64 protein-coding genes and 3 pseudogenes (2 of these 67 only partly in view) are annotated in these 54,496 nt (G+C 69.2%); 38 read left to right on the forward strand and 29 right to left on the reverse strand.

Going from position 1 to position 54,496, the window contains the following annotated elements; all coding sequences use genetic code 11:
* Window positions 1-437, reverse strand: partial view of an NmrA/HSCARG family protein gene (locus tag ACWEPL_RS16400; RefSeq protein WP_452436624.1) — the 5' end (the start) only. The gene continues 466 nt to the left of window position 1, outside the view; 437 of the gene's 903 nt are visible here — the first part of the coding sequence; its start codon is at window positions 435-437; its stop codon lies beyond the left edge, outside the window.
* Window positions 438-548: 111 nt separating this feature from the next.
* Between ACWEPL_RS16400 and ACWEPL_RS16405 the strand changes: the two genes are divergently transcribed.
* Both ACWEPL_RS16405 and ACWEPL_RS16410 read left to right on the forward strand, forming a co-directional pair.
* A complete protein-coding gene (locus ACWEPL_RS16405) occupies window positions 549-1,148 on the forward strand; it encodes a TetR/AcrR family transcriptional regulator (RefSeq protein WP_363980415.1) in 600 nt (199 codons plus the stop codon).
* The gene (locus ACWEPL_RS16410) at window positions 1,145-1,294 is read left to right on the forward strand and encodes a hypothetical protein (protein WP_363980412.1); all 150 of its coding nucleotides are present in this window, start codon (window positions 1,145-1,147) and stop codon (window positions 1,292-1,294) included. The genes ACWEPL_RS16405 and ACWEPL_RS16410 overlap by 4 nt, the downstream gene beginning before the upstream one ends.
* A 9-nt stretch (window positions 1,295-1,303) precedes the next feature.
* On the opposite strand, the gene ACWEPL_RS16415 is transcribed toward ACWEPL_RS16410, so the two are convergent.
* Complete coding sequence (locus tag ACWEPL_RS16415) at window positions 1,304-1,672, reverse strand: hypothetical protein (RefSeq protein ID WP_363980409.1); 369 nt, start codon at window positions 1,670-1,672, stop codon at window positions 1,304-1,306.
* Between the two features lie 194 nt (window positions 1,673-1,866).
* On the opposite strand from ACWEPL_RS16415, the gene ACWEPL_RS16420 reads away from it, so the two are divergent.
* The 3 genes from ACWEPL_RS16420 to ACWEPL_RS16430 all read left to right on the forward strand — a co-directional run bounded on the left by ACWEPL_RS16420 (window position 1,867) and on the right by ACWEPL_RS16430 (window position 3,229).
* Window positions 1,867-2,382, forward strand: coding sequence for a DUF4158 domain-containing protein (locus ACWEPL_RS16420; protein ID WP_363980406.1), 516 nt, complete (start codon window positions 1,867-1,869; stop codon window positions 2,380-2,382).
* A gap of 49 nt (window positions 2,383-2,431) precedes the next feature.
* Window positions 2,432-2,635: a hypothetical protein gene (locus ACWEPL_RS16425; protein WP_452436625.1), complete on the forward strand. Its 204-nt coding sequence runs from the start codon at window positions 2,432-2,434 to the stop codon at window positions 2,633-2,635.
* Window positions 2,636-2,995: 360 nt separating this feature from the next.
* On the forward strand, window positions 2,996-3,229 hold the full coding sequence (locus tag ACWEPL_RS16430; protein WP_452436626.1) for a hypothetical protein: 234 nt from the start codon (window positions 2,996-2,998) through the stop codon (window positions 3,227-3,229).
* A 94-nt stretch (window positions 3,230-3,323) separates the two neighbouring features.
* Here the strand turns inward: ACWEPL_RS16430 and ACWEPL_RS16435 are convergent, their stop codons facing one another.
* The 3 genes and pseudogenes from ACWEPL_RS16435 to ACWEPL_RS16445 form a co-directional block, all read right to left on the reverse strand.
* The gene (locus tag ACWEPL_RS16435) at window positions 3,324-3,563 is read right to left on the reverse strand and encodes a hypothetical protein (RefSeq protein ID WP_452436695.1); all 240 of its coding nucleotides are present in this window, start codon (window positions 3,561-3,563) and stop codon (window positions 3,324-3,326) included.
* A 27-nt stretch (window positions 3,564-3,590) separates the two neighbouring features.
* Window positions 3,591-4,031: pseudogene (locus ACWEPL_RS16440) on the reverse strand (class I SAM-dependent methyltransferase); the annotation flags it as partial.
* A gap of 96 nt (window positions 4,032-4,127) precedes the next feature.
* Entirely contained in the window at window positions 4,128-4,463 is a 336-nt protein-coding gene (locus ACWEPL_RS16445) for a hypothetical protein (protein WP_363980400.1), read from the reverse strand.
* Between the two features lie 1,527 nt (window positions 4,464-5,990).
* Here ACWEPL_RS16445 and ACWEPL_RS16450 point away from each other — a divergent pair.
* Complete coding sequence (locus tag ACWEPL_RS16450; protein WP_452436627.1) at window positions 5,991-7,283, forward strand: outer membrane protein assembly factor BamB family protein; 1,293 nt, start codon at window positions 5,991-5,993, stop codon at window positions 7,281-7,283.
* Window positions 7,284-7,474: 191 nt separating this feature from the next.
* Here ACWEPL_RS16450 and ACWEPL_RS16455 read toward each other — a convergent pair whose 3' ends face one another.
* From ACWEPL_RS16455 to ACWEPL_RS16465, 3 genes are all read right to left on the reverse strand, one after another.
* Entirely contained in the window at window positions 7,475-7,699 is a 225-nt protein-coding gene (locus tag ACWEPL_RS16455) for an RICIN domain-containing protein (protein WP_452436628.1), read from the reverse strand.
* 306 nt (window positions 7,700-8,005) lie between these two features.
* A complete protein-coding gene (locus tag ACWEPL_RS16460; RefSeq protein ID WP_452436629.1) occupies window positions 8,006-8,617 on the reverse strand; it encodes a glyoxalase in 612 nt (203 codons plus the stop codon).
* Between the two features lie 80 nt (window positions 8,618-8,697).
* Complete coding sequence (locus tag ACWEPL_RS16465) at window positions 8,698-9,054, reverse strand: VOC family protein (RefSeq protein ID WP_452436630.1); 357 nt, start codon at window positions 9,052-9,054, stop codon at window positions 8,698-8,700.
* Between the two features lie 191 nt (window positions 9,055-9,245).
* Here ACWEPL_RS16465 and ACWEPL_RS16470 point away from each other — a divergent pair, with 191 nt between their 5' ends.
* Complete coding sequence (locus ACWEPL_RS16470; RefSeq protein WP_452436631.1) at window positions 9,246-12,044, forward strand: ATP-binding protein; 2,799 nt, start codon at window positions 9,246-9,248, stop codon at window positions 12,042-12,044.
* A 30-nt stretch (window positions 12,045-12,074) separates the two neighbouring features.
* Here ACWEPL_RS16470 and ACWEPL_RS16475 read toward each other — a convergent pair whose 3' ends face one another.
* The 3 genes and pseudogenes from ACWEPL_RS16475 to ACWEPL_RS16485 all read right to left on the reverse strand — a co-directional run bounded on the left by ACWEPL_RS16475 (window position 12,075) and on the right by ACWEPL_RS16485 (window position 13,587).
* A complete protein-coding gene (locus ACWEPL_RS16475; RefSeq protein ID WP_452436632.1) occupies window positions 12,075-12,284 on the reverse strand; it encodes a helix-turn-helix domain-containing protein in 210 nt (69 codons plus the stop codon).
* Window positions 12,285-12,434: 150 nt separating this feature from the next.
* Window positions 12,435-12,554, reverse strand: a pseudogene (locus tag ACWEPL_RS16480) (recombinase family protein); the annotation flags it as partial.
* 19 nt (window positions 12,555-12,573) lie between these two features.
* Window positions 12,574-13,587 (reverse strand): helix-turn-helix transcriptional regulator, encoded by a 1,014-nt coding sequence (locus ACWEPL_RS16485; RefSeq protein ID WP_452436633.1) that lies wholly within the window; start codon window positions 13,585-13,587, stop codon window positions 12,574-12,576.
* 186 nt (window positions 13,588-13,773) lie between these two features.
* Here ACWEPL_RS16485 and ACWEPL_RS16490 point away from each other — a divergent pair, with 186 nt between their 5' ends.
* Together ACWEPL_RS16490 and ACWEPL_RS16495 are read left to right on the forward strand one after the other, a co-directional pair.
* A complete protein-coding gene (locus ACWEPL_RS16490; RefSeq protein ID WP_363980377.1) occupies window positions 13,774-14,211 on the forward strand; it encodes a carboxymuconolactone decarboxylase family protein in 438 nt (145 codons plus the stop codon).
* Between the two features lie 128 nt (window positions 14,212-14,339).
* The gene (locus ACWEPL_RS16495; RefSeq protein WP_452436634.1) at window positions 14,340-14,987 is read left to right on the forward strand and encodes a YdeI/OmpD-associated family protein; all 648 of its coding nucleotides are present in this window, start codon (window positions 14,340-14,342) and stop codon (window positions 14,985-14,987) included.
* A 163-nt stretch (window positions 14,988-15,150) separates the two neighbouring features.
* On the opposite strand, the gene ACWEPL_RS16500 is transcribed toward ACWEPL_RS16495, so the two are convergent.
* Window positions 15,151-15,324, reverse strand: coding sequence for a hypothetical protein (locus tag ACWEPL_RS16500; RefSeq protein WP_452436635.1), 174 nt, complete (start codon window positions 15,322-15,324; stop codon window positions 15,151-15,153).
* 258 nt (window positions 15,325-15,582) lie between these two features.
* Between ACWEPL_RS16500 and ACWEPL_RS16505 the strand changes: the two genes are divergently transcribed.
* A complete protein-coding gene (locus tag ACWEPL_RS16505; RefSeq protein WP_452436636.1) occupies window positions 15,583-16,332 on the forward strand; it encodes a hypothetical protein in 750 nt (249 codons plus the stop codon).
* 20 nt (window positions 16,333-16,352) lie between these two features.
* On the opposite strand, the gene ACWEPL_RS16510 is transcribed toward ACWEPL_RS16505, so the two are convergent.
* Together ACWEPL_RS16510 and ACWEPL_RS16515 are read right to left on the reverse strand one after the other, a co-directional pair.
* Complete coding sequence (locus ACWEPL_RS16510) at window positions 16,353-16,742, reverse strand: cupin (protein ID WP_452436637.1); 390 nt, start codon at window positions 16,740-16,742, stop codon at window positions 16,353-16,355.
* Window positions 16,743-16,780: 38 nt separating this feature from the next.
* Window positions 16,781-18,223: an MFS transporter gene (locus ACWEPL_RS16515; protein ID WP_452436638.1), complete on the reverse strand. Its 1,443-nt coding sequence runs from the start codon at window positions 18,221-18,223 to the stop codon at window positions 16,781-16,783.
* A gap of 433 nt (window positions 18,224-18,656) precedes the next feature.
* Between ACWEPL_RS16515 and ACWEPL_RS16520 the strand changes: the two genes are divergently transcribed.
* The 4 genes from ACWEPL_RS16520 to ACWEPL_RS16535 are packed head-to-tail and all read left to right on the forward strand — an operon-like array spanning window position 18,657 to window position 20,118.
* Window positions 18,657-19,073 (forward strand): hypothetical protein, encoded by a 417-nt coding sequence (locus ACWEPL_RS16520; RefSeq protein WP_452436639.1) that lies wholly within the window; start codon window positions 18,657-18,659, stop codon window positions 19,071-19,073.
* 6 nt (window positions 19,074-19,079) lie between these two features.
* Window positions 19,080-19,592, forward strand: a complete 513-nt coding sequence (locus ACWEPL_RS16525) for a hypothetical protein (protein WP_452436640.1) — start codon at window positions 19,080-19,082, stop codon at window positions 19,590-19,592.
* Window positions 19,577-19,903, forward strand: coding sequence for a hypothetical protein (locus ACWEPL_RS16530; protein WP_452436641.1), 327 nt, complete (start codon window positions 19,577-19,579; stop codon window positions 19,901-19,903). The genes ACWEPL_RS16525 and ACWEPL_RS16530 overlap by 16 nt, the downstream gene beginning before the upstream one ends.
* 23 nt (window positions 19,904-19,926) lie before the next feature.
* Window positions 19,927-20,118 (forward strand): hypothetical protein, encoded by a 192-nt coding sequence (locus ACWEPL_RS16535; RefSeq protein WP_452436642.1) that lies wholly within the window; start codon window positions 19,927-19,929, stop codon window positions 20,116-20,118.
* 315 nt (window positions 20,119-20,433) lie between these two features.
* Here the strand turns inward: ACWEPL_RS16535 and ACWEPL_RS16540 are convergent, their stop codons facing one another.
* The 3 genes from ACWEPL_RS16540 to ACWEPL_RS16550 form a co-directional block, all read right to left on the reverse strand.
* Window positions 20,434-20,628: a ferredoxin gene (locus ACWEPL_RS16540; protein ID WP_452436643.1), complete on the reverse strand. Its 195-nt coding sequence runs from the start codon at window positions 20,626-20,628 to the stop codon at window positions 20,434-20,436.
* 38 nt (window positions 20,629-20,666) lie between these two features.
* Window positions 20,667-21,842 (reverse strand): cytochrome P450, encoded by a 1,176-nt coding sequence (locus ACWEPL_RS16545; protein ID WP_452436644.1) that lies wholly within the window; start codon window positions 21,840-21,842, stop codon window positions 20,667-20,669.
* A gap of 135 nt (window positions 21,843-21,977) precedes the next feature.
* The gene (locus ACWEPL_RS16550) at window positions 21,978-22,943 is read right to left on the reverse strand and encodes a ketopantoate reductase family protein (protein ID WP_363980354.1); all 966 of its coding nucleotides are present in this window, start codon (window positions 22,941-22,943) and stop codon (window positions 21,978-21,980) included.
* 90 nt (window positions 22,944-23,033) lie between these two features.
* Here ACWEPL_RS16550 and ACWEPL_RS16555 point away from each other — a divergent pair, with 90 nt between their 5' ends.
* From ACWEPL_RS16555 to ACWEPL_RS16565, 3 genes are all read left to right on the forward strand, one after another.
* Entirely contained in the window at window positions 23,034-23,603 is a 570-nt protein-coding gene (locus tag ACWEPL_RS16555; RefSeq protein ID WP_363980351.1) for a TetR/AcrR family transcriptional regulator, read from the forward strand.
* Window positions 23,604-24,380: 777 nt separating this feature from the next.
* Window positions 24,381-25,295 (forward strand): ketopantoate reductase family protein, encoded by a 915-nt coding sequence (locus tag ACWEPL_RS16560; RefSeq protein WP_452436645.1) that lies wholly within the window; start codon window positions 24,381-24,383, stop codon window positions 25,293-25,295.
* Window positions 25,292-25,648 carry an ArsR/SmtB family transcription factor gene (locus ACWEPL_RS16565; RefSeq protein WP_363980343.1) on the forward strand — a complete coding sequence of 119 codons (357 nt, stop codon included), beginning with the start codon at window positions 25,292-25,294 and terminating at the stop codon, window positions 25,646-25,648. Before ACWEPL_RS16560 ends, ACWEPL_RS16565 begins: the two co-directional genes overlap by 4 nt.
* Window positions 25,649-25,901: 253 nt before the next feature.
* Here the strand turns inward: ACWEPL_RS16565 and ACWEPL_RS16570 are convergent, their stop codons facing one another.
* The 4 genes from ACWEPL_RS16570 to ACWEPL_RS16585 form a co-directional block, all read right to left on the reverse strand.
* Window positions 25,902-26,417, reverse strand: a complete 516-nt coding sequence (locus tag ACWEPL_RS16570) for an SLC13 family permease (protein ID WP_452436646.1) — start codon at window positions 26,415-26,417, stop codon at window positions 25,902-25,904.
* Window positions 26,414-26,734 (reverse strand): CBS domain-containing protein, encoded by a 321-nt coding sequence (locus ACWEPL_RS16575; protein WP_363980340.1) that lies wholly within the window; start codon window positions 26,732-26,734, stop codon window positions 26,414-26,416. Before ACWEPL_RS16575 ends, ACWEPL_RS16570 begins: the two co-directional genes overlap by 4 nt.
* Before the next feature lie 398 nt (window positions 26,735-27,132).
* Window positions 27,133-27,606, reverse strand: a complete 474-nt coding sequence (locus ACWEPL_RS16580; protein WP_452436647.1) for a hypothetical protein — start codon at window positions 27,604-27,606, stop codon at window positions 27,133-27,135.
* Window positions 27,607-28,353: 747 nt separating this feature from the next.
* A complete protein-coding gene (locus ACWEPL_RS16585) occupies window positions 28,354-28,743 on the reverse strand; it encodes a hypothetical protein (protein WP_363980334.1) in 390 nt (129 codons plus the stop codon).
* A gap of 596 nt (window positions 28,744-29,339) precedes the next feature.
* Here ACWEPL_RS16585 and recD2 point away from each other — a divergent pair.
* The 6 genes and pseudogenes from recD2 to ACWEPL_RS16615 all read left to right on the forward strand — a co-directional run.
* A complete protein-coding gene (gene recD2, locus ACWEPL_RS16590; protein ID WP_363980331.1) occupies window positions 29,340-31,544 on the forward strand; it encodes an SF1B family DNA helicase RecD2 in 2,205 nt (734 codons plus the stop codon).
* Between the two features lie 167 nt (window positions 31,545-31,711).
* Entirely contained in the window at window positions 31,712-32,875 is a 1,164-nt protein-coding gene (locus tag ACWEPL_RS16595) for an Ig-like domain-containing protein (protein WP_452436648.1), read from the forward strand.
* Between the two features lies 1 nt (window position 32,876).
* Window positions 32,877-33,395, forward strand: a complete 519-nt coding sequence (locus tag ACWEPL_RS16600) for a GNAT family N-acetyltransferase (RefSeq protein ID WP_452436649.1) — start codon at window positions 32,877-32,879, stop codon at window positions 33,393-33,395.
* Window positions 33,396-33,589: 194 nt separating this feature from the next.
* Window positions 33,590-34,453: an AfsR/SARP family transcriptional regulator gene (locus ACWEPL_RS16605; protein ID WP_452436650.1), complete on the forward strand. Its 864-nt coding sequence runs from the start codon at window positions 33,590-33,592 to the stop codon at window positions 34,451-34,453.
* Window positions 34,450-35,457, forward strand: coding sequence for a M20 metallopeptidase family protein (locus tag ACWEPL_RS16610; protein WP_452436652.1), 1,008 nt, complete (start codon window positions 34,450-34,452; stop codon window positions 35,455-35,457). The genes ACWEPL_RS16605 and ACWEPL_RS16610 overlap by 4 nt, the downstream gene beginning before the upstream one ends.
* 323 nt (window positions 35,458-35,780) lie before the next feature.
* Window positions 35,781-36,131, forward strand: a pseudogene (locus ACWEPL_RS16615) (LuxR C-terminal-related transcriptional regulator); the annotation flags it as partial.
* Window positions 36,132-36,290: 159 nt separating this feature from the next.
* Here ACWEPL_RS16615 and ACWEPL_RS16620 read toward each other — a convergent pair.
* Entirely contained in the window at window positions 36,291-37,268 is a 978-nt protein-coding gene (locus ACWEPL_RS16620; RefSeq protein WP_350736340.1) for a radical SAM protein, read from the reverse strand.
* Window positions 37,269-37,374: 106 nt separating this feature from the next.
* Here ACWEPL_RS16620 and ACWEPL_RS16625 point away from each other — a divergent pair, with 106 nt between their 5' ends.
* The 13 genes from ACWEPL_RS16625 (at window position 37,375) to ACWEPL_RS16685 (ending at window position 48,462) form a co-directional block, all read left to right on the forward strand.
* Window positions 37,375-37,698, forward strand: a complete 324-nt coding sequence (locus ACWEPL_RS16625; protein ID WP_363980318.1) for a DMT family transporter — start codon at window positions 37,375-37,377, stop codon at window positions 37,696-37,698.
* Window positions 37,695-38,294 carry a TetR/AcrR family transcriptional regulator gene (locus ACWEPL_RS16630; RefSeq protein WP_452436694.1) on the forward strand — a complete coding sequence of 200 codons (600 nt, stop codon included), beginning with the start codon at window positions 37,695-37,697 and terminating at the stop codon, window positions 38,292-38,294. The genes ACWEPL_RS16625 and ACWEPL_RS16630 overlap by 4 nt, the downstream gene beginning before the upstream one ends.
* Before the next feature lie 20 nt (window positions 38,295-38,314).
* The gene (locus ACWEPL_RS16635) at window positions 38,315-38,869 is read left to right on the forward strand and encodes a GNAT family N-acetyltransferase (protein ID WP_363980312.1); all 555 of its coding nucleotides are present in this window, start codon (window positions 38,315-38,317) and stop codon (window positions 38,867-38,869) included.
* The gene (locus ACWEPL_RS16640; protein ID WP_452436653.1) at window positions 38,866-39,159 is read left to right on the forward strand and encodes a DUF952 domain-containing protein; all 294 of its coding nucleotides are present in this window, start codon (window positions 38,866-38,868) and stop codon (window positions 39,157-39,159) included. The genes ACWEPL_RS16635 and ACWEPL_RS16640 overlap by 4 nt, the downstream gene beginning before the upstream one ends.
* A gap of 99 nt (window positions 39,160-39,258) precedes the next feature.
* A complete protein-coding gene (locus ACWEPL_RS16645; protein ID WP_364248512.1) occupies window positions 39,259-39,633 on the forward strand; it encodes a nuclear transport factor 2 family protein in 375 nt (124 codons plus the stop codon).
* Between the two features lie 711 nt (window positions 39,634-40,344).
* Window positions 40,345-40,551 (forward strand): hypothetical protein, encoded by a 207-nt coding sequence (locus ACWEPL_RS16650; protein WP_452436654.1) that lies wholly within the window; start codon window positions 40,345-40,347, stop codon window positions 40,549-40,551.
* 523 nt (window positions 40,552-41,074) lie between these two features.
* On the forward strand, window positions 41,075-42,778 hold the full coding sequence (locus ACWEPL_RS16655; RefSeq protein WP_452436655.1) for a hydrogenase maturation protein: 1,704 nt from the start codon (window positions 41,075-41,077) through the stop codon (window positions 42,776-42,778).
* Window positions 42,726-44,324 (forward strand): helix-turn-helix domain-containing protein, encoded by a 1,599-nt coding sequence (locus ACWEPL_RS16660; protein ID WP_363980300.1) that lies wholly within the window; start codon window positions 42,726-42,728, stop codon window positions 44,322-44,324. Before ACWEPL_RS16655 ends, ACWEPL_RS16660 begins: the two co-directional genes overlap by 53 nt.
* A 123-nt stretch (window positions 44,325-44,447) precedes the next feature.
* Complete coding sequence (locus ACWEPL_RS16665) at window positions 44,448-45,452, forward strand: tyrosine-type recombinase/integrase (RefSeq protein WP_350736364.1); 1,005 nt, start codon at window positions 44,448-44,450, stop codon at window positions 45,450-45,452.
* A gap of 77 nt (window positions 45,453-45,529) precedes the next feature.
* Window positions 45,530-45,781 carry a helix-turn-helix domain-containing protein gene (locus ACWEPL_RS16670; protein ID WP_350736367.1) on the forward strand — a complete coding sequence of 84 codons (252 nt, stop codon included), beginning with the start codon at window positions 45,530-45,532 and terminating at the stop codon, window positions 45,779-45,781.
* 132 nt (window positions 45,782-45,913) lie between these two features.
* Window positions 45,914-46,861 (forward strand): ATP-binding cassette domain-containing protein, encoded by a 948-nt coding sequence (locus tag ACWEPL_RS16675; RefSeq protein WP_355203496.1) that lies wholly within the window; start codon window positions 45,914-45,916, stop codon window positions 46,859-46,861.
* Entirely contained in the window at window positions 46,858-47,652 is a 795-nt protein-coding gene (locus ACWEPL_RS16680) for an ABC transporter permease (RefSeq protein WP_452436656.1), read from the forward strand. The genes ACWEPL_RS16675 and ACWEPL_RS16680 overlap by 4 nt, the downstream gene beginning before the upstream one ends.
* A 9-nt stretch (window positions 47,653-47,661) precedes the next feature.
* A complete protein-coding gene (locus tag ACWEPL_RS16685; RefSeq protein ID WP_452436657.1) occupies window positions 47,662-48,462 on the forward strand; it encodes a MerR family transcriptional regulator in 801 nt (266 codons plus the stop codon).
* A gap of 132 nt (window positions 48,463-48,594) precedes the next feature.
* Here the strand turns inward: ACWEPL_RS16685 and ACWEPL_RS16690 are convergent, their stop codons facing one another.
* Complete coding sequence (locus ACWEPL_RS16690) at window positions 48,595-48,780, reverse strand: zinc finger domain-containing protein (protein WP_363980289.1); 186 nt, start codon at window positions 48,778-48,780, stop codon at window positions 48,595-48,597.
* 47 nt (window positions 48,781-48,827) lie between these two features.
* Window positions 48,828-49,460, reverse strand: coding sequence for a TetR/AcrR family transcriptional regulator C-terminal domain-containing protein (locus ACWEPL_RS16695; RefSeq protein ID WP_363980286.1), 633 nt, complete (start codon window positions 49,458-49,460; stop codon window positions 48,828-48,830).
* Between the two features lie 81 nt (window positions 49,461-49,541).
* On the opposite strand from ACWEPL_RS16695, the gene ACWEPL_RS16700 reads away from it, so the two are divergent.
* Window positions 49,542-49,802, forward strand: coding sequence for a hypothetical protein (locus tag ACWEPL_RS16700; RefSeq protein ID WP_452436658.1), 261 nt, complete (start codon window positions 49,542-49,544; stop codon window positions 49,800-49,802).
* Complete coding sequence (locus ACWEPL_RS16705) at window positions 49,799-50,758, forward strand: quinone oxidoreductase family protein (protein WP_452436659.1); 960 nt, start codon at window positions 49,799-49,801, stop codon at window positions 50,756-50,758. Before ACWEPL_RS16700 ends, ACWEPL_RS16705 begins: the two co-directional genes overlap by 4 nt.
* Before the next feature lie 356 nt (window positions 50,759-51,114).
* Here the strand turns inward: ACWEPL_RS16705 and ACWEPL_RS16710 are convergent, their stop codons facing one another.
* From ACWEPL_RS16710 to ACWEPL_RS16730, 5 genes are all read right to left on the reverse strand, one after another.
* Entirely contained in the window at window positions 51,115-51,939 is an 825-nt protein-coding gene (locus tag ACWEPL_RS16710; RefSeq protein ID WP_452436660.1) for a hypothetical protein, read from the reverse strand.
* On the reverse strand, window positions 51,936-52,802 hold the full coding sequence (locus tag ACWEPL_RS16715; RefSeq protein ID WP_452436661.1) for a hypothetical protein: 867 nt from the start codon (window positions 52,800-52,802) through the stop codon (window positions 51,936-51,938). The genes ACWEPL_RS16710 and ACWEPL_RS16715 overlap by 4 nt, the downstream gene beginning before the upstream one ends.
* A gap of 127 nt (window positions 52,803-52,929) precedes the next feature.
* Window positions 52,930-53,082 (reverse strand): hypothetical protein, encoded by a 153-nt coding sequence (locus ACWEPL_RS16720; RefSeq protein WP_363980271.1) that lies wholly within the window; start codon window positions 53,080-53,082, stop codon window positions 52,930-52,932.
* An 8-nt stretch (window positions 53,083-53,090) separates the two neighbouring features.
* Window positions 53,091-53,846, reverse strand: a complete 756-nt coding sequence (locus tag ACWEPL_RS16725) for a hypothetical protein (RefSeq protein ID WP_452436662.1) — start codon at window positions 53,844-53,846, stop codon at window positions 53,091-53,093.
* Between the two features lie 224 nt (window positions 53,847-54,070).
* On the reverse strand, window positions 54,071-54,496 hold the 3' portion of the coding sequence (locus tag ACWEPL_RS16730) for a class II fumarate hydratase (protein ID WP_452436663.1). It continues 1,035 nt past the right edge of the window; the window shows 426 of its 1,461 coding nt (coding positions 1,036-1,461); its start codon lies beyond the right edge, outside the window; the stop codon is at window positions 54,071-54,073.

Here is a 54,496-nt window from a genome sequence, read left to right on the forward strand (position 1 = left end):
AGGCCCAGCCGGGTGATGTGCTGTTCGATCCGCCACTTGCTCACCACGTTCTGCGGCAGCTTCTCGGTGTTGTGGCGGCCCGCGCCGGCGACGGAGGCGTAGACCAGGTGGCGCACGCCTGCGGCGTGGGCGGCGTCGGCGACGTTGCGGCCCCAGGCGACCTCGTGATCGGCGGTGAATCCGGCTGGGGTGCCGGGGGAGCCGACGGTGGGCTGCACGCTGAACAGACCGTAGGCGCCCTCGGCCGCGGCGGCGAGGGAGGCGGGGTCGTCCATCTCGGCGCGTACGAGCCGGGCGCCCGCCTGCTCCAGCGCCCGGGCCCCGGCGGCGTCCGGGTCGCGCGTCACCGCTCGTACGCGCCAGCCGTCGGCGAGCAGCCGGGCCGTCACGGCGCGGCCCTGCAGGCCGGTCGCCCCCATCACGACGATGGTCTTCACGATGCTGTCTCCAGAGGTTAGGGGCCATCCAGCTAACCGGGGTGGCCCTCCGGTTCTGGGTGAGTACGATATGGAGGGCCACCCCGTTTTTGCAAGCCCGCTGGAGACCACATGCCGCACGACAGCCGTACGACGTCGCCCACGCGGCCGATGCGCGCGGACGCGCGCCGCAACTACGACCGCATCCTGGCCGCGGCCGCCGAGGCCATCGCCGAGCAGGGAGCCGAGGCGTCCCTGGAGGAGATCGCCCGGCGCGCCGGCGTCGGCTCGGCCACGCTGCACCGGCACTTCCCGGCCCGGCAGCAGCTGCTGGAGGCCGTCTTCCGGGACAAGGTCGAGGCCCTGTGCGCCACCGCGGCCGACCTGGCCGGCGACCCGGACGCGGGGCACGCGCTGGTGACCTGGCTGGGCGCCGTCGCCACGCACGTCGTCTCCAACCGCGGCCTGGCGGCCTCGCTGATGCGGGGCGCCCACGACGGAGACCCCGCCCTGGGCACCACCTGCCACACGATGATCGTGAGCGCGGGCGATGACCTGCTGGCCCGCGCCCGCCGCGCGAACACCGTACGGGCTGACGTGGCCATCGTCGACCTGCTCACCCTCGTCAACGCCATCTGCCTGGCCGTCGAACACGAACCCGACGGCGCGGCCCAGGCCCACCGGCTCCTCGACCTCGCCCTCACCGGAGTGGGCCCCACGGGGGAGATGTGACGCCGGACGGCCGGTGCGGCGTACGTGCCGCCGAACCGGCCGTCATCGAGGAGGCCGCCACCTACGCCTCCTCACCCACAGAGGTCGCCGGCCACGTCAGCCCCGGCGAGACCGGGCACCGGCCCGCGCCCCCGTCGTATCGGTGAGTGGAGGGTTCAGCGGGCCATCGTGCTGCCCACCAAGGCCACCACGCCGTAGCCAAGGGTGCTACTGAGCGTGAGGATCCCGGCGATCTGCCCGAGCTCGCCGAGACCGAAGAACGGAGCCACGGGCACCAGCACCACGCACAAGGCCACAGCGGCAATCGGGCCGGCCATCGCCACGAGCCACCAGAGCGGCAGCCGGGTCAGCCAGGACAGGCCGGCGCCCAGCGGGAAGGAGACCAGCGCGCTCAAGGTGAGGGCGGGGTTTCCAGGGTTGTCCTCGTCGCCCACGAACGCGCCGATGAAGACGGCGGACGCGACAAGACCCACCCCAAGACCGACCAGCGCCGCCCTGGCCGCGATGCAGACGATCTTCTTCATCGGCCCAGTCAAGCACATGGCCCCGTAGACAACGACAAGGCCGAATTAGGCCTGCAAAACCGTCATGGCCGAGCATTCTGCACAATCAAGATCGGAGCATGATCATTTCCGCTGCGGTTCATACGGTCCTGACCGGTGGCTGTGTGGGGGTGGTCGATGTCGACCCGGATGTTCTTCGAAGACCAGCTGGAGCGTTGCGCTCGTACCCCGACATCGGCCGGGACGATCTGATCCGGTACTTCACCCTGACGCCTGCCGACGTCGCCTTCATCGACCCGGGCCGCGGCCGGGGCCCGACCGACCGCCTCGGCTTTGCCGTCCAGCTCGCCACGTTGCCCTGGTTGGGGTTCGTACCGGACGAGGTGGTGATGCTGTTCGACCAGGCCGTGTCGGCCCGCGAGTCCCGCGCGAAGACCAAGACCGACGAGGCGTTGATCGAACGGGCCAAGGCGGGTGAGGCCCGCCAGCTGCTCCTTGAGGTGATCTTGCCGGTGCTGGCCGACCCGTCCATCCCGGACGAGCAGATCGGCGGGCTGCTGCGCAACACGATCGGGATGAGCAAGCTGCGCGAGGTCGTCACAGAAGGCTGGAAGAAGCTGCCCCGCGATCATGGGCGGCTGTCGGCGCTGCACGCCTCCCACACCTACCTGCGCCAGTTCACCCCGCAGGTGCTGGCGGCGATCGACTTCAAGGGCGGCACGGCGACCTGATGGAGGCGGTGGCCATCTTGAAGCGGCCGAATGAGGGGGCGGCCGGAAGGTGCCCGAGAGCGCCCCGACCTCGTTCGTGCGGGCCCGGTACGCCGAGTACCTGGCCAAGGCGCGCAAGGACGGTGACGAGACCGCCTACCGCCACTATCGGGAGCTCTGCACAGTGCTGGCCTGCGCGACGGGCTGCGCTCCGGCAACGTGTTCGTGCCGCTACGCCGACCCGGCCACCTACCTGTATACGCCCGAGCAGTGAGCGCCGCGGCGCGCCGACTTCTGCAAGCTGGTCGGCAAGCCCGCCGACGCGGCCGAGGCGATCGAACAGGGCAAAGCCGAGCTGCACGCCGCGCTGACTGACCTGGACGCCACCCTGGCTCAGGCGCTGCCGGAGGACACCCGAGCTCCGCGTGCTTGTCCAGCAGGACGCGGGCGCGGTCGTAGCCGAGGCGGGCGCGGCCGGTGTGCGGGCAGATGCCGGCGGCGGCCGGGCGGCGGTCCGGGACGGGGCGGCGTACGGAAAGGAACAGCGGACCGTGCGTGCGCGTGCTGCCGTTCGGGAGCCGGAGGAGCCGGGGCAGCAGGTGGGCGGTGCCGCTGTCCCAGGTACACCCACTCGGTGGCGCCGCCCTTGGACCGGACGGGGGGCGCGGCGGTGCTCCAGGTCGAGGTCTTCGACGTTCAGGGTGAGGATTTCGGCGGGGCGGGCGGCGGTCTCGTACGGCATCCGCCGCAGCGTCTTCTCGCGCAGCGGGATGTCGCGGCGGGACAGCAGCCGGTGGATGGTGGTCTTCGTGACCGCGCGGGTCTCGTCGGCGCTCTCCTTGCGGCGTTCGGCGTCGGCCGGGACTGACGGGGCGGCCCAGTGCTTCTTGGCCTGGCACCAGATCAGCCAGGAGGTGACGGCGGCGCGGTTGCGGTTCCAGGTCGCCGGCGCGCTCGCCCCCCTACGGCTCGGTGAGCGCGGTGCCGATCTCGGCGAGCGGCCGGTCGCGGTCGAGCAGCGCGGCGACGCGGTCGATGGCCGAGGCGTAGGCGCGGTGGGTGTTGGGGTTGGCCGTGCGCGGGGTGGTCAGGAAGGCGTCGGCGATCTTGGCGAGGCTGACGCCTCCGCCGCGAAGGGCGGTGACCTTCGGCGCGGCGCTCATGCCGACGACCGAAGCGTCAGGGAGGTCGAGATCGGTCATCGACCCCACCTCGAACCGCAGATGGGGGTGGTCACGTCGGGCCGCTTCGATCATCGTGGGAGAAAGGTCGATGCCGAACGTGTCGAGGCCCAACTCCTTCAGGTGAGCCGTGACATGCCCGGGTCCGCAACCAAAGTCGCCGGGCAACTCGTCGTCCCGGTCCTGGTGGCCCGCTCGGAGGGCCGCCTGGACGAGACCGTCTTCAAGGCCCCGCCCCAGCTCGCTCGACCGCGAGCCGGCCGGGACGCTGCGGACACCGGAAGCGGCCGTGGCCTGACCTCCGGAAACGAAGGGCGGGAACCGTACGGTCCCCGCCCTTCGTCCTGCCTGGAGGACCCCTTGCCGACCGCCTGGCCCTATGTCCGGAAGCAGCTGCGCTCCCTTGTCGCCGCTCAGATCACGCTGACAAAACGCCCGATTCGCGACTCTGCGGACCAGCTTTTCCAGCCGAAGCCGCCGGCCTGTCACGGGTTTCCTGGCAGCTACGCGGACGAGACGAGCTTTCGATCAGCCATTACGTCACGCCCTCGCCCTCCGTCCTGCTGGGCGCACGGAGGGCTGAGGTCAAAGGGCGACGGTCCACGCGTCAACGACATGGCAGCCATTTGGTTGCCCATAGACCGAGGAAGTCGGCCCGAACTGCTGTTCTGTGCTTTTGTACACCACCGGGCCGTCGATGTTTCTGGTGTACGGCCAGTGGGCCGAGTTGCATTCGACCACTACGCGATAGTTGCCGTAGCCTTCGTAGCAGGTGGTTTGTCCCACGTTGCGGGTGGTATCGACGTATGGCTCGCAACGCCATACTTCAGCCTGAGCAGCTGGAACCCCCAGCACGGACGTGAGACAGAGGACCGTGCCAAGCATTGCCGTGCTGATCATTGCCTTTTTGACAGGCTTCATATTTTCCTTACTCGGCGGGATCGTGGACTTACCGCGTTCCGCACCCAGATCGCATGGCCCGTCGCGGAACGCCAGGAACGGCCATCCCCCTCATCGGGCTGCTGGGTGCACCTTAAATTGAACCGGGGAGCATGGCCTGCGACTATCCGGGCCGCGTCCCAAAGATCGCGCTTTTCGGATAGAAGCACGGCCTTGCCGGAGTACGACAGGCGGAAGATGAACAGGTAACAGACCGTGAGTTCCCCGGCCAGGTTGATGATGACGTCGCCGAAGTCGACCTCGGCCTCCACGCCGGGCCGATGTTCCTGATCGATGGGGACTTCGGGAGGGGATCGGCCAACCTCCACCCGGATCGCAGGACGCCGCCAGGCCACTTAGGCGCAGACTGTCGAGTAGGAGATCCCCTCCATGTCGTGCTCGATGACCAGCCGGTCATAGATGCGCCTCCTGGTGTGCCGCGGTTTGCGCGGAGTATCCAAGTCCTCTCGCAGCATCCGGTCGGTGGCCGATTTGAACGCATCCAATCGCGAGCGACGGGGCGGCGGCTTCTTCCGCGGCTGTGGCCAAGGCGATGTCAGCGCCTCGCGCACCGTCCTGACCAGGAGCACAAGCAGCGCTCACCACAACACCTGCGGTGGGGCCAAAAGCTATCGGAACGTCATCAGCTGGCTGCACTGTGCGGTGAAGGTGGGGCCGACCCACACGCGTAGAACAAGACTGGCCCTAAACCAATCCACGGACCAGTCTTGGGCGGCTTCGACGGCGGCATTCCCGAAGAGGACATCCTCGCGTTCAGTCAGGAAGCGCAGGGGCGGGGGAAGCGGGACCGGCGTGGTGGTCCGATTCTCGGACATGCTGTCACCATGGCCGCTTCGCGGACGGCGCCCTTCCCCGGTCTCCTGCGTCGTATCTCGCTGGTCTGCCACAGGCGGGGTTCAGAAACACGGCTCGATGCACCTCTGAGGATTCCGGACCCATGCACAAGGGATGACCGATACCGCGGCACAGCCGCCGCTGCCGGGGAACGCCGACCACCTCCTGGTGATCACCGCGCTTGAGGGACAGGGCCGCGAACCTCTCGCTTATGGCCGCCCGGTTCAGGACCGTGCCTTACATACCTGACAAGATCATCTCGCCCTGACCTGCGAGAAGGGGCAAAGAGCCCAAGATAACGATTGGACGAGCGGGAGTGGGCGATCCGCACCGGCGCTCCTCGGGGAAGGACGAAGCCCCGTTCTACTTGTCGGAAAATACTGTCGCCAATCGGAACCCGCAATGGCCCGCCAGGAGTGGTGTTTGTCCTCCTATACCCGTTTCTCAGGGCCAGGTGAGCGCCCGGAGGGCCCCTATCGGCAACCACCGCATGGCGATCGTGAGGCCGTTCCGGTGCTTGAGAGGTGACCTCGGTGCTGGTCATCCGGTGGCGGGTGCTCGGCGTCGGATTCGGGGCGGACGCCGAACGGGCCGGCCCGCGCGAACCGGTAGTTTGCTGCATTGGCGAACGTGAATGCCGACGATGAGGATGCGATGCGATTTATCACGGGAATCGTGCTGGTACTGGCGGCGGTTGGCGGGTGTACGTCCACGCCGATCACGCCGATCGAACCGGTGGACCCCGGTAACCGCTTCACGTCGAGGCCGCCGGTCGACCTCAAGTCCATCGACCCGCCCACCCGCTTCAACGCCGCCGCCGCCGCGCCGCTGGAAGTCTCTACGAATGCGGATGAGGTGCTGCTGCACGGCACCACGGCGGTCGTCCCGATCCATGGCAGCAAGCCGACCGTCTCCTCCGGGGAGGAGATCCGCCTGATCGACACCCGCACCAACAACGTGCGGGAGGTCATCAAGCCGACCTACCCGCAGCCGAAAATCGGCACGGTGATCGCGCTGCCGACGCTCACGTCCGTCCGAGGCCGGCCGACCGTGCTCGCGCCGTTCCTTGGCGAGGCACCGGGACAGGGCACTACCCCGGGCCGTCCGCTGGTCGAGGTCGTCTCGATCGACCCGGAGAGCGGGAAGACCGACTGGCGTACCGAGATCCCCATCGAGGGGTGGACCGGGACGGGCCGGTCGAGCGGCGTCGAGGTCTCGTTCGCGGGTGTGGCCGACGGGGTGGGGGTCGTTCGGATCGTGGACCCGTCGCTGTCGGCTCGGCGCGGCGACACGTACGCGCTGGACCTGAGTAGCCGCAAGGTGCGGTGGAGCATGCGCGGGTTCGAGGCCCGCGCCGTGGCGGCGGGGATGGTCACGGGCCAACAGCCCGGAACCGGGCAGACGCCGAAGGTCCAGGTCCGCGGGATCGACGCGCGGACCGGCCGGCAGCGATGGGCGTCGCCCCGCGACGCCTACTCGGTCGAGGTATTCCCGGCCGGCCCCTCCAAGGCAGTCGTCCGAGGACGCACCGACCCGGGCGGGAAGAAGTACGTCGAGGTCGTGGAGATCACAACGGGACAGGCGGTGACCGTCACCGAGGAGAAGTCCGGTAAACCAGCCCCGCATCCGTTGAATTGCCTGTACGACGAGCAGGCCATCGCAGTCTGCTCAGGCGGTGACTGGGTCGGCGCGCTCGACGCGCAGACCGGCTCGTGGCTGTGGTCGATCACGAAGGGCGGCGGGCGACTGGTTCCCCTCGTGACCGGAGCCTGGCATGGGGTCGTCTACGGAAGAACCGCCAACGGGCCCGTCGTCCTCGATGGCAGGACCGGAACGGACCGGGAGACCCAACCGGGAGTCGCACCGTCAGTGGTGAACAGCTCCATGGCGATCGGCCCGTGGCCCGGCGGCGGCCTCGGGTCGAGCAGCTACCCGGTGATCGGCTGAGCTTAGACGGATCGCCGTGTACTCGTCGTACTGCCTGGGCACGGCATGGACTGGTCGAGCCCGAGCTCGGCGCAGCTGATGGCGATACTGCGGTGGCCGGTGGACGAGCCCACGGCGCCGCGGTCGCGCCGGCCGGGGGCCAGGGCGCATTACCGCAGCGAAAACACCGCGAACAAGATCGTGGGGAGCGGTCAGGAGTTCTTGTCGTGGTGCTGCCTGCAGCTCGAACTGGTGAACCACCGACTCCCGCCGTTGGAAGCCGACACGCTCATACAGTCGGTTGACGGCATGTTCCGAAGCCACCACCGGCGGCCGGGGCCATCTCGATCCAACTCCCACGTCTGATTATCGCCGCCGTTGGGCGCCCACGCTTTGTACCGGTGTCCGCGTTCACCAGCACGTAGACCCCCCGGCATGAGGCATGTAGATGTCCTTTCCGAACCACAGGTCGAGGCGAGACGGCCGAGCAGAATCGGCCGCGAACCCACATGCCAGAAGCATGTTGATCAAACTAGGGTCTGGCCGCCATCGCCAAGGCGGCCTGGAGCCCGGAGGCGGACCGGGCGACCGGCTACCGCATCGCTTCCGGCAAGGTCGGCCAGGTGGAGACGGTGGTAGACGCCGACCAGACCTTGCCCACCGAAGATCAGCGAGCCCATCCACCTGCACGGGAATACCTGTACCTGCGTGGGGAGGCTGTCGAGGTCGCCCCGCCGCGTGCCTCACACGGATGCGGCCTCCCAGACGAACCCGTCAGGGTCGGTGAAGGGCCCGGCATCGCCGCCGATCACGATCCGGTGCGATCCGGTGCCCTCCTGGGAGACGCCGGTGTCCTTGGCGAGGGCGCGGCGCGGGTAGAGCGCCAGCGTGACGGCCGAGGACGGGGTGTCGAACTCGACGTACTTGCCGCCGAAGCTCTTGGCCACGGCCAGGCCGCGCTCGACGTAGAACCGCTTGCTCGCCTTGACGTCCACCACGCCCAACAGGAGCGCGACCTGATCGATGTGCCGGGCGGCAGGTCCGGTGTCCTTCTTCTTCGAGGACGCGATCTTGCAGATCGTCCCATCCGGGGCGCGTACGACGCCGCCGTAGCCCCAGAATCCCTTCGTGGCGGGCTTCAGTGTCGTGGCGCCGGCATTGAGGGCGGCGTTGACAAGGGCATCGACGTTGCCCGGCTGGGAGGCCACGAGGGACAGTGCGAACCCGCGGAAGCCGGTCGTCGCCGCGCCGGAGGCGCGTACGTTCACGTAAGCGCCCAGGCCGAAGGCTTGGTAGAAGGCGCCCGCGGCCGTGGGGTCGGGAACTTCCAGGGTGACGGATTCGAAGGAGGTCATGGCAGGTCCTTTCAGCGAGGTGGGTTCGTCGTCTTGTCGGCGGCCGCTACGCCGCGGATGGGGCTGGGACAGGTCGGCGCTCACCGGTCCTGCAGGAGGCCGAGGACATTGCCGTCGGGGTCGATCACGGTGGCCACCTGGCGGCCGCCGCCGACCTCGTGCGCGGCCTCCTTGACGGTGGCCCCTGCGGCGATCACCTCGGCCAGCTTCGCCTCGATGTCCGTCACGTGCCAGTAGGCCACCGGTGAGGTCATGCTCTGCGGCCCACCGCCCGGCACCAGTCCGATGTGCTGGCCCTCGGCCTCGAAGCCGACGTAGTAGGACGAGTCGGTCTGCGGCTCCATGCCGAGCAGGGCGGCGTACACCGCCTTGGCCTTGGCCAGGTCGGACACGGGGTGCAGCATGGTCTTGATCCCGTGGGTGGAAGAACCGGTCATGGTCACTCCTGTAGTTGTGGGTCATATCGACCCGCTGTGTGCGCATCCACAGCTTTCCTCCCGGCCTGACCGGTCCACATCCGTGGCGACCACGGAACCCGGCCACGGATCGACGGCACGGATCGCGCACGGTGGCCATTGCGGATTGGAGCACGGATTGGAGCGCGGAGGGGATGCGGCAAACTGGGACGGTGGTGGCAGGAGCGGACATCTCACCTCGGGAGGCCGAGGTGCTGGAACTGGTCGGGGCGCATCTCAGCAACGCCGAGATCGGGGCGCGGTTGTGCATCTCGGTGCGTACCGTGGAAAGTCACGTCTCCTCGCTGCTGCGCAAGCTGGAGGCGCCGGATCGGCGGGCGCTCGCCCAGTGCGCCCCCGAGCCGGCCGGTGCGGGCCCGTCTCATCCGGCGCCGGTTCTGCCGGCCCCGCTGACCTCGTTCATCGGCCGGGATAGCGAGCGGGCCGAGCTGACCGAGATGATCAAGGCACACCGTCAGGTGACCGCGGTCGGTCCCGGCGGAGTGGGCAAGACCCGGCTCGCGTTGGCGATGGCCGCGGAGGCGGCCGATGAGTACGCCGATGGGGTGTGGTTCGTCGACCTGGTCCCGGTCACCGATCCGGGCATGATCGCCACTGCGGTCGCCGGGGCGCTCGGACTCGGTGAGCAGCCCGGCCGCGACATGACCGCGTCCGCGGTCGCCGCGCTGGCCGACCGTCATGCGCTGCTGGTGCTGGACAACTGCGAGCACGTGGCGGACGGGGTGGCGCTGTTTCTCGAGCGGTTGCTGGCGACGTGCCCTCGGGTGACGGCGCTGGCGACCAGCCGGGCACGGCTGATGGTGCCGTTCGAACGGGTGTATCCGGTCCCGCCCCTGTCCCTGGACGTCGACGCGGTGGCGTTGTTCATGGAGCGGGCGGCGGCGGTCGGCTGGCCGCTGGATCCTCCGCTGCGCGACCAGATCGCCTCGATCTGCGAGCGGCTGGACGGGATGGCACTGGCGATCGAGCTGGCCGCCGCCCGGTATCCCACGCTCGGGCTGGACGGCATCACCGCCGCCCTGTCCCACCCGCTGCGGATGCTCACCGGCGGCTCCCGTGCCGATGAACGGCACCGTTCGGTGCGGGCGGCGCTGGACTGGAGCCATGCCCTGCTGGAGCCGGCCGACCGGGCGCTGCTGCGCCGGGTGTCAGTGTTCGTGGCGCCGTTCACCGCTGCAGCGGCCGCGGAGGTAGCCGGGTCCGAGGAAGGCCTCGTCGCCGACGGACTGGGCCGCCTCGCCGAACAGAGCCTGCTGGTGGTGACCGCGTCCCCGGGTGGGACGGAGTACCGGGCGTTGGAGACCATCCGCCAGTACGGCACCGAGCGGCTCGTCGAGGCCGGTGAGCTGGTCGACGCTCGATCCCGGCACCTTCGCTGGTGCCTGGCCAAGGCCGCCGGCCTGGCGGTGGTACGAGCGGACTGGCGGACCCGGTTCGACCTGGTGGCCGACGACCTCCGGGCGGCGCTTGCGTGGGCGGCAGACCGCCCGGAGCAGCGCACGGAAGCGTACGATCTTGCCCGGCACCTGGCGGAGCTGACCTTCACCCGTCACCTGACCGGCGAGTCCCAGCAGCGCTATGAGCAGGCGGCCGCGCTCGCGACCGAGCCCGCCGCCAGCGCGTCGATGCTCCGGCAGGCAGCGGCTGTGGCCGGCTGCCGGACGGTCGGTGATGACATGTACCGTCTCCGCCGTGCGGCCGCGGATACCGCCCGCAGCTCCGGCGACAGCGCCGGCGCCGCCGCCGACCTGGCTACTGCCGCAACTATCGCGTTCCGGTTCTCGACCACGTTCGTGCGGCTCCCGCCCCGGGAGGAGACGTTCGCACTGATCACCGAGGCGCGAGAGCCGGCAGGCGACGATCCGGCCGCGCAGGCCGCGGTGGCACTGGCCGAGGCCGCGGTGCTCACCGACGCGTTCGGCGCCGCCCAGGGCCCGCCCGGCAACGCCGTACCGGAGACGATCGCGCGAGCCGAGCGCGCGGTCGAGCTCGCCCGCCGGACCGGCGACCCGCTCGCCGAGTCGGCCGCACTCGACGCGCTCACCGGAGCGCAGAGCTGGGCCGGTGACACGTCCGCCACCGCGGCCACGGCCCGGTGCCGCATCACGCTCCTGTCGCCCCTGCCGATCTCGCCGGCCGGCACCCACGAACTGATCGACGCGCTCGGCATCGTCACCGAGGCCAGCCTCGGCGCGGGGGATGTGTCAGGCGCCCGCCGATGGGCACGCCAACTGGCCGACCATCCGTCGCTGGCGGAGGTCGGTCACCGCGCAACGTGTCGGCTGCTGATGGTCGACGCGCTGATGGGCAACGTCGATGAGGTGCTCACCGGCAGCGTCCGGTTCCTCGACGCGTGGCGGCGGGCAGGCAGCCCTGCCCGGTCGCTTCTCCGCCCGGCGGTGGCCGCTGTGGCGATGATCCACGGCCTCCGCGACGACCAGGCCGCCCGACGCGATTGGCAGGAGGTCCTGGATCAGCTCGGCACCTCAAAGGAGCATACTTACGGCTACGGGGCCGTCTTCGACGTGATACTCCTGCTGCACCGCGGGCAGGCACCGAAGGCGCTGGAGCGGATGGCCCCCGAACCCAGGCAGGTGTGGAAGTGGGTCACCTGGATCTGGCACCACTGGTACGTCGCGCTACGCACCGAGGCCGCCGTGCTCGCCGCGAGCCCCGACGCCCGCGACCGTCTGGCCGAGGCCCGGACCATCGTGGCCGACAACCCGGTCGCCAACGCCATGGTGGAGCGGGCCCAAGCGCTGCTCGACAATGACCAGGAGCGGTTGCTATCTGCGGCAGACGCGTTTGACACCGCTGGCTGCCACTACCAGTCCGCACGGACCATGGTGCTCGCCGGCGGCGACCACGCCGCCCGCGGCGCGGCCGCGCTGGCCGATCTTGGCCTCGCCCCGATGACCCTGCCCGACAAACTCGTGATGACCTCAGAGTGACAGCCGCCGAGGCCGGCCAGATCACCTGCGCTAACGCGGAATCTCAGCATCCGTCGTCCCCGTCGTCTTGGTGCGGTCGAGGACGCGGTAGACGGTGGCGCGACCGATGGAGAAGACCCCCATGAGATCGGCGATGGTGTGGCCGCCGGTGGCGTGCATCCGCACCAGCTCGGCTTGCTGACGGACGGTGAGCCTGGGCTGTTCGCCCTTGAGCTTGCCGCGGGAGCAAGCGATGGCCATGCCCTCGCGGGGTGCGCATCTTCAGCAGATCGGCTTCGAACTCCGCGAACACGGCCAGCATGTTGAAGAACATCTTCGACATGGGATCGGCGGGGTCGTAGATGCTCCCGCCCAGAGACAGGCGGACACCCGGGCGACCAAGGTGTCGCCAACGTCGCGGGCGTCGGGGACCGAGCGTGCGAACCGGTCGAGTTTCGGGACCAGTAGGGTGTCGCCGACGCGTACGGCCGCGAGGGCCTGGTCGAGGCCGGGGCGCCTCGATGGAGACAGTCAGGATTGCAGTCGCACTTCATGGTGGCTGGCAACATCCGTCACTGCAGGTAGCCGTGTCAGCTATCGGCGGGTGTTTGTGCCACTGGTTGTCCTTGAGGAGTTGTTCTGTGCGGGTGAGGAATGCCTGGCGGACCTCTTCTGGGTGCAGTATCCGGAGTGGTCGGCCGAGGCTGAGCAGGTAGCGGGCCAGGCCGTCGGCGTCTGGCCCGCCGATGTCGATGATCGTGGCGTCATCGCCGTCCGGGTGGTGGACGCCGACCGTTGGTGGTACCAGCCTGCGGGCCTCATCGGCCGGTACGGCCAGGCGGATGGTCACCCGCACCGGGTAGGGCCTCAGCGCGACGCCCGTGCTGACCATCTGTGCCGGATCTGGCGGGTCGGGCAGGGCAGTGGCCTGCCCGGTGGCTGTGGCATCGATGATGCGATCGGTACGGAAGGTGCGCCAGTCCTGCCGCGTCAGGTCGTAGGCGAGGAGATACCAGCGGCGGCCGGTGTAGATGAGCCGGTAGGGGTCCACTCGGCGGGTGGACGTCGTTCCGGCCCGGTCGCGGTAGGTCAACTGGGTGCGTTCGCCTCGCCGGCACGCGGTGGCCAGGTCGAGCAGCAGCGCGGGGGAGATCTGGCTGTCGTCGGGGCGTGCAGTGTGGGCGAACGCGGCGTCCAGCTCGCCGAGCCGGTCGGCGATCCTGGCCGGCAGCACCTGGCGTAGTTTCAGCAGTGCCGACAGGGCTGCCTGGTCGCTGCCGGAGACTCCGCTGAAGGCGGCGGTGCGCAGCCCGACAGCGACCGCGAGGGCCTCCTCCTCGTCAAGGATCAGTGGCGGAATGCTGGTTCCAGGCCCGAGGTGGTAGCCGCCCCACGGGCCCATCTCCGATTCGATGCCGTAGCCGAGTTCACGTAGCCGGGCGATGTCCCGGCGAACCGTCCGTTCGGTGATCTCCAGCTGGGCGGAAAGATCAGCGCACGTCCAGGACCGCCGCGTTGACAGCAAAGACAGCAGCCGCAGCAGCCGTGCCGAGGTGTTGACCACGGCTAACAGTCTGCTCGATAACCAGGACCGTTTCTGACCGGGTCATACCGTAACGTCGCCGGCATGACCGAGAACTCCTCGGCCGAAAAGTCCATTACGACGACGATGACCTCCGCCAAGGTGCGTCAGATGACGGGCCCGGATGGGCGCACGTAACCGACGAGGGCAGGACCCATGGAAGCACGCATGAAGAGCGTGGCGAATCCCGACGTGATCACAGCGATCCAGCATCTCCACAAGGCGATTCACGCCGGTGGCGTCGACCCGCTCGTGCTCGAGCTGGTCCATCTGCGGGCCAGCCAGATCAACGGCTGCAGCCCGTGTGTGTTCGCCGGCGTCCAGTCGGCGAAGAAGCATGGAGAGACCGAGGAGCGGCTGCACAACGTGGTCGCCTGGCGCGAGACCCCGTTCTTCACCGAGGAGGAGCGGGCAGCGCTCGCGCTGACCGAGGCCGCCACCCGGATCCAGGACGGCGCGCCGGGCGTGACCGACGAGATCTGGGACGCTGCTGCCACCCACTTCGACGAGAACCAGATGTCCGCGATCATCCTGAACATCGCAATCACCAACTTCTTCAACCGGATCAACCACACGATCCGGGAGCAGGCCGGCAAGACCTGGTGAAGGCGGGCGGGCGTCATCCGTCCAGAGGCCACGGTGGCGACATGGCGAAGGACGTGATCGGCCGGCTCCACCGCTGACCGATCCAGCGCCGCTTCCGGCAGGCCCCCGTCCTGGGCTCCCACCTTCGGGTGACCGCCGACAACCATCCCTTTGATGATCACCAGGGGCACATGACGATGAGCGACGAACTACTGGAACTGACCGTTACCGATGCCCGAGCCTGGCGGGAGTGGCTCAGCGGGCACCACGACAGCTCGGCAGGGGTGTGGCTGGTCCTCGCCAAGCAGAACACGACCCGGCCCACCAGCCTGACCTATGACCAGGCGCTCGACGAAGCCCTGTGCCACGGCTGGATCGATGGTCGGCTACGACGGCGCGATGAGATCACCTTCTGCCGGCGCTTCACTCCTCGCGGAAGGCAAAGTCCCTGGTCAGCGCGGAACGTTTCCATCGTCACCCGTCTGATCAGCGAGGGCCGGATGCATCCGGCCGGAATGACCGAGGTCGAACGCGCCAAGGCCGACGGCCGCTGGGACACGGCCTACGCGGGACAAGCCGGCATCGAGGTACCAGCCGACCTGGCCGCCGCATTGGCCGCGAACCCCCAGGCACAAGCGATGTTCGACATCCTCACCTCCCAAAACCGCTACGCCGTTCTCTATCGGATCGCGAACGCCAAACGCGCCGAGACCCGAGCCCGCCGTATCACCCAGTTCGTTGACATGCTCGCCCGCGGCGAGGCGATCCACCCACAAAAGCGCGCCCTCGGCAGTTGAATGCGGGCCCACTCCTGTCCCCGCCTCGCTCCTCCAAGCGGCCGGGCGCAAGGGGCGCCAGCCGCCTCCGTCGAGTTTGGCGAGCTCGGCTTCGACGTCGACGGTGATGACGCCGAAGAAGTTGACGTTCTCGCTGTGGGCCGGGGAGATGTGGGCCGGCAGCTCACGGCCACCGGCGCGCAGGTTTTGACGGCGAGTGGTAGTACTCGGTCGTCCACGTGATGACCGCGTTGGTCAGCACCGTCAGGCACCACGCTTGGTCGGTCTGGTCGGCAAGGTGCGGCGTGGTGATGGTGCCCTGCCGGGCGTAGGGGAGTTTCCCCTTGAGCGTGGACACCGATATCACCGTGACCGGTCTGACACCGCGGCGCTGCGCGTCGAGATCAGGCCACCGCGCGAGCGTTCGTCTTCGATGAGCCGACCGGGACGAGCTGATCGCGTACGGGCCGCTGCTGTCCGACGACAGCGCCACCTGGCTCGGTACGGCGCTGCTGGTCCGGGCGCCGGACCCGGACGTGGCCCGCGCCATCGAGGTGCACGACTGGGAGTTCGGCGGGCGGCGGTGATGAGCACGTGACCGTTTTAGGGTGGCGTCATGCTCGTACTGGGGATCGAGGTGCCGGACGACCTGCTCCAACGGTGGCTCGGGTGGTTCGCGCCGCCGGTGCAGCCCTTCGTCATCCCGCCCGATCTCGCCGGCTCCCTCGATCTCGAGGATGACCGGGACCGGCTCACGCCCGAGGTCAGGGACACCTTCTACCTCTACGGCCTGGGTTCGTCGGCGCTCGTGTGGCTGACCGAGGCCGGCGCGCGCCGGCTGCCGGCCTCGGTCAGGCGCAGCCAGCCCGCGCCGCACCGCTGGCCCGGCTCGATCGCCGGGCGTGAGGTCGAGACGGTCGTCGCGTACGTCGAGAAGGGGCGCCGCCCCAGCCGGCACGGCGACGTCGCCCCCGCCACGTGGGACGCCATCGCCTGCGCGCTGCCCGGAGCGCGGGACCTCGCCGGGACCTTCCCCACCCGGAGCGGCCCGAACTGCTTCGGCACGGTGATGGCGGCCTGCGGCGCCGAGGGCGCGGAGGAGAGGTGGATGCTCCGCGAGCCGTTCGAGGGCTGGCTCGCGGAGCACACCGCGAAGGGAGGGCATGACGACGAGCCGGGGACCGTCCTGGTCTGGCGGGGTGCCGATGGAGCCGCGCAGCACGCCGCGGTCACCCTCGGGGACGGCTGGGCGCTTCACAAACCCTCGCAGGGCTGGATGAGCCCGACGAAGGTCCTCGCCTCGCAAGACCTGAAGCACAGCGCCCGAGCCGGCGGACAGCGCCTGCACCGACGCCACCTTCGGTGACTTCGCCACCCCGACCTGGCCTAGGCTTCGGTGCGCTTCTCCAGCCGGCTGCCCCGCGGCAGGGTGACGGCCATGATGTTGCTGGGGATGTCCAGCTCGATGCGGTGCCATCGGCCGCGCGGGACGATGGCGGCGGTCCCGGCTGTCAGCCTGATCTCCTCCTCCTGCTGCCCCGGCCGCTCCGGCCGCAGGTAGAGGCGGATCTTCCCGACGAGGCAGGACACGACCTCCTCGGCCTCGGGATGGACCTCCCAGTGGTCGGCGTGGACGTCGGCGCCGGTCTTGGCGTGGAAGGCCGTCAGCTGCCAGCCGTCCTGGTCGGTGTCCATGGTCGCCTTCCCGGCGTGGATCTTGCCGCCTTGGCGCAGGTGAACGGAGGACGCGAAGAGATCGATCGGGTTCACAGACATGCCGAGACGCCCCTTTTCTGCGGTGGGTGGATCGCCGGTCAATCCCGGGCGGAGAGCGGAACGCGGTCATCGGCCTGCTCGGCCCGTGCGGGCGGGCCGGTCCGGCGCAGGACCGTGAGCGCGATGAGGACGGCGCCGAGCAGGAGGACGGCGCCGAGGCTCAGGCCGAGCGCGTAACCGTCGTTGAGGGTCTCGGGCGTGACGGCGCGGCCGGTGCGGTTGTGCGCGACGGTGCCGAGGGCGGCCAGCCCGAGTGAGGCGCCGATCTGGCGTGAGCTGTTGAGCAGGCCGGAGGCGGTGCCGGTTTCGCGTGCCGCGACGCCGACGGTCGCGGTGGAGACGACCGGTCCGAGGCAGAGCCCGAAGCCGACGCTGGCGACGATCGAGGGTCCCAGGACGTCGGTGACGAAGGCGCCGTCCGGGCTGATCATGCCGAACCAGGCGAACCCGGCCGCCGTCAGCAGCCCGCCGACGACCAGAAGGGTACGTGGCGCGAGCCGGTAGCCGAGTTTGACGGCCAGTACGGATCCGGCGACCACGCCCAGCGCGAACGGCAGGAACTCGACCCCGGCCAGGGCCGGCCCCGTCCCGAGCACGCGTTGCAGGTACAGGGACGCGAAGTAGAAGGCCGCGGCCATGGCCGCCCCGACCAGGAGGTTGTAGGCGTTCGCGCCGGCGACCGAGCGGTTGGCGAACAGGCCGAGCCGGATCAGCGGTTCGCGGGCCGTGGTCCGCTCGACGAGGACGAACGCGGCCAGCAGCACGGCGGCGACCGCCAACGTCGCCACGGTGACCGGCGAACTCCACGCGTACCGGTCGGTGCGGACGATGCCGAACACCAGCAGCATCATGCCCGCCGTGGCCAGGACCGCGCCGAGCACATCCGGACGGGCGGCGCCCACCGCAGGCGGCCCCGCGGCCACGGCCCGCCAGGTCAGCGCCAGCGCGCAGGCGGCCATGGGCACGCTCACGAACATCACCCAGCGCCAGCCGGCGTACTCGGTCAGGACGCCGCCGATCAGGACGCCGAGCGCGCCCCCGGCGGCGTTCGTCGCGCTCCAGATCCCGAAGGCGCGCACGCGTTCCTTGCCCGCGGGGAACGTCGTGGTCAGCAGCGCCAGCGCGGCCGGAGCCAGGGCGGCGGCCCCGATGCCCTGCGCGGCCCGGGCGGCGACCAGCTGACCGGGTTCCTGGGCGAAGCCGCCGGCGAGCGAGGCCAGGCCGAACAGGGCGAGCCCGAGCAGCAGGACCGGCTTGCGGCCGTAGCGGTCGGCGGCCTTGCCGCCCAGCAGGAGCAGCCCGCCGAAGGTGAGCGCGTAGGCGTGGATCACCCAGGTCAGGCCCACCGCGCTGAATCCGAGGCCGGCGGCGATCTGCGGAAGCCCGACGTTCACGACCGACAGATCCAGCGACACCATGAACTGCACGACGGCCACCGCGGCGAGGGTGAGCCCCGGCCGGGCACCCGGCTCGGCGGGCACGCTTCGGCCTGCTGATCGTCTACTGGTCAACGCGGCTCAGTCCTTTGAGCCGGCGGGGTCGTCACGGTTCGGACCCGGCTGCGCGGCGGCGATGCGGGCGGGGAGCCCGCAGGATGTATGGGCTGGGGTTGTCATGACCGCAATCGTCGTTCAACTGCTGCTCGGGGGCGTCCTGCAAGCGAAGTCATCTGCCGCTACCGCCCCGGGACCAGCAACCGACCGGACTACGCCGCCGGGAGTAGTCGCCGCCACAGCACCGCCGGGCGCGCTGGACGCGGCGCTTCGGTTGCCCCGCCCCCACCCCCGATGCGGACGGGAGGCCCACATAAGCCCAAAGCCCACATTGGGATGATCTTGGAGCAGGTAGAGGGAGGTGTTCGCGATGGTTGAGGTCGAGTGTTGCCACGGACAATGCCCTATTATCTGGCGCATCGTGCAGCTGCCCGCCGGGAAGGCGCTCACCGTCCGCGATGCCGCGGACGCCTTCCTCGACGCGCTCGGCAACCCGAACACGGTGCGGAACTACGCGATCGGGGTCGGCAAGACCGCCGAACGGGTCGGCGAGGGCCGGCCGTTCGGGCAGGTCGCGGACGAGGAGATCGGCGAGGCCCTCGAAGCGCTGTGGGGCTCGACGGCGGTGAACACCTGGAACGCCCGCCGGGCGGCGGTGCTGTCCTGGCTCGCCTGGTGCGCCGAGCGCGGCTTCGACGGCCCGGAGGTGCCGGCCGGGGCCAAGCGCTTGACCCCGCCGGACTCCGAGACGCCGGCGCGCTCGAAGAGGGCGATCGACCGACTGATCGCCCGCCGCGAGGTGCACCTGCGGGAGAAGTGCTTCTACCGGATGCTGTAGGAGACCGTGGCGCGGGCGGAGGAGATCCTGCCGCTGAACATCGAGGACCTGGACTTCGCCGGCCGCCGCGCGCTGGTGAAGGCCAAAGGCGCGCGGTCCAAAGCCCGCCGCCGCGGCCAGGCCCGCGAGGATTTTGTGCTGGAGCCCACCCCGTTCATCCCCGCCGATGGCGACCAGCCCTGGGACTTCACCGCCCGCCAGTTCCGCCGCACACTGGCCTGGCACATCGCGCACCAGCCCTTCGGCGTCGTTGCCGGAGCCCGGCAGTACCACCACGCCAAACTGGCCATGTTCGAGGGCTACGCCGGCACCTCGGCGTCCGGATCCGCCGCCGAGGAGGCGGTGGCGATGCTCGACTACGTCGAAGACCTCACCGGGATTGGAACGACGGCGCCCGCTCCGGCGGCGGCGCGTCCCGGCGGATCGACGGCGAGTTCGAGCGCGTGCGTCGCGAACTCGGCGACCTGCCCGGCATCGTGTCGGACGAGCCCCGGCTGCGCACCATGTTGGAGCACCTGACGAAAATCCTGCACCCCGGCGTGCTCAACGACTGCTTCTTCAACGCTGCCACCGCGGTGTGCGTCAAGCGCGCCACCGTGCTCGGACGGCCCGTGCCGCAGCACAACATGTGCCTGCGCTGTCCGAACGCACGCCGCTCCAGCGTGCATCGGCCGCGCTTGGTCGCAGCCCGCGACCAAGCCCAGCAGCTGTACACCATCACCACCAAGGCGAGCCCCGTGCCAAAGCTCCAGGAGCTCGCACTCACCGGGTACCTCACCGAGTTGGACCAGCTGATCGCCGAACTCGACACCCCAGGCGGTGACCAGTGACTCGCGCGGCCACCCAGACTCGGTTGGAGCAGGCCCTGACCCGCCTGCTGGCCGGCCAACCGACAGGAAGCGACGGGGCCTTGACCATTTCCAGCCTGTGCCGCGAAGCTGGCGTCGGTCGCGACTCCTACTACCGGTCGCCACAACAGTTCAAGGACACCGTCGCGGCCGCGTTCGTCCGCTGCGGAGCACAACAACCCGAACTGGTGGCCTGAAAGAGGACCGCCGCACTCAAGCGCGAAAAGAAGCAGATCGTCCAGGAGAACGCACGCGCCGTTCGCGAGCTGGAGAACACCCAACCGGATCCAGGTCCTCACGCTGCGAAATGCCGAACTGGACGACCAGTTCCGCCGACACGCCGGCCATGACGCCAGCGTGATCCCAGTCGGGCCGAGGCACACTGTCACACGGCAGTGACGACCTGGTGCCGCATCGTGCGAGTTCGCCCTGTTTGGGCGAAGACGCGCCGTTCAGCGTCCCACACCGATCAGCGTGATCGTTTCAGGCTGTGAGGCCATCCACGGATTGACTCACTCCTCCAGGGAGAGGGTCTGGCCAGGGCACACGCGCGCCGCTGCGCGGGCCTTCTCGACCAGCTCGCCCTCCGGCGTCTCGTTCAGCACGATGATTGTGCCGTCGTCCTGGCTCTGGTCGAACAGCGCGGGCTCAGTGAGCACACACTGTCCGGCACCGACGCACCTGCCCGTGTCCGCGATGATTTTCATGGCCCTCTCCTCCTGAGATGGGGATGGCAGTTGGCCCTCTACCAGGTCACCGGGAGCTGGTAGAGGCCATAGATGTTCGCGTCGTCCTTGAACGGCAGCTCGTCGATATCCATCGCCAGCTCCAGGCTGGGGACGCGGCCGAACAGCGTGTCGAACACGATCTGTAGCTCCATCCGAGCCAAGTTCTGGCCCAGACACTGGTGCGGCCCGAAACCGAACGCAACGTGATGGCGCGCGCCGCGCTCGATGTCGAGCTCGTCCGGGTTCTCGAACGCCCGCGGGTCCCGGTTGGCCGAATAACCGAGCGCCAGCACTCCTTCGCCGGCGCGGATCAGCTGCCCGCCGACCTCGATATCCTCGACGCACAGCCGGGCCGTCGCCACATCGATGATCGTGAAGTACCGCAGCATCTCCTCGACCGCGTTGAGCGTTTTGCCCGGGTCGGCCTTGATCATCGCGAGTTGCTCCGGGTTCCGCAGGAACGCCACGGTCGACAGCGAGATCATGTTCGCCGTCGTCTCGTGGCCGGCCACGAGCAGCAGGAAGCCCATGCCGGCCAGCGACGTCCTCCGGTAGGTGCCGTCCGCGCGCAGCTTGACGATCTGCCGCCCGAGCAGGTCGTCCGGTGGGTTCTCTTCCTTCTCCGCGATGAGGTCGGCCATGTAGCCCTGGATGGCCTCCATCGCCGCCCACCGCTCCTCGGGCGGCGTCGACTGCTTGATCACCTTCACCGTGTGCTCCTGGAAGAACTCATGGTCGGCGTAGGGCACACCCAGCATCTCGCAGATCACCAGTGACGGAACCGGCAGCGACAGCGAGTCCACCAGGTCACCGGGCCGCGGCCCGGCCAGCAGCGTGTCGATCTGCTCGTCGACGATCTCCTGGATCCGCGGCCGCAGCGCCTCCGACCGGCGCACCGTGAACTCGCCGAGTGCGGCCTTGCGCGTCGGCCCGTGCTCGGGCGCGTCCATCGCGATCAGCATGCGCTCCTCGTCCGGCCGCCGGGACGCCGCCTCGCCCTTGACCAGCTGCGGGAAGTCCGAATGCTGCCGGTCGGCGCTGAACCGCCGGTCGTTCAACACGGTTCGCACGTCTTCGTGGCGGCTGACCACCCAGGCCCACCCGCCGTCGGGCAGACGAACCCGCGAGACCGGCTCTCCTTCGCGGATCTCTTCGTACGCCGGCGGCGGCCTGAACGGGCACGTACGGGCCATGGAGGCGCTAGAGGCTGGACAGCGAAAAGCCGTGTGTGAACGGCAGTTGCTCGACCGGTGCGACCGGGTCTGGCTCTGGGATGCGGCGGACCAAGGAGCCGCAACGAACCACCGGGACCGACGACATCGGTAAATTCAGACTCGACCCGTCCCCTCGCGGGCGAAGTTCGGTTCGGCCGCTTCCAGTCGCGGTACCGAGATGCCCAACCGTCGTGCTTCGGCCAGGGTGTCCCGGCAGACCTCGCGCGGCTCCTCGGCGTCGGGGTCGGAGTGCGCCGTGAGGCTCACGCGCGCGGGCGCGACATGAGCAGTCAGCCAGGCGAGCACGGGTGCCGTCAGCCAGGTGGGCGCCCGGAACAGCAGCACACCGCCCCGGTGCCGTCGCAGGTCGAGGCCGCGCGCCTGGAGGAGCGGCAGCAGTTCGCGGCCGGCCAGCAGCGCCTCGCGCAGGTCGCCCGTGGCCCCGGCCAGTTTGGACAGGGAACCCAGCCGCAGGCCCTGCGAGAACATGCCGGCATCCGACGCGAAATGGACCCACAGCCAGCCGCGGAAGTCAGACCGCTCCTTGATCCGGAGCCCGGCCTCGCGAAACGCCTGGCGTACGGCCCGTTCCCGGTCGGTCGGGGGCTGGCCGAGTGTGCCGAAGATGACCGACGGCAGCAGTGCCCCGTGGAGCACGCCGTCCGCGCCGAAACCGCCACCGGCCTGGGGAAAGCCCCAGGCGATCTGGTCGAGCGGGAGTGCGCCGATCGCGGCCGGCGGCTCGGTCCAGATGTTGCCGAAGATCAGCACCGTGGCCTGGCCGACACGCGGGGCCAGGAAGGCCGTCGCGCCCGCGAGGCGGTGGTGCGGCACGCTGAGCACGATCAGGTCGAAGCCGTGGTCCGGCTCCAGCGCCTCGCGGTAGCGCACCGGCCACTTCTCGGCGACGCGCTGCCCCCACACTCGGCGCCGCGTATCGAACAGGTCGAGGTCCACCGTGTCCCCGTACGTCGCCGCGCGACCCGGTCGGACGTAGAACTCGACGTCATGTCCCGCCTGTTGCAGGGCCCAGCCGTAGACAGTGGCGATCACGCCTCGGCCGAACATCAGGATCTTCACGCTGCACCTCGTGGGGTACGATCGATTTGGAGGCCATCTCCACTTTCCAAAATATGGAGGTCATCTCCACTTGTCAACGCGAGGTAGCGCATGACCGCCGACAAGCCGCTGCGGGCCGACGCCCGGCGCAAGCGCGAGGCCCTGCTCGCCACCGCCCGGGAGGTGTTCGACGCCGGAGACTTCTTCGACCTGCGCTTCGACGACTTCGCCCGCCTGGCCGGGGTGGGCACCGGCACGCTGTACCGCCACTTCCCCACCCGGGAGGCACTGGCCGAGGCGGTCTACCACGGGGAAGTCGCCGCGCTGTGCGACCGCGCCCGCCAGCTACAGGCCACGCTGCCCGCAGCGGAGGCTTTGGCGACCTTCCTACGCGGCATGGTCGACCACATAGATGCCCACGAGGGTCTGGCCCGGACGCTGGCCACGCTCATGGCCGATCGCTCGGGTGTCCTCGCCGAGGGCAGCCGGGCGCTGGAGCAGGCTGTCACCGACCTGGTGGCCGCCGCCGTGCGGGACGGCACGGTTCGCGACGACGTGGATGCCGGGGCCGTGATGATGGCGCTGCACGGCATCGGTGCGGCCCATGACCGCCCCGACTGGCGGGCCGAAGCCGACGGCGTCATCACCCTCGTGCTGGACGGGCTGCGCCGCCCGCTATAACAAGGTGCGACACGAGGTCGCATGCTGCGAGCGAGGGATCCGGGTCCGGCGAAGATGCGGTCCGGGTGGTCACCCGGCTGATGCCGGCTACACCTGTGAAGTTTCAGGATGTGTGCGAGAGCGATGAGGGCGCGGCTCTGCCAGTTCTGACGCTCTTGTCGAAATCCGCCTACGTCGCCGAAGGTGACACTGGTCTAACCCTGTGTAGCAAGCTGTGGTGCGACAGCTTCGTGTCTGCGACACCCTGCCTGTTGACATAACCACTGCGTATCTGGCGGGTGTGCGCGGGCCGGATCACCTTGTACTTGGCGTACTGCACGGGGCACGGCGTGGACTGGTCGAGCCTGCCGCAGTGGATGGCGATGATGCGGTAGCTGGTGGACGAGCCGATGCGGCCCCGCTCACGCAGGCCGGGAGCGACGGCGCGCTACCGCAGCGAAGACACCGCGAACAAAATCATGGGGACGGTCGGCGAGTTCCTGCCTGAGAGTGACGATGTAGCTGTTCTTGGCACCGTATCCCGCCGCCACGGGGACGAAGCCCTTCGCCGGCACCAGCGGTCGCTTGCCGTCCGGCGGCGCCGCGACCGGCTGTGGCGTCCTCTGCCGTACGGCCTGCGCCGACGGGTGGCGGTTACGGGCGCCGTCGCCGGTCGGATGGTCAGCGGTGGACGCGTTGGCGGGGAGCGAGACGAGGGCTAACGCCGCGACCGGCAAGGGCGCCGCGAGTCTGAGATAATGTTCTACATATCCAAATATTTAGATCTATGGAGCAGCGATGTCAAAGGTGCTGATTGTCGGGGCCGGGGCGCTGGGGCAGGTCTTCGGGTTATGGCTGGCCGCAGCCGGGGCCCGGGTCAGCTATCTGGTGAGGCCGGGCCGGGAGAGCTGGGAAGGGGCTTCGCTGTACCGGCTCAGGCGGGGGCGAGCGCCGGTGAGCGAGCGGATTGTGCCGTACGAGGTGATCAGTGAACCGCGCCGCGAACAGTGGGACATGGTGTGGCTCTGCGTGGATTCGCCCGCGTTGCGGGGCGAGTGGACGCGTGCGCTGCATGCGGCGGCCGGAGCGGCGACGGTGGTCACCATCGGCCAGGACCCGGGCGATCTGAGCACCCTCGCCCGGGTCTGGCCACAGGAGCAGATCGTCCAGGTGGCCCCGACGCTGCTCGCCTACCAGGCGCCGCTGGAGCGAGAGGTCCCCGCGCCGGGGGTGGCGTACTGGGTGCCACCCGGTTCGGCGGTGGGCGTCACCGGAGCGCGCGCCCCGCAGGTCGTCGCCGCGCTTCAGGCCGGTGGCGTGCGGGCCAAGCGGGTGACGCGGGCCGGTGCGGGGGAGCTCGCCGCCGCCCGCATGATCCCCTACATCGCCGAGTTGGAGGCCTCCGGCTGGAGGCTGCCCGCGTCGAGCACACGGTTGCGGGGCGCTACCGCGTCCGTCCGGGAGGCCGTCGCCGTGGTCTCCGCTCAGCACGGGCTGCGCGCTCCCGTCTCCGTCCCGTCCTGGGCCGTGGGCTTGGCGTTGCGCGTGCTGCCATGGCTGCTCCCCTTCGACCTGCGCAGCTACCTGGAGACGCATTTCACGAAGGTGAGCGCGCAGACGCGGCTGATGCTGGACGGCTGGATCGCCGAAGGCGCCGCCAGGACGCTGCCGGTCGGCCATCTGTCCGCTCTGCGTAACTCCTTGCCCGCATGAGCGGCTCAATCGAGGCCCAGGACGTCCTCGCGCTGTTCGCGCGGACCCGGCCGCTGTTCACCGCCCTGGGGGATGAGCGCAGGCAGGAGATCGTCGTCTTCCTCCTGGAGTCCGCGGCCCCACGCAGCGTCGGTGACATCGCCGCGCACCTGGAGCTGTCCCAGCCCGCCACCTCCCACCATCTCAAGATCTTGCGCGATGCGGATCTGCTGACGGTACGGCGCAACGGCGCCCTGCGCCTGTACGACCTCAACGCCAAGGCCTACCCGGACCTCCTGACCCCGATGCGCGACCTCATCACGTTGATCATCTCTTGTGCTTCCGGCCCGGAGGAACAGCCGAGCAGCCAGTAGCGACATGCGCCGATCATCATGTTGACCGGCTGGGTACAGGCATGGTCGCCGTGCGGGCGACCCGCGCCCGAGTTGCGGGCCAGGTCCCGTCACCGGCACCTGGCCGGCCTCGGCCGCTACGTCCCCCTTGGACAAGGGGACCTCCGCCCGCATCACCGCCGACCACGACCCCGCGCCACGATGACGGCGACGCAGCGGCCGACCAGGCCCCAGCGCCGACATCGACTCCAACCGGCAGCGTTGCAGCATGCCTTCAACGCCGGTCAACATGCCTTACGTGCCTGACAAGATCGTCTAGCTTTGACCTGCGAGAACGGGCCAACAACCCAAGATAACGATTGTTGAGCTGCCCGCGGCGGCCGTGGAAGATCTTCCGGGCCAGGTCGTGGCGGCCCTCCTGAAGGTTGGCCTGGGTCTTGATCTGCCGCCGGTTGGAGGCCAGCGCCTCGGCGGTGATCACCACCAGCAACACCATCAGCCGGTACGGCCGGCCGCGCGCCCGCTTGGCCGCCCAGATCGCCAGGTACTCGAACACGCCTGTCTGCTTGAGCACGCTGACGATCACCATCATGCCCAGGAGCAGGAAGATGACGTTCCAGTCGACGCCGGTCTGCTCGGAGAAGAGCGCCGCACCCGCGTCACTGGCGTGGATGGGCAGCATCAGACCGGCGCCGCCGAGCGGGGCGGCGACCCGGTGGATGCGTTCCGTGGCGATCAGCGCGTAGGCGCCGAGGAAGACCGCGACCGACAGCCAGGCCAGCACGCTCACGGGGCCAGCAGGCCGTCCAACAGCGCCTGGAGGGTGACCGCGCCCAGGAGACGGCTCCCGCTGACGATCGCGACCAGCGGGCTGTGGGTGCGCGCCATCAGCGCGGCCAGTTCCAGCGCGGTTGCATCCGGGTCGATGACCGGGAGCTCCCGCGGCCGGGCAGGCAGGGCTTCGCGCACGGCCCGGTCTCTCAGCGAGGTGAGGAAGGCATCAGCGTGCCGTTCGTCGACCACGTGCGCGAGCGCCGGATCGTCCCCGCAACAGCCGGGGACAGCCAGGCGCAGCACCTGGGTGCCGGGCAGGCAGGCCCGACCCATCAACGACGATCACACCGGGCAGGTCCTGCTCGGCCAGCAGCCGAGGGGCTTCGATCACTGCAGTGTCCAAGGTGACCGCGGGGAAGTCGGTGAGCAGGTCGCGAGCGCGCACGGCGGGCGCCTTTCCGGGATGGACGGCAGAAATTGCTGACCGGACTTCCCGGCGCACCTGTAGGCAACCTATCGACGAGTGTCAAGGTCGGCGACAGCGGCGTGCTTGTGTTCAAGCCTCGGCCTGCCCGAAACGCAGCGGCAGGTCAATGGCCCGTTGCGACGATGGCCTCTCGCCGGGATCGACTTTGCGCAGCGGGTTTTGGGAGGCCGCTTATCCCTCGAAGGGGACGGGGGATAAGCGGCCGCCAACGAGCGGTGAGGCACTTTGTGGCGTGTTCAGTGCCTCAGCGTGACTGCTCGGGCTGAATAAGGAGCTTTCCGTCCTTGGCGGTCAGCGACGCGCCCGCGCAGAGAGGATCACTTAATGGCAATGCCCTCACGTCCCAGCCAATAGTTGGTTCGGGGAACCAGACCCATCTCTCCCCTCGGATGACCTGTGGGTCCGCCAGATCCTCCGGAGCTGGAGGGTTCTGCTCGGTCCCCCGGAGCCATTGGCGGAATCTTCCGCAGTATCCCGGTCCGATGTAGATGCCGTCAGTGTGCCGGTAGCCCGAAAAGAGCCCGGCTGGAATCAGCTCATCATATTTACCGCTTCGGTAAGCCAGATTAGTATTGAAATTTCTGACCTGGATGGCGCCGACCCAGACCGTGCCGGTATTATGGACCTCGTTGTCCGTTGGCGAGGCTGCCGATGCGGGGGGCGTCAGACCAGCCAGGAGTGCGGCCGCCAGGGCAGCCGTGGGCACCCATTTCTTCATTTTCCCTCTTTCGCCTTGTGATTTCCTGCTGGATCTTTCTGGTGGAATACACGATCCAGGTGAAGTTCCGGCACCTGCGATCCGTGAGGCGCCAGGCTTTCCACCGCTCCAGTGAGGGCTTGCTCTCGCCGGCGGACAACTCACGAACTCGTTGGCGGTGCGATGTCTCCACGCTTGCTCGCTTGCTTCCTCCTTGAGTGTGCAGGCCGCGTTCGGGTTGGTCCTTAAGGCTGAGTGCACGGTCGTTTAGTCTGCGCGCACTGTCGTGTCCTGCCGGTGAAAGCGGTGAGGCGAGACGCCGGAGGCGCTGAAAGCGCGAGAGTGCTGAATCCCCATCAGGGTGTGATCTCGGCGATGGCGAGCAGCCGGCGAGACTGAACTCCTCCAGTCAGATGCTCGCCGACGTCGGCGTGAACACGGTGGCCGGGCTTGATCAGGGCATCACCCGGGCGGCGCGCTGCGAGCGGGCCCCTTCCGAGGACGGCCGCACTCGTTCGACATGAAGGGAACCTCTGCCGCATCCACGACGCTCAAGCCCGGCGTCTACAAGCTCGACGGACGAACCCACCACGGCCTGCAACCTGGTTCGCGCCCCGGGCCATCCCGGAGCCTGCCGCTCCGGCGAGGAGCAGGGGGCAGCGGCCCCGCATCGGCCGTCAGTGGGCGCAGTGCTGCCAGTACCTCGGTCAGGGCTCGGCCGACGGGCCGCCCTCCGGGCCCCGAGCTGCGCAGCGCGCCGTGAGGCCGTCAGGCCGTCCTGGTGGCGGGCACAGTGCCGGGCTCGCCGTCAGACCACTCAACTATGCTGTAGGCGAAGTGGCGGCCGTAGTGGCCGGGCTCTCCCACGCACTGCCACCACGACCCGAGATACTTCCTCTCCTTTGGCTGCGTGGTGTCCCATGCCAGTCTCAGCGCGTTGCAGTTCTCGTCGTTGCTTTCTGCAAGAATCGACTGCGTCGCGAACAGGCCTATAGCGCCCAGAGCAGCGTAGGCGACTGCGATGGCCACCGTCTCATCCACCTCATAATTCTGGGTTTGTTCGGAGGCGGTCTTCTTGACGTGGTTATTCTCGTCTTCAGTCAGGTAGCGCATGGGCGGGGGAAGCGGGACCGGCGTGGGGATCGGGTTCTCGGCCATGTGATCACCATGGCATAGGGGCGTTGCCCCGTCACCATGGCCGCTTCGCGGGCGGCGCCCTTTCCCCGGTCTCCTGCGTCGCACCTCGCTGGGCTGCCGCAAGCGGGGTTCAGAAACACGGCTCGATGCACCTCTGGGAGGACAGGGCCGCGAACCTCGCGCTTTCGGCTGCCCGGTTCAGCGCCGTGCCTTACATGCCCGACAAGATCATCTCGCTCTGACCTGCAAAAAAGGGGCCAAGAACCCAAATAACCATCAAAATCAGTTCAGGCCAGCTTGCTGGCGTGCGCGAGCCCTGCGGCGTTGCTCGCGGATGATGTCCGCCGGCTCCTCGATGGAGCGGCCCCCCGGGGACATAGGCGGCACGGGCGGCCTCTTCGGGGGACAGGGCGTCTCGGCGAGCCCGCGCCTCGGCGAGCTCGCGGATGATGTCCGCCAGGTCCTCGATGGAGCGGCCCCGGGGACGTAGGCGGCGCGGGCGGCACAAGCGGGAAAGTTCTCGAAAGCGCGACCGCCCTGGCATCGCGTGGGGACTCCGTGGCCGCCGGGTAGTTGCTCTAATCTGGGCCCAGAACGGCAGGGGAGTGAGAGTTTACGTGGCGCATGGTCCAGACGGTTCAGTCGTTGTCGCCTTAGACGCCGTCCTCGAACGCATCACCTACGCCAACGAGGAGACCGGCTACACCATCGCCCGCGTCGCCACCGAACGCTCCGGCTCCGATCTGCTCACCGTCGTCGGCCCGCTGCTCGGCGCCCAGGTCGGCGAATCCCTGCGGCTGCTCGGCCGCTGGAGTTCCCACCCCCGCTACGGCCGCCAGTTCGAGGTGCGCTCCTACACCACCGTCCTGCCCGCCACCGTCCAGGGCATCCGCCGCTACCTCGGCTCCGGCCTGATCAAGGGCATCGGCCCCAAGATGGCCGAGCGCATCGTCGACCACTTCGGCACCGACACCCTCGAGGTCATCGAACAGCAGCCGCAGCGCCTGGTCGAAGTCCCGGGCCTGGGGCCCAAGCGGACCAAGATGATCGCCGCCGCCTGGGAGGAACAGAAGATCATCAAAGAGGTGATGATCTTCCTCCAGGGCGTCGGCGTGTCCACCTCGATCGCGGTGCGCATCTTCAAGCAGTACGGCGAATCGTCCATCTCCGTCGTCAAGACCCGCCCGTACCAGCTGGCCGACGACGTGTGGGGGATCGGCTTCAAGACCGCCGACACCATCGCCCAGGCCGTCGGCATCCCCCACGACAGCCCCGAACGCGTCAAAGCCGGCCTGCGCTACACCCTGTCCCAGGCCGCCGACGACGGCCACTGCTACCTGCCCGCCCCCAACCTCGCCGCCGACGCCGTCAAGATCCTCGAAGTGCCCGCCGACCTCGTCACCACCTGCCTCGAAGATCTCATCGAAGCCGAAGGCGCCGTACGCGAGCCCATCCCGGCCGGCGACAACGTCGTACCGGCCGTCTACCTGCCGCCCTTCCACCGCGCCGAGAACTCCCTGGCCTCCGGCCTGCTCTCCCTCCTGCGCTCCGGCCACGACCGGCTCAAGGCCTTCGCCGACGTCGACTGGGAACGCGCCGAGACCTGGCTGCACGGCCAGACCGGCGCCGACCTGGCCGCCGAGCAGCGCCAGGCCGTCCGCCTGGCCCTGACGGAGAAGGTCGCCGTCCTGACCGGCGGGCCCGGCTGCGGCAAGAGCTTCACCGTACGCTCCATCGTCCTGCTGGCCCGCGCCAAACGCGCCAAGGTCATCCTGGCCGCCCCCACCGGCCGCGCCGCCAAACGGCTGGCCGAGCTGACCGGCCACGAGGCCACCACCGTCCACCGGCTGCTGCAGCTGCGCCCCGGCGGCGATGCCACCTTCGACCGCGACAACCCGCTGGACGCCGACCTCGTCGTCGTCGACGAAGCCTCCATGCTCGACCTGCTGCTGGCCAACAAACTCGTCAAGGCCGTCGCGCCGGGCGCGCACCTGCTGTTCGTCGGCGACGTCGACCAGCTGCCCTCGGTCGGGGCCGGCGAGGTCCTCAAAGACCTGCTCGCCGCCGACGACATCCCCCGCGTACGGCTGACGCAGATCTTCCGCCAGGCCCAGGAGTCGGGCGTCGTCGTCAACGCCCACCGCGTCAACACCGGCAACCACCCCATCCTCCAGGGCATGAACGACTTCTTCCTGTTCCCCTGCGAGGAGGCCGAGGACATCGCCGCCCTGACCGTCGACGTCGTCGCCCGCCGCATCCCGCGCCGCTTCGGCCTCGACCCGCGCCGAGACATCCAGGTCCTGGCCCCCATGCACCGCGGCGCCGCCGGCGCCGGCGCACTCAACACCGCCCTGCAGGAAGCCCTCACCCCCGCCCGCGAAGGCATGCCCGAACGCCGCTACGGCGGCCGCGTCTTCCGCGTCGGCGACAAAATCACCCAGCTACGCAACAACTACGACAAAGGCGCCGCCGGGGTGTTCAACGGCACCGTCGGCATCGTCACCGACATCCGGCCCGACGAGCACAAGCTCACCGTCGTCACCGACGAGGACGAGGCCGTCGACTACGCCTTCGACGAACTCGACGAGCTCGCCCACGCCTACGCCGTCTCCATCCACCGCTCCCAGGGCAGCGAATACCCGGCCGTCGTCGTCCCGCTGGCCACCAGCGCCTGGATGATGCTGCAGCGCAACCTCCTCTACACCGCCATCACCAGGGCCAAGAAACTCGTCGTCATCGTCGGCTCCCGCCGCGCCCTGGCCCAGGCCGTCCGCACCAAGGGCGCCGGACGACGGCACACCGGCCTGACCCACCGCCTTTGACGGGTCCCTTTCCCAGGCACAAGTGATTGAAATGTGACCGAACTCTCCCAAATGATTCCTCGTCTTACATGCGTCAGCATTAAGGTTTTTGAGGTGCGTTTGGTGCCGTGGGGGAAAGGACAGTGTTGAACGTTACGCCCGCTTGGAGGAAGCCCGCCACCGCAGTCGTGCTGCTCACCGCAGCCACACTGACGGCCTCGTGTTCATCGGGCACCACCCCCGGTGGCGGCAGCGGGGGAGCGGGCGCGCCCGAAGCCACCACGTCCGCCACCCCCCAGGCCCCCACCGTCAAGATCAGCCCCGCCGAGGGCAGCGGCAAGGTCAGCCCCGAAAAGAAGGTCGTCGTCACCTCCGACGGCGGCGTCCTCGACAACGTCACCGTCGAGGCCTCGGGCGAACAGGTCGAGGGCAAGTACAACGCCGACAAGACCAAGTGGGTCTCCAAGACCGCGCTCAAGCCCTCCACCGACTACACCGTCAACGCCACCGCCGGCGCCACCACGGCCACCAGCACGTTCACCACCGCCAAACCCGAACGTGCGCTGCAGATCGCCGACGTGACCCCCCACGCCAAGGGCGAGACCATCGGCGTCGGCGCCCCCATCATCGTCACCTTCAACCAGCCCGTCACCAGCAAGGCCACCATCGAACGCGCCCTGGAAGTCGAGGCCGAAAAGCCCGTCACCGGCGCCTGGCGCTGGATCAACGACACCGTCGCCATCTACCGCACCGCGAAATACTGGCCCGCCCACCAGAAGGTCACCCTCAACGCCCGCATCACCGGCATCAAGGGCGGCGACGGCCTGTACGGGGTCAAGGACTACTCTGCCACCCTCAAGATCGGCGCCCGGCAGATCAGCAAGGTCGACACCAAAAAGCACATGATGTACGTCTACAAAGACGGCAAACGCGTCCAAACCATGCGTATCAGCGCCGGCATGGCCACCACCCGCGAATACACCACCACCTCCGGCGTCCACCTCACCATGGAACGCGGCAACCCCGTCCGCATGATCTCCCCAGGCCGCAAAAAGGGCGACCCCGGCTACTACGACGTCATGATCGACCACGCCGTCCGCATCTCCAACTCCGGCGAATACGTCCACGCCAAGGACAACGTCTGGGCCCAAGGCGTCCGCAACGTCAGCCACGGATGCCTCAACGCCCGCCCCGACCAGGCCCGATGGTTCTACGACAACTTCCAGCGCGGCGACGTCGTCGACATCACTGGCACCACCCGCGAACTCGAATGGAACAACGGCTGGGGCTTCTGGCAACTGCCGTTCAAGGAGTGGAAGAAGGGCAGCGCCCTGAAGAGCAGCAAGGCCTGACATGACCCACCCCAGCACCCTCCCGCGCATCCGCGACGGCCGCGACGGCGACGTCCCCCTCGTCTTGAGCATGTTCGACAGCGCCGTCGCCTGGCTCACCGCCCAAGGACGCACCGGCCAATGGGGCAGCAGCCCCTTCACCGGCAACCCACGCCGCACCCGCCAGGTCACCGGCTGGCTCGAACTCGGCGGCATGCGCATCGCCGAAGTCGACCACCACCCCGCCGGCTGCCTCGTCGTCGGCGGCGCCCACGACTACGTCACCCCCGCCACCGAACCCGAGCTCTACATCCAGGCCCTCGTCACCGACCGCCGCTACCACGGCCACGGCGTCGGCCGCGCCCTGCTCGACCGGGCCGCCACCGAAGCCGCCGAACGCGGCGTCGGCCTGCTGCGCGTCGACTGCTACGCCGGCGACGACGGCCGCCTGGTCGCCTACTACGAAAACTGCGGCTTCACCCGCACCGCCCCCTTCACCGTCGGGGAATGGCCCGGCATGCTCCTGCAGCGCCGCATCTGACCCCTCGCCCGGTCGCGGCGGGCCGGCCTGCGGGGCACGCGGTTTGGAGCAGATCTTGATCTGTGTCATGGTGAAGCCATACGCCCGATATCGGAATTCCTGCCGGACAGCGCCTCATCCTGGGCCCACTGGAGATCAGCCTGTCCCGCCGAGAGGTCCCGCTTCCCGGCCAGCACGTTCGCTGGCTCCTGGCCGTGCTGCTGCTGTCACGGGGGGAGCCGGTCGCCGAAGGCCAGCTCCTGAGCCACGTCTGGGGCACCTCCGAGGTCAGCCTGCGGGCTCTGCTCACCAGCGTGTCGCGGCTGCGATCGTGGTTGCGCGACCACACGGGGATGACCGAGGCGGTCAAGTACACCAGGTCCGGCGGCTACGTCCTCGACCTGGACGCGCGCCATGTGGACGCGGCCCGCTTCCTCGGCCGCTACCGCGCCGCCGCTCGCGAGCCGGACCCCGCGCTCGGGCTCGACCTGCTGTTGCGGGCGCTCGGGCAGTGGCGCGGGCTCGTACTGGAAGGAGCCCCGGAGGAGGTCCGCACGCACGCGGGGATCCGCCGGCTGCAGACCGCCCGGGCCGGCTGCGCGGCCAGGGCCGCCGACCTGGCGCTGCACACCAGCCGGCCGGAGGCGGCCCTGCCGCACGTGCGGGAGGTCGCCGCGGACATGCCGTACGAGGAGCCGCTCCAGACCCGGCTGATCAGGCTGCTCGGCGCCACCGGCCGCAGAGCCGAGGCGTTGCGCTGCTTCGAGGAGATCCGGCGCAGGCTGGCCGACGAACTCGGCGTCGACCCCTCCGACGAGCTCCGCGCCACGCACGCGGAGCTGCTGCGCGAGCATCGGCCCGCCCCCGAGCCCGCGGCACAGACCCCGCCCGAGCGGGCCCGGCCGGTGGCAGCCGAGCTGCCGATGGACGTGGCGACGTTCACGGGGCGCAGGCCAGAGATCGAGCACCTGTGCGGGTTGCTGGGAGCGGCACGCCAGGAGGGCCCGGTCGACCCGATGACCGAAAGCAGCCTCGGCACCCGCCGCCCCGACGACCCGGGGGAGAGGCCCACACCGTGACCATCGCAAACGGCGCCCGCACCCTCCACGAACACCTCCTACGGCTCCGGCACGACCTGCACACAGAGCCAGAGATCGGACTGACGCTCACCCGCACCCAGCACAAACTCCTCCAAGCCCTCCATGACCTGCCGCTGGAAATCAGCACCGGCAACAAAGCCACATCGATCACCGCCGTGCTACGCGGCGCCCGGCCCGGCCCGACCGTACTGCTGCGCGCCGACATGGACGCACTCGCGCTCCACGAACACGGCGACACCGGCCGGACCTCACGCTTCCCCGGCCGGATGCACGCCTGCGGCCACGACATGCACGCCACGATGCTGGCCGGAGCCGCACGACTGCTCAGCGACCGCCGCCACACCCTCCACGGCAACGTCATCTTCATGTTCCAGCCGGGGAAGGAGAGCCACGCGGGCGCCAGAATCATGATCGAGGAGGGCGTGCTCGACGCCGCCGGCACCCGCCCGGCCGCCGCCTACAGCCTGCACGTGGTCTCCGCGCTGAGCACCATACGCCTGCCGCACCAGGATCCGGTCACCGTCTCGGCCGCCGACTTCCACGCGGGCACCACCCACAACGTGATAGCGGACCAGGCCCGCTTCTCCGTCACCATCCGGTCGCCGGCACCGCGCCTGCAGCGCCAGGCCCAGGACCGCGCCGTACGGCTGCTGCGCGACATCGCCGCCGCCCACGACCTGACCGTGGACATCGACACCGCCTCCGCCTACCCACCCACCGTCAACGCCGAACACGAGACCGCGTTCGTCCACACAGTGGCCCGCGACTTCTACAGCCAGGAGCGCACCACGCTCGCCGCCCAACCCTCCATGGCCGCCGAGGACGTCTCCTTCGTGCTCGAAGAGATCCCTGGCGCGGTCGCGGTGCTCGGCGCCTGCCCCGCCAACCACCCCCCGTACGCCACCTTCGACGACGCCGTGCTGACGGACGGCGCCGCCATGTACGCCGAACTGGCCGCCCGCCGGACGGCGTTACCCACCTGAAAACCCACACCGCCCGGCACCGCCCGATGAGAACGCCGTGAAAACGAGGTGTGATCGACCGCTGACATATTCGCCCCGACGGGCACTCCAACCCTCCGACGGGCGGACCGACGATGAGGCCAGGCAGAGTCCTACTCGTGAACGACAACCTGCCGGCGCGCAGCGGGCTGCGATCGATCCTCTCCCGGCAGTCCGACCTCCAGGTCGTGGGCGAGGCCGACAACCTCACCCAGGCCGGCCGGATCTTCGTCCAGGCCAGACCCGACCTGTTCGTCGTGGACTCCCCGTCGGTCACCACCCAGACCCTGGACACGGTCCGGTTCATGACCGACCGGCCCTCGCGCGTGCCGGTCCTCATCGTCACCGCCGACCCCGCCGGCCTCCAACTGGACCTGCTCCGGCTCGGCTGCTACACCCTGCCCCAACGGCAGCTCACCGCCACCGAACTGATCGCCGCCGTGCGCCGGATCATCGCGGGTTACGCCATCGTGGACCGCCGCAACGCGGGATACCTGGCGAGCGCGTTCACACCCCGCCACGACGACGACGTCGAAGCGCACACGGCCCAGACCCTCACCAGACGCGAGCAGGAAATCACCGGCCTCATCGCCCAAGGACTGTCGAACACCGACATCGCCGATGTCCTGGGCATCGCCCACTCGACCGTCAAGGGCCACGTGAAAGAGATCTTCCGCAAGCTCGGCCTGCGCAACAGAGTCCAGGCCGCCCTCTACCACCACACACACATCAGCGGCGATCCGACCGACGGGCCCACCCGGACGTCACCACCCGCACCCCCGCGCCCGCAGCCGCGCACCAACCGGACGCCCGCCTCACACCAGCGCCAGCTGCGCCGCCCGCGGCCGCCGCGGCCCCGCCTCCGGCGCCCCGCACCCCATCCCGTACATCTGGCACAACTGCGCGATCTGCCCCGTGATCCGCCGCTCATAATCCGGCGACGGCATCCCCGCCCGGTCGTACAGCTCCTCATAACGCTCCACCAGCTGCGGATGCGCCCCCGCCAGCCACTCCCCATACCACGAGCGCGTCCCCGGCGGCAGCCGCAACACCACCGGCTCCACCGCCCGCGCCCCCGCCGCCGCGATCCGCCGCACCGTGGCCCCCAGCTGGTCGGCCGCGTCACTGAGCAACGGCAGCACCGGCGCCATCAGCACCCGGCACTCCACCCCGGCCTCCACCAGCGCCGACACCAGCTCAAGCCGCGCCTGCGCGGTCGGCGCACCCGGCTCCACCGCCCGCCGGATCCGCTCGTCCACGAACGCGATCGACACCGCCACCCGCGCCCCGGCCCGCGCCAGCAACCCCGCATCACGCAACACCAGCGCGCTCTTGGTGTAAACGGTGAACGGCACCGCCGCCTGCGACAGCGCCCCGATCACCCCCGGCATCAGCCGATACGTCTCCTCGGCCGCCTGATAACAGTCGCCGCTGACCCCCACCGCCAGCTCCTGACCGTCCCAGCGCACCAGCTCCGCCCGCAACCTGGCCACCGCGTTCGGCTTCACCACGATCCGCGTGTCGAAATCACGCCCCGCATCCAGCCCCAGCCGCCCATGACCCGCCCGGGCACCACAACCACGGCAGGCATGCGCGCACCCACGATAGGGGGACAGGGCCCACTGCTGGGCGATGCCCGCGGTCTGCGGCACCCGCTCGATCATCGTGCGGGCCTGCAACTCGTAGAAACCATCACGCACCACCGCACGCCGCTCGATCAGCGGACGCTCATCAGCGGCCTCGTCGACAAGCGCAAGCGCGTCCCAACCCACACCGACCAATGGAACACGCATTCGACAGCCTTTTCAAGCTGTTCCGCCAACCACACCGCCCCCGGACCGGATCCGGCACCCCAGCTAAACTGGCACGAACGTACCACTTTACGTCTGGGGGACCCCCATGCCCTGGCTCCTGCTCGCCCTCGCCATCACCACAGAAGTCCTCGCCACCACCGCACTCAAACTCAGCAACGGCCTCACCCACCCCGGCTGGACCATCACCGTCGCCGCCGGCTACATCACCTCCTTCACCCTCCTGGCCCAAGCACTCAAACTCCACCTCGACATGGGCACCGCCTACGCCATCTGGGCCGGCGCCGGCACCGCCGCCATCGCCCTCATCGGCGCCGCCTTCATGGGAGAGACCCTCACCCCAACCAAGATCGGCGGTATCCTCCTCATCATCGGCGGCGTCGTCATCCTCAACCTCGCAGGTGGCCATTGAACCCGGACCAGAACCCCACCCAAGCAGGGGAGCGGCCCCAACCACACCCGCCCACCCAAGCACGCGGACGCCGCCGCCGCGCCACCCTCCTGGCCTCCGCCGTCCACCTCCTCACCCAAGGCGGCTTCGCCGCCGTCACCCACCGAGCCGTCGCCCACCACGCCAACCTCCCCCTCGCCGCCACCACCTACTACTTCGCCTCCCGCGACCAACTCCTCGCCGAAGCCTTCGCCCAACTCGTCGAAACCGAACTCACCACCACCCGCACCTGGATCACCGACCACGGCCTCACCGCCCTCACCGACCAGATCGCCACCGCCGACCGCACCCGCCAACTCGGCCTCTGGGAGCTCTACGTCCACGCCGGCCGCGACCCCGTCCTCCAGCAGATCGCCCGCCGCTGGGCCGACGGCTGCATCCGCATCATCGCCGACACCCTCCACCTGTCCGAGACCGACACCCGCGTCCGCCTCCTCTACACCACCCTCAGCGCCCTCTGGCTCGAGCAAGTCGTCGAACAACGCCCCCTCGACGAGGCCCGCACCCTCCTCACCCTCGCCGTCACAACCGCCGAAAACGCATTGCCGCCCCCCTGACCCCTCCCTACACTTCCTCCGTGCTCAAACCCCACTACCCGATCACCACCGACCGCCTCCACCTACGCCCCTTCACCCCCGACGACCTCGACGCCGTCCACGCCTACGAATCCCGCCCCGACGTCGCCCGCTACCTCTACTGGGAACCCCGCGACCGCGACGCCACCCAAACCTTCCTCGACAAAAGAGCCACCCGCACCGCCCTCCACGACGAAGGCGACGCCATCGACCTGGCCATCACCCTGCGCAACACCGGCCAACTCATCGGCCAAACCCTGCTCATCTGGACCAGCAGACAACACCGCCAAGGCGAAATCGGCTACATCCTCCACCCCGACCACCACGGCCACGGCTACGCCCCGGAAGCCGCCCGCGAAATGCTCCGCCTCGGCTTCGACGACCTCGGCCTCCACCGCATCACCGGCCGCCTCGACGCCCGCAACACCGCCTCCGCCCGCGTCCTGGAAAAACTCCACATGCGCCGCGAAGCCACCCTCATCGACAACGAATACGTCAAAGGCGAATGGACCAGCGAAACCATCTACGCCATCCTCCACGCCGAATGGACGCCATGAACCCCATCCACCACCTCGCCCTGCAAACCGACTGGGAAGGCGCCCAGAAAGCGGGGGAGTACCGCATCTCCACCCTCGGCCACACCCTCGACGAGATCGGCTTCATCCACTGCAGCCGCGACCAGACCCAGCTACGCGGCGTCCACACCACCTTCTACGCCCACGTCACCGAACCCCTGCTCATCCTCGACATCGACCCCACCGGCCTCGACATCCGCCTCGAAAACGGCTTCCCCCACCTGTACGGGCCCCTGCCCATCACCGCCGTAACCGCCGTACACCCCTGGTGACACCACAGGAAAGCAGGACGGCCGCGGGGGAGCGGCCACTCACCCCAACCCGCGCCAAACCGGCCTCACAGCCAACCCCCCCGCCCGCACAATGGGCCCATGGACACCCGAACCGCCGCCCAACGCTTCGCCGACACCTGGCAACACGGCTGGACCCACCACGACACCGCCGCCATCATCGCCCTCTACCGCGACGACGCCGTCCACACCAGCATGCCCTTCCGCCCCCCACACCAGGGCAGACAAGCCATCGCCGACTACATCCAATGGTCATTCGCCGGCGAAACCGACCCCCACGTCACCTTCGCCGACCCCATCGTCGACGGCGACACGGCCGCCATCGAATTCCGGGTCCACGCCCACGACAACGGCCGCCCCATCACCCTCGCAGGCTGCGTCTTCGCCCGCTTCGACCCCGACGGCCTCGCCACCGAGACCCGCGACTACTGGCACACCACCGACGGCCACTCATAACCCCGACAGCACCACACCCGGCCCGCACGACCGGTCACCCCGCACCCCCGCACGGGGGAGAACACACCGAAACGATCAGCGCACCACCCGCAGCGGCGTCCGCACCGGCATCTGCACAGGAGCCACCGGCGCCGGAGCCGGCTCCGGACGCGCCATCTGCTGCGTCTGCTGCTGGGCCTGCTCCTCGGCACGCCGCTCCGCGCACCCACCCGCGCAATAACCGTTCGTCAGAATGAGACGACCCCGCAGCGCCGTGTACGCCTCCTTGCCCGTCGCAGGAACGACCCCCTGACACACCGGGCATAACACCGACTGGCTCCCCACGTGCTGCTCCTCTCGCGGCGCGAATAGCAGGACTTCCAGCTTAAAACCACACCTCGCGCCAAGGACAGCGAATCGACAGAACGTCAAACTCTCCGTAAGCATCCAGGGGAGCCCGCCACACCACCGCACCGAACCCCAAAACCCCCGCTCAACCCCCGAAACCGGCCCCCGCCACACCACCCGGGACACCGCCGCGCCGCCGGGAAAAAAATCCCATCAGACCCACCGGTCCCACCCGCCGAGGGGAGCGGCGGACCCCTTCCGAAAGCGGCTACTTGACATAATGTTCATTATCAAGCAAACGGCATGAACCGTCCGAGCGCGGGCAGACGCTTTAACATGCCTGCCCTGGAGATCACAACCCCCGGTCTCGTCGCACTCACAGGCGTGATCACCGCCTTGGCCATCTGGCTGATCATCCTGGCCGCCCGGCTCACCAGGAACCCGCGCAACCGGCCCGGCGTCAGCATGGACATGGTTGATCAAGCTCGTGAGCTCAAGTCGCTCGGCCAGATCCAGGAAGCCGTGTTCTTCGTACGCGGTGAGACCGGCATGAGCCAGCGGGCCGCCGCCCGCTTCGTCAACCGCCTCTGACCCCCTCCCGGCCCCGACCTCGACATTTACTCCCATACCGAACAGAAGCTGAATTCTGTTTGGTATGGGATATAAAGCAGCAAACAGCGCTTAAAGGGCGTAAGCGCCCGGACGGGCCATCCCCCCGCCGGTCCATGCCCGACCGCCGCCCACCGTCGGTCGCGGCCGAGGCCGTGCGCCCGCGAGTGCCGCTGCGGGTCGCGTGGGGTCGTGGCGCCTCATTCGAGGGCCGCTCCCCCGGGGTTGGAGCTCCGGGATGGGGGTTTCGGTTCGGGTGTCACGCACGGTCGCGTTCCCACCACAGGTGGATGTTTCGGGCAAAGTAGGTCAATTAGGGCTGGTCAGGGCGGGTTTTTGTCCGGAACTGTCACCACCAGTCGACGATTCGTGTCAGCATCAAAGGTATGTATGGGCCAAATGGGGCTGTCTTAAATGCATGGGGCCGAAGGGAACGCCCCTCCCGCTGAGCAGTCCCCCGCCCCCGAACCCGTGTCGTTCCCCTTGCCTGGAAAGAAGTCCCCCGTTGCGTATCTTGCTGCTGTGCTCCTCGTTCAACGGCCTGACCCAGCGTTGCTGGCTGGAGCTGCGCCGGGCCGGTCATGACGTCGGTGTCGAGCTGGCCGTGTCGGAGCAGGCGATGGTGGAGGCGGCCGAGCTGGCCAAGCCGGATCTGGTGATCTGCCCGTTCTTGAAGGAGCGGGTGCCTGAGCGGCTGTGGCAGGCGCATCGTACGGTGATCATTCACCCGGGTCCTCCTGGGGACCGGGGGCCGTCGTCGCTGGACTGGGCGATTTTGGAGGCCGAGTCCGAGTGGGGGGTGACGGCGTTGCAGGCGGTGGAGGAGATGGACGCGGGTCCGATCTGGGGTTTCCGGACGTTCGCGATGCCGTCGGAGGCGCCGCGTAAGTCGGCGTTGTACAACGGGCCGGTGGCGGATGCGGCGGTGGAGTTGGTGGTGGAGGTGGTGGCCAAGGCGGCGGATCCGTCGTTCGTGCCGGCGCCGTTGGATTACCGGTCGCCGGAGGTGCGGGGGCGGTTGCGGCGGGCGATGCGGCACTCCGATCGGGAGTTCTCGTGGGAGGAGTCGACGGAGGAGATCGTTCGGCGGGTGCGGGCGGCTGATGGTGCGCCTGGTGGGCGGTCGGTGTTGTGTGAGGTTCCGGTGCGGGTGTTCGACGTGTATCGGGGTCCGGAGCTGGGTGGGCGGCCGGGTGAGGTGGTGGCGCGGCGTGAGGGCGCGGTGCTGGTGAACACCGGTGATGGTTCGGTGTGGGTGGGGCATGTGCGGTTGGAGCAGGAGGGGTCGATCAAGCTTCCGGCGGCGTTGGCGTTGGGTGATCGGGTGGCTTCGGCGCCGGAGCGTTCGGGGTACAGCGAGATCACGTATGACCGTAGTGATGGTGTGGGGGTGGTGAGTTTCGACTTCTACAACGGGGCGATGTCGTCGGATCAGTGCCGGAGGTTGGCGTCGGCGTTGCGGTATGCGGTGGCGCAGGACACGAAGGTGCTGGTGGTTCGGGGTGGGGAGACGTTCTCCAACGGTATTCATCTGAATGTGATCGAGGCGTCGCGTCAGCCGGAGCTGGAGGCGTGGATGAACATCAATGCGATCAACGGGGTGTGCCGGGAGATCGTGGGGTGTACGAGTCAGCTGGTGGTGACGTCGATCGGGGGGAATGCGGGTGCCGGTGGGGTGATGATGGGTCTGGGGGCGGACCGGGTGATCATCCGGGATTCGGTGGTGTTGAATCCGCATTATCGGACGATGGGGTTGTTCGGGAGTGAGTTCTGGACGTATGTGTTGCCGCGGCGGGTGGGGGCGGAGACGGCGCGGCGGTTGACGCGGCAGGCGTTGCCGGTGGGTGCTGCCGAGGCGGTGGAGTTGGGGTTGGCGGATCGGATGCTGGGGGGTTCGCGGTTGGACTTCGAGCGGCGGGTGCTGGAGTACGCGGAGCGGTTGGCGGTGGATCCGGGTTATGATCGGCTGCTTGCGGGTCGGCGGCAGGTTCGGGAAGTGGATGAGCGGCGTAGGCCGTTGGACGCGTACCGGGCTGAGGAGCTGGCGGAGATGAGCCGGGACATGTTCGACGATCGGCATGAGTTCCGGGCGGCGCGGCGGGGGTTCGTGCATAAGGTGCGGGCGCAGGCGACTCCGGAGCATTTGGTGCGTCTTGGTGGGTTGTCCGGCGCGTCGGCGTCTGCTGGGGCTGGGGCATCTCATATGTGAGATATGGTCTCGTGTTGTGTCAGATGATTACCTTGTACGGATCGGCCGGTTGATCCGGGATGCGCGCCAGCATCGTGGTTGGACCCAGCTGCAGCTGGCGGATGCTCTGGCGACGTCGCAGAGCGCGGTCAACCGGATCGAGCGCGGCAACCAGAACATCAGTCTTGAGATGATCGCCCGAATCGGTGAGGCGCTCGACAGCGAGATCGTCTCGCTGGGCTATGCGGGGCCGATGCATCTGCGGGTGGTGGGCGGTCGCCGGCTGTCGGGCAGCATCGACGTCAAGACGTCGAAGAACGCGTGCGTGGCGTTGTTGTGCGCGTCGTTGCTGAATTCGGGGCGGACGATCCTGCGCAAGGTGGCGCGGATCGAGGAGGTCTACCGGATCCTGGAGGTGCTGGCCTCGATCGGGGTGCGGGCCCGGTGGATCAACGAGGGCAGCGATCTGGAGATCGTTCCTCCGGCCCGGCTGGAGCTGGAGGCGATGGACACGGAGGCGGCGCGCCGTACCAGGAGCGTGATCATGTTCCTGGGGCCGCTGATGCACCGTACGGAGCAGTTCCAGATCCCCTATGCGGGGGGCTGTGATCTGGGGACGCGTACGGTGCAGCCGCACATGTCGGCGCTGAAGCATTTCGGGCTGGACATCACGGCGACGGGTGGCTTCTATCACGCGCGGGTGGATCGGGGGGCGGCGCCGTCGCGGCCGATCGTGTTGACCGAGCGGGGTGACACGGTGACGGAGAACGCGCTGCTGGCGGCGGCGCGGCACGACGGGGTGACGGTGATCCGTAACGCCTCCTCCAACTACATGGTGCAGGATCTGTGCTTCTTCCTGGAGCAGCTCGGGGTGCGCGTGGAGGGGGTGGGGACGACGACGTTGACGGTGCACGGCGTGTCGGAGATCGAGCGGGATGTCGACTACTCCCCCTCTGAGGATCCGGTGGAGGCGATGAGCCTGCTGGCGGCGGCGGTGGTGACGTCGTCGGAGCTGACGATCTGCCGGGTGCCGGTGGAGTTCCTGGAGATCGAGCTGGCGGTGCTCGAGGAGATGGGCCTCGATTGTGATCGGGGGCGGGAGTACGCGGCGGCCAACGGTCGTACGCGGCTGGTGGATCTGACGGTGCGGCCGTCGAAGCTGGTCTCCCCCATCGACAAGATCCATCCGATGCCGTTCCCTGGGCTGAACATCGACAATGTGCCGTTCTTCGCGGCGATCGCGGCTTCGGCGCAGGGGTCGACGTTGATCCATGACTGGGTCTACGACAATCGGGCGATCTATCTGACGGAGCTGACGCGGCTGGGGGCGTCGGTGAAGCTGCTGGATCCGCATCGGGTGCTGGTGGAGGGTCCGACGCGGTGGCGTAGCGCGGAGATGATGTGCCCGCCGGCGTTGCGGCCGGCGGTGGTGGTGCTGCTGGCGATGATGGCGGCGGAGGGCACGTCGGTGTTGCGGAACGTGTACGTGATCAACCGCGGGTATGAGGATCTGGCGGAGCGGCTGAACGCTCTGGGGGCGCGGATCGAGACCTTCCGCGACATCTAGGGCGTCGGTCCCGGGTGGGCGCCTCTGCCTGTGTCGAGGTGCCCGTCCGGGGGCGGTGTTTCTGTCGGTGCCTGCCGCTACCGTCGTGCTTGGTTCGTCGTGGCGCGAGGGAAGGGGTGGCCGGTGCGGCCTGCGGAGCTCGACCGGTTGACGGTGGCGGAGGCGGGTGACCGCTATGTGGAGCTGGTGCGGGCGCGGACGGTGACGGGGGCGTTGTCGTCGTCGACGGCCGAGGTGTATGCGCGGGATGTGGCGACGCTGGTGGAGCTGGCCGGCGCGGATGCGGTGCTGGACGATCTGACGGGCGCGGATGTGGATGCGCTGCTGCTGGCGTTCGCCCGGCGGCCGGATGGGCGGCTGCGTACTCCGAGCGGGGGGCAGTCGCCGTCGTCTCAGGCGCGGTTTCGGCGGTCGATCTCGGCGTTGTTCAAGCATGCGACGCTGGCGGGCTGGGTGCAGATCAATCCGATGACGGCTTCGACGGTGACGTCGAAGGAGCGTGGGGGGTTGCGGCCGCAGCGGCGGGCGTTGACGCGGGAGCAGGCGCAGGGGTTGATCGGGGCGGCGCGGACGTTGGGGGATGTTCCCCCGCCGGAGGGCAAGCGGCGTGATCAGCGTACGGAGTTGCGTGATGCGGTGATCGTGCTGTTGCTGGCGACGATGGGGCCGCGGGTGTCGGAGTTGGTGCGGGCGAATGTGGAGGATTTCTTCACCAACGACGGGGTGCGGTATTGGCGGATCTTCGGCAAGGGCGGGCGGACGCGGGATGTGCCGTTGCCGGATGATGTGGCGGCGGTGTTGCAGGAGTATCTGGCGCGGGGGCGGCCGGCGGCGGCGGAGAAGGCGTTGCTGTTGTCGTGGCGGGGGCGGCGGCTGGCGCGGGGTGATGTGCAGGCGGTGATCGATCGGGTGCAGCAGCGGGTGGATCCTGATCAGCGGCGTTCGGTGACGCCGCATGGGTTGCGGCATACGACGGCGACGCATTTGCTGGCCGATGCGGTGGACATGGATGCGGTGCGGCGGGTGCTGGGGCACAGCGATCTGGCGACGTTGGGGCGGTATCGGGATGAGCTGCCGGGTGAGCTGGAGGTGGCGATGCGTGCTCATCCGTTGTTGCGGGGCCGCTGAGGTCGGGGGGTGCTCCCCCGGTCCGCGGGGTGGATAACTATCCCGGTATTTGTATCCCTGGGTATAGAGTGGGTGTCATGGTACGACCTCCGTTGACCCTCGAGGAGCGGCTGCGTGGCGAGCAGCTGGGCTTGGTGCTGCGCCGGGCCCGTGGCGAGCGCAGCATCGTCGAGGTGGCCGCTGCGGCGGGGATGTCGGCCGAGACCCTTCGCAAGATCGAGACCGGCCGGATCGCCACGCCTGCGTTCTTCACGATCGCCGCCCTGGCCGATGTGCTCGGCATCTCGCTCGATCACCTGGCCACGCGCTCCGCTCCTGCTGCCACCTGACCTGCCGTCCGGCCGGACGATGGTGGTGCTCTCCCCTGCCGTGCTCGCATGCCTATGGCGGTGCCGTCAGCGCGGGGGTCGTGCGGCGGCGGTTTGACCCTGACGCAGGGTCAATCTCTCAGCATGGTCGGCATGACCACGAAAACCAGTGCGATCGAGGTGGCCGGGCTGCGCAAGGCGTACGGCGACCTTGAGGTGATCGCCGGAGTCGACCTGAGCGTTCCCGCGGGCACCGTCTATGCCCTGCTCGGCCCCAACGGGGCCGGTAAGACCACCACGGTGCGGATCCTGTCCACGTTGCTGCCCGCGGATGCCGGGCAGGCCCGGGTGGCCGGGTACGACGTGCGCCGCGAGGCCGAGCGGGTGCGCGCGTCGATCGGGGTGACCGGGCAGTTCTCGGCCGTGGACGAGTTGCTGACCGGGCGGGAGAATCTGCGGCTGATGGCCGCCCTGGGGCATCTGGACCGGCGGCGGGCCGAGAGTGTGGTGGGGCGGTTGCTGGAGCGCTTCGATCTGGTGGGCGCCGCCGACCGGCGCGCGGTGACGTACTCGGGTGGCATGAAGCGGCGGCTGGACCTGGCGATGACCCTGGTGGCGGGGCCGCGGCTGATCTTTCTCGACGAGCCGACCACCGGCCTGGACCCGCGTAGCCGCCGTGACCTGTGGGGCATCGTGCGGGAGCTGGTGGCCGGCGGGGTCACCGTCTTCCTCACCACCCAGTACCTGGAGGAGGCCGACCAGCTGGCCGACCGGATCGGGGTGCTGGACGGGGGCCGGCTGGTCGCCGAGGGCAGCGCGGCCGAGCTGAAGCGGCTGGTCCCCGGCGGTCACATCGAGCTGCAGGTCGCCGATGGCGAGCGGGTGGCGGAGCTGGCGCGCCGGTTGCCCGGAGCGGTCCCGGACGCCGGGGCGCTGACCGTGACCGTGCCGCATGACGGCAGTCTGGCCGCGCTGCGGCGGCTGCTGGACGGGATCGGGGACGACGGCGCGGTCACCGGGCTGGCCGTGCGGACCCCGGATCTGGACGACGTGTTCCTGGCCCTGACCGGCCGCCCCGCCGCCGAGGAGGTGCCGGCATGAGAGGGGTCAGCTATGCCGTGCGTGACTCGGCGACCATGCTGCGGCGCAACCTGAAGCGTATGGCCCGCTACCCGTCGATGACGCTGATGCTGGTCGGCCAGCCGCTGCTGTTCCTGCTGCTGTTCGTCTACGTCTTCGGCGGCACCATGGGCGCCGGCCTGCCGGGGGCTTCGGCGGGGGGCCGCGGCGACTATCTGACGTTCATCACGCCCGGGATCTTGATGATGACGGTGGCGAGCGTGTCCATCGGGACGGCGGTTCTGGTCGCCACCGACATGACGAACGGGATCATCGACCGGTTCCGGACGATGGCCATCGCCAAGGTCTCGGTGCTCACCGGTCACGTGCTGGGCGCGCTGATCCAGACGGCGTTCGCGCTCGTGGTGGTCGTGGGGGTGGCGTTCCTGATCGGTCTGGACAGCGGCGCGTCGGTGATGCAGTGGTCGGGCCTGGCTGCTCTGCTGGCGCTGGTGTCGTTGGCGATGACGTGGTTCGCCGTGGCGCTGGGGCTGGCCAGTCCGGACCCGGAGACCGCGAGCAACCTGCCGACGATCTTCGTGTTGCTGCCGTTCGTGGGCAGCGGGTTCGTTCCGGTCGCGTCGATGCCGTCGGGGTTGCGGTGGTTCGCCGAGCATCAGCCGTTCACGCCGATCATGGACGCCTTCCGCGGTCTGCTGGCCGGGTCGCCGGCGGGGCCGGACGTGTTGTGGGCCGTGGGCTGGTGCGCGGTGATCGGGTCGGCCGGCTATGCGTGGTCGCGGCGCCTCTACCGGACCCGCGCCGCGCGCTAGGAGACTGGGATGATGTTGACCATCGGCGAGCTGGCGTCGTATGCCGGGGTGACGGTGCGCGCGGTGCGGCACTATCACGCCAAGGGGTTGCTGCCGGAGCCGGAGCGGGACCATTCCGGTTATCGCCGGTACGACGCCGGCGCCGTGGTGGAGCTGATCAAGATCCGGACGCTCACCGGGGCCGGGGTGCCGCTGGCGCGGGTGCGGGAGCTGCTGCGGGCCGATGAGGAGGCGTTCGCGGCGGCGGTCGCGGACATCGACCGGCGGCTGCGGGCGGAGATCCGGGAGCGGCAGCGGCTGCGGGAGCGGATCGCCCGGCTCGCTGCCGGGGACCAGCTGGTGCTGCCGCCGGAGGTGGTGGAGTTTCTGGACCGGCTGCGGGCGCTCGGGGTGGATGAGCGGATCGTGGAGGTCGAGCGTGACGGCTGGATCCCGTTGGCGGCGCACTCCCCCGCGCGGGTGGCGGAGTGGGTGGCGCGCAAGCGGGAGCAGCTCGCCGACCCGCAGCTCGTCGACTTCTATCTCACCTTGGGCCGGGCTCTGGACTGGAGCGCCGGGGACCCGAGGCTGGCCGAGCTGGCCGACGAGCTGGCCGCCTACATCACGCGGATGGCCGAGGAGCAGGGTGAGGACTACGTGGACGTGGCGGGGGTCGAGCCGCCGTTCGTCCAGTTGATGGACGATCTGGCGTTCGACTCGGCGCCGCCGGCCCGCCGGCTGATCGAGCTGCTGAAGGAGCGCGGTTGGACGGGCTGGACCCGGCTCGAGCGCGTGGACCCACCACCCGGAGAGGGGCGGCGTTCCCGGTGATGGCGGGCGGGCTCCCGCGGTTGGATCATGACAGCAAGGACGGTTCGTGACCCGGGTACCGGCCAGGGGCTACGGGCGTTGCTTCGTGTCGTCGGCTCCGGCGCCCGGCTCGGTGATGCTGGGGTCGTGGCCTCATCGGTGACGGTGGCGCCGCCGATGGCCTTGCGCCGGGGTCGGCACGTTGAGCACCTTGGCCGGGGACGGCACGAGCCGGAACCGGGCGGTGTGGTGCTGGGCGGCCACCTTGCCCCGGCCGGTGCGGCAGGGCGATCCGGCCGGGGCGGCGCAGGAGGACATCGGGCAGTCGAAGGCTTCCACGCGGGGAAAGTCGTCGTCGCTCACTCGCTTGCGGAGCGGCTGACTGGTCAGGACGTGGGGCCGGACTGCGCGGCAGGACCGTGGATGATCTGTTCCAGGCAGTCGCGGAACAGGTCGTCGACGGTGCGGCCGGCCTGGAAGTACTCTGTCACGCCGGCCATCACGGTGGGGTACGCCGTGGCGTAGGCGGCCATGTCGAAGCCGTCCAGGGCGTCCGCGTCGGGGCGGCCGGCCTGTTCCTCCAGGACGTAGCCGACGGTGAAGCGCAACACCGTCAACACGATCAGGCGAGCCTGCCGCAGGGGAATGCCCCGCTCGACCAGTGTGCTCATCGCCAGTTCGGAGATGGCGGCCATCTTGAGGGACAGCTGGGAGGCCGCGATGATCCGGGCTCCGTCCGGGTGGGCCAGCAGCGCGCGGCGCAGCCGTTCGGCCAGGCCGATCAGCCAGTCGTGCCAGTGCTCCTCCGGCGCGGGCGATGCCAGTTCGGGGAACTGCTGCTCAAGAATCGCCTCGGCGATCGCGGTGACCAGTGCCGCCTTGTTCGGGATGTGCCAGTAGAGGGTCGGCGACTGTACGCCGAGCCGGGCGGCCAGTTTGCGCGTGGTCACGCCGTCGAGACCCTCGGCGTCCAGTAGTGCGACGGCCTCGGTGACGATCCGCTGCTTGTCCAAAGCCAATTCCGGCACCTCCCTTGCGGAGTCTATCAGTGATAGAGTTCTCTATCGGTGATAGAGACTCGCGCGCCAGAGGAGGCAACGATGAGACACCAGCACTCGCTTCGCGACCTGCTGCACTGGGCGACCCATCGCATACCGGGGGTTCCCGCGCACATCGAGCAGCCGGCCGGGCACCAGGGCCAGGTCCGCCACGTCCATGGGTGGCGGCGCTCGCTCACGCACCACCGTTCGCACCACCGTTCGCACCACCACGGGTTCAACCACTCTCCGGCCCGTCCGCCTCGCGTCCTGGCGGCGTGGCAGACGCGGATCGCCCGCTTGTTGGGGCAGGAACTGGGATGAAGGCGGCGGTGCTCCACGAGGCCGGCGGCATCCCGCGCTATGAGGACTTCCCCGATCCGGTGGCCGGCGACGGCGAGGTGATCATCGATGTCAAGGCGGTCGCCGTCGAGAACGTCGACAGGGCGATCGCGGCCGGTACGCACTACGCCAGCGAGAAGTACATCGGCCGGCTTCCGGTGATCCCTGCCTTCGATGGCATCGGCGCCCTCCCGGACGGCACGCTCGTCGGGTTCGGCAACATCCGCCTGCCCTACGGCGCGCTCGCCGAGAAGACCGTGGTGCCCCAGGGCTCCTACATGCCGATCCCCGACGGCATCGACCCGGCCGTGGTAGCGGTGATGGCCTCGGCCGTCACCGCGATGTCGATGAAGACGGCCGCGGGGTTCGTTCCCGGGGAGACGGTGCTGGTGCAGGGCGCCACCGGGGTCGCCGGGCGGCTCGCGGTCAAGGTGGCCCGGCTGCTGGGCGCCGGCCGGATCGTGGCCACCGGCCGCGACGACAACCAGTTGCGCGAGGTGCAGGCCATCGGAGCCGACACGGTGATCAACACCGCGGTCTCCGACGAGGCGCTGGCGCAGGCGTATCTCGACGCCAGGGGGGACGGCTACGACGTCGTCGTGGACTACCTGTGGGGCAGGCCCAGCGAGATCCTGCTGCGCGCCCTGGTGCCGCGGTCGTTCGCGTTCGGCAAGCCGACCCGGGTGGTCCAGATCGGCGAGTCGGTCGGCACCGAGGTCGCCATCGCCGGGTCGAGCCTGCGCACCTCCGGCGTGGAGATCTACGGCGCGGCCAAGAGCCTCGACCCGCAGACCATGGACGAGGTGTACCAGCAGGTCGTGACGTGGACGCGGTCCGGCGAGCTCACCTTCGAGGTGGAGAAGGTCCCGCTGAGCGACATCGCGACCGCCTGGCAGCGAACCGACCTCAAAGGCAGGCGACTCGTCGTGATGCCATGACCGGCCCGCATCCACGACACACCAGCGATGATCACCGGTCAGCGTTCCGGCGCCGTCCCCACCCACGACGTCGACGGACTCGTCTCCGAGCGGCGGTGACTGGCTCCAGCGGCCGCAGGCCACGATCCGGGACCCCACGAGGCGATCACCTAGCGGCCCTGGGCGGCCGGGATGGGGCGTGACCCGGCAGAGACAGCCGGGCCACATCCTCCTCCCTTCACCGGCACCCGGCGATGACGACGACGACATGGAGCGTCAGGCACGCCCACGGCTCGAGGCGGGACGGCCTGGCTGCGGACGAACTGCTCGATCGGGTCACCCTCGCCATGGAGCGGCCGGGATCGAGCGATGGGCCGTCAGGTCCGGGCCGTCCGCTCCGCGTTCACCGCCTGGACGGCCTCGTGGATGTGCTGCCTGCTCCCCAGGTCGAGCACGGCCTGGGCGAGAAGGGTGTCGGTGGCGTCGCGCCGCGTCTCATCGGCGGGAATGTCCAAATAGGCCAGCACCACCTCCTGATCGTCGAGGTAAGGCAGCAAGGGCCAGGCGTACGGGGTCGCACTCGTACCTTCTGCCGCGCCCAGGACGGCCTCGTCCGCGACGCCCCGCAGCGCCATCGCGGCCTTGAGACAGCAGCGTTTCGCCTGGTCGATGATCTGCGCCAGGCGGTTGAGCGCGGGCACCGTGGCGCGCCCGGCGTCGTTCTGCTGGGCGCGCGCGGAGGGGTCGAAGTTCGCGCGCAGGTCCTCGCATTCGAGTTGCAGGTCCTCCAGGGTCGTGATGATGGAGTCCAGTCGCCGGCTGACGTCGGCGTGCCGCTTGGTCCTGGCGTCGGTCTGCGGTGGTGACGTGGCGAGGTCCTGGCAGGAGTCGTACGCCTGGCTCAGCGCGGTGACGGCCTGCGGCATCTCCGCGCTCGCCTTTTTGACGGGCGCGGAGGCGCCGGCCTCCGGGAAGCCGTTCAGGGTGCCCAGGCATTGGCCGGCGTCACGCAGATGGGCCAGCGCCCAGGCCAGCGGTTCGGCGCCGGCCTGCTCGGGCAGCGGGTCACGCCGGGCGCCGCGGCGATGGACGGCGTCCAGGCCGCTGTGCCCGGCGGCGGTCACCCAGCCCCTGGACAGGTCGAGCTTGCTGCGCAGCCGGCCGCGTACGGCCTCGGCGATGGCCACCGGGTCGCCGGTCACTTCTGCCCCTTTTCCGCTTCTGCTGCGTGCTTGTTCATCCGGTCCTTGAACAGCGGGTCGTCCCGCTCGCTGTTCCAGATGGGCAGGTCGGCCATCATGCCGTTCAGTTCCTCGACGGTTTGCTGACCGAGGGGCAGGCCGTTCACCGCCGCGAGGTCGGCGACCAGCAGGGGAAGCTGGACCCTGTTCTCGGTGGGTGCGACGATGTCGGTCGCTATCTCGAAGAGCTTGCGAGCGCCGTCGTAGGGCTCATCAGTGGCGACCTCGGTGTCCTCGGAGTCATCGGATCTCTGATCGTGGGCCGTCGCGAGTTGCCGGTCCAGGCCGCGCCCGTACATTTCTTTCAAGGTCCACAGCAGCTGCCTGGGAGGCACCCGGGGGCCGAGCCTGGCCACGTGGATGAGCCAATATTTCACGGCGGAGTACAGGGCATCTTCCCGTTCCGTCCGCTCGCCGAAGATCGCCTGGTACAGATCGATGGGTGCGTTGAGCAAGGCGTTCCAGTGGGTGGCGGGCCTGGTCTGAGTCGACGCCAGGGAGGGCGGCGGGATCCGTAAGCTCCTGCCGGGGCCCGCCGAGGCGGAGTTGAACACGAAGTCCGCCACCTTGACCAGAAAAGAGCTGTTCGTTGCGGCCAGCTCGAAGAGGTCATTCATATCGAGAAAGGGCAGAAGATGCGACTCTGACACATCCCTGAGCGACATCAGTTCCGCCAGGGTGCTCGGCGGCGGTCTGTTCGCAGACAGTGCGTCCCGCTTGGTCTTGACCAGGGCACGGATGGGCTCACCCTGCTCGCCTGCCGCCTCTTTGGTCCTCTTGGGGGACGGGCTCCGGCTTCCCCGTTTCTGGTTGCCTCTCTTCATGCGGTCCAATGTCGTAGGGCGTCCCGGGCGCGCCTACTAGCCGGCCCGCCAGTTTCGCGGACCGGGCGCGGCCGATTCCGGACATGTCGCCGGACGGACCCGGATGGGCGCCGGAACCGGGGTCCAGTCAGATGGTGCGCACCTCCACCTCGTCGGTGAACGACCAGGCGCTGCCGGCCGGCTCGACGGTGATCCGGACGTAGCGGGCGGTGGTGTTCAGGCCGAGGAGACGGTACGTACGGGTCCGGCCGGCAATCGTGATCTTGGGTTTTGGCCTCATCGAGCACTTCACAGGCTCTGGGCCCAGCGGCGAAGCTCGGTGACGGCCTCGTCGGGGGCAAGGGAGCCGCGTTCCAGGTGAACCTCCTGAAGATGCCGGATCGCGGCCCCCACCAGCGGGGACGACGGGATGCCGAGCACCTCCATCACCGCCCTGCCGTCGAGTACGACGGGGACATCGTCACGCCTGACGTACCTGTCACGTTCGGCGGCGGCGCGGGCATCGGCCTCCTGCTTCGCACGGCGCGCCGCCTCCCAGGCGTCGTAGTCGGCGGCGTCCAGGGCACGCACGCACGCCCGGCGCCACCCCTCCATGTCGCGCTCCTGCCCGAAGCCGACCGCGTCGAAGAGGTCCAGCGCAGCCGTCCCGACCGCTCCGAGGCGCGCGAGCACGGCGTTGATCGGCCAGTCCTCGCACGGTCCCGCAGTCCCAGGGATCCAGGCGTGCTCGGGACCCCAGGTCTGACGGCCGTTCTCCCACAGGGCAGCGGTCTGGCTGCCGTCACCACCCCAGAAGTCCGCCTCCACGTAAGCGACTCGACCGCCGCGTGACCAGTCCTCCAGCCTCTCGGCGAACGCCGGCGACATCCACCTGAACGGCCCGGCCTCCTGCCGTACGTCGGTCAGCTCGTTGAAAATCTCGTCGGTAACCGGCAGCAGCCCCAAGCGTTGCCGAAGCGGCACCACCACAGCCCGCGGCACGTCATCCGACAGGAACCGGAGATGGTCGAAGTCACCGACAACACCGCGCAGCTCGTACGACATGCCCGCACCCTAGATCGGGCAGCGGCATAGAATCAGCACATTTCATAGGTCGGACGTCGCGGTGTCGACCATCTTCAACGGGCGTGCACGGCTCAGTGCGGCCGGAGCCGATGTCGTTCTTCAGCGCCGTTCTTCAGCGCCGTTCTTCAGCGCCGTTCTTCAGCGCCGTTCTTCAGCGTCGTTCTTCAGCGTCGTTCTTCAGCGTCGTTCTTCAGCGTCGTTCTTCAGTGCCGGGTGCCGCCGTCAGGGCTGGGTACGCCGGGTCGGGTGAGGCGTTCGGGATCGACGATCTTGTCGTAGAGGTCCGCGGAGATGCCGCATTGCAGCGCCGCTTCCTTGAGCGGCAGGCCCTTGTCGAGGGCGTGGTGGGCGATGTGGGCGGCCCGGTCGTAGCCGACGACGGGGCTGAGCGCGGTCACCATCATGATCGAGTGCTCGATGTTGTGGTGCAGCGTCTCGGTGTTCAGCCGGGCCCCTTCGACCAGGTAGGTGCGGAAGTGGTCCATCATGTCGGCCAGGATGCGCGCCGAGTGCAGCACGTTCCTGATGATGACGGGGCGGAAGGCGTTCAGCTCGAAGTTGCCCTCACCGCCGGCCATCGAGACGGCGGTGTCGTTGCCGGCCACCTGGACGGCGACCATCAGCATGGC

The sequence above is a fragment of the Nonomuraea sp. NPDC004186 genome, assembly GCF_053603495.1.

Coding starts and splice junctions, on each gene's coding strand:
- ACWEPL_RS16575 (WP_363980340.1), bottom strand. CDS start 26,734: ATGGGTCGGGCCTGCCTGCCCGGCACCCAGGTGCTGCGCCTGGCTGTC.
- ACWEPL_RS16715 (WP_452436661.1), bottom strand. CDS start 52,802: ATGAAGAGAGGCAACCAGAAACGGGGAAGCCGGAGCCCGTCCCCCAAG.
- ACWEPL_RS16560 (WP_452436645.1), top strand. CDS start 24,381: ATGTCAAAGGTGCTGATTGTCGGGGCCGGGGCGCTGGGGCAGGTCTTC.
- ACWEPL_RS16685 (WP_452436657.1), top strand. CDS start 47,662: ATGATGTTGACCATCGGCGAGCTGGCGTCGTATGCCGGGGTGACGGTG.
- ACWEPL_RS16680 (WP_452436656.1), top strand. CDS start 46,858: ATGAGAGGGGTCAGCTATGCCGTGCGTGACTCGGCGACCATGCTGCGG.
- ACWEPL_RS16405 (WP_363980415.1), top strand. CDS start 549: ATGCCGCACGACAGCCGTACGACGTCGCCCACGCGGCCGATGCGCGCG.
- ACWEPL_RS16530 (WP_452436641.1), top strand. CDS start 19,577: ATGTTGGAGCACCTGACGAAAATCCTGCACCCCGGCGTGCTCAACGAC.
- ACWEPL_RS16620 (WP_350736340.1), bottom strand. CDS start 37,268: ATGCGTGTTCCATTGGTCGGTGTGGGTTGGGACGCGCTTGCGCTTGTC.
- ACWEPL_RS16555 (WP_363980351.1), top strand. CDS start 23,034: ATGACCGCCGACAAGCCGCTGCGGGCCGACGCCCGGCGCAAGCGCGAG.
- ACWEPL_RS16670 (WP_350736367.1), top strand. CDS start 45,530: ATGGTACGACCTCCGTTGACCCTCGAGGAGCGGCTGCGTGGCGAGCAG.
- ACWEPL_RS16450 (WP_452436627.1), top strand. CDS start 5,991: ATGCGATTTATCACGGGAATCGTGCTGGTACTGGCGGCGGTTGGCGGG.
- ACWEPL_RS16490 (WP_363980377.1), top strand. CDS start 13,774: ATGAAGAGCGTGGCGAATCCCGACGTGATCACAGCGATCCAGCATCTC.
- ACWEPL_RS16505 (WP_452436636.1), top strand. CDS start 15,583: ATGCTCGTACTGGGGATCGAGGTGCCGGACGACCTGCTCCAACGGTGG.
- ACWEPL_RS16580 (WP_452436647.1), bottom strand. CDS start 27,606: ATGAAGAAATGGGTGCCCACGGCTGCCCTGGCGGCCGCACTCCTGGCT.
- ACWEPL_RS16625 (WP_363980318.1), top strand. CDS start 37,375: ATGCCCTGGCTCCTGCTCGCCCTCGCCATCACCACAGAAGTCCTCGCC.
- ACWEPL_RS16435 (WP_452436695.1), bottom strand. CDS start 3,563: ATGACCGATCTCGACCTCCCTGACGCTTCGGTCGTCGGCATGAGCGCC.
- ACWEPL_RS16600 (WP_452436649.1), top strand. CDS start 32,877: ATGACCCACCCCAGCACCCTCCCGCGCATCCGCGACGGCCGCGACGGC.
- ACWEPL_RS16465 (WP_452436630.1), bottom strand. CDS start 9,054: ATGACCGGTTCTTCCACCCACGGGATCAAGACCATGCTGCACCCCGTG.
- ACWEPL_RS16700 (WP_452436658.1), top strand. CDS start 49,542: ATGAGACACCAGCACTCGCTTCGCGACCTGCTGCACTGGGCGACCCAT.
- ACWEPL_RS16705 (WP_452436659.1), top strand. CDS start 49,799: ATGAAGGCGGCGGTGCTCCACGAGGCCGGCGGCATCCCGCGCTATGAG.
- ACWEPL_RS16455 (WP_452436628.1), bottom strand. CDS start 7,699: ATGCCGGGGGGTCTACGTGCTGGTGAACGCGGACACCGGTACAAAGCG.
- ACWEPL_RS16510 (WP_452436637.1), bottom strand. CDS start 16,742: ATGTCTGTGAACCCGATCGATCTCTTCGCGTCCTCCGTTCACCTGCGC.
- ACWEPL_RS16565 (WP_363980343.1), top strand. CDS start 25,292: ATGAGCGGCTCAATCGAGGCCCAGGACGTCCTCGCGCTGTTCGCGCGG.
- ACWEPL_RS16545 (WP_452436644.1), bottom strand. CDS start 21,842: ATGGCCCGTACGTGCCCGTTCAGGCCGCCGCCGGCGTACGAAGAGATC.
- ACWEPL_RS16475 (WP_452436632.1), bottom strand. CDS start 12,284: ATGGCCATCGCTTGCTCCCGCGGCAAGCTCAAGGGCGAACAGCCCAGG.
- ACWEPL_RS16675 (WP_355203496.1), top strand. CDS start 45,914: ATGACCACGAAAACCAGTGCGATCGAGGTGGCCGGGCTGCGCAAGGCG.
- ACWEPL_RS16640 (WP_452436653.1), top strand. CDS start 38,866: ATGAACCCCATCCACCACCTCGCCCTGCAAACCGACTGGGAAGGCGCC.
- ACWEPL_RS16540 (WP_452436643.1), bottom strand. CDS start 20,628: ATGAAAATCATCGCGGACACGGGCAGGTGCGTCGGTGCCGGACAGTGT.
- ACWEPL_RS16585 (WP_363980334.1), bottom strand. CDS start 28,743: ATGGCCGAGAACCCGATCCCCACGCCGGTCCCGCTTCCCCCGCCCATG.
- ACWEPL_RS16445 (WP_363980400.1), bottom strand. CDS start 4,463: ATGAAGCCTGTCAAAAAGGCAATGATCAGCACGGCAATGCTTGGCACG.
- ACWEPL_RS16645 (WP_364248512.1), top strand. CDS start 39,259: ATGGACACCCGAACCGCCGCCCAACGCTTCGCCGACACCTGGCAACAC.
- ACWEPL_RS16415 (WP_363980409.1), bottom strand. CDS start 1,672: ATGAAGAAGATCGTCTGCATCGCGGCCAGGGCGGCGCTGGTCGGTCTT.
- ACWEPL_RS16460 (WP_452436629.1), bottom strand. CDS start 8,617: ATGACCTCCTTCGAATCCGTCACCCTGGAAGTTCCCGACCCCACGGCC.
- ACWEPL_RS16725 (WP_452436662.1), bottom strand. CDS start 53,846: ATGTCGTACGAGCTGCGCGGTGTTGTCGGTGACTTCGACCATCTCCGG.
- ACWEPL_RS16720 (WP_363980271.1), bottom strand. CDS start 53,082: ATGAGGCCAAAACCCAAGATCACGATTGCCGGCCGGACCCGTACGTAC.